The sequence below is a fragment of the Acinetobacter sp. CY79 genome (assembly GCF_059515845.1).
The window spans coordinates 1-57,671 of record NZ_JCAKMY010000017.1; the positions used below are offsets into that span (position 1 = coordinate 1).

General features: G+C 38.1%; 49 protein-coding genes (1 of these 49 running past the window's edge). 20 read left to right on the forward strand and 29 right to left on the reverse strand.

Features of this window, described 5'->3' with window-relative positions; translation table 11 throughout:
* Positions 1-268: 268 nt before the first annotated feature.
* Positions 269-463: a hypothetical protein gene (locus tag AC5YCE_RS08575; RefSeq protein WP_496171721.1), complete on the reverse strand. Its 195-nt coding sequence runs from the start codon at positions 461-463 to the stop codon at positions 269-271.
* Between the two features lie 111 nt (positions 464-574).
* Between AC5YCE_RS08575 and AC5YCE_RS08580 the strand changes: the two genes are divergently transcribed.
* The 9 genes from AC5YCE_RS08580 to AC5YCE_RS08620 all read left to right on the forward strand — a co-directional run bounded on the left by AC5YCE_RS08580 (position 575) and on the right by AC5YCE_RS08620 (position 7,454).
* Positions 575-793, forward strand: a complete 219-nt coding sequence (locus AC5YCE_RS08580) for a hypothetical protein (RefSeq protein WP_496171722.1) — start codon at positions 575-577, stop codon at positions 791-793.
* A gap of 29 nt (positions 794-822) precedes the next feature.
* Complete coding sequence (locus AC5YCE_RS08585) at positions 823-1,977, forward strand: replication initiation factor domain-containing protein (RefSeq protein ID WP_496171777.1); 1,155 nt, start codon at positions 823-825, stop codon at positions 1,975-1,977.
* Positions 1,974-2,282 carry a hypothetical protein gene (locus AC5YCE_RS08590; RefSeq protein ID WP_496171723.1) on the forward strand — a complete coding sequence of 103 codons (309 nt, stop codon included), beginning with the start codon at positions 1,974-1,976 and terminating at the stop codon, positions 2,280-2,282. Before AC5YCE_RS08585 ends, AC5YCE_RS08590 begins: the two co-directional genes overlap by 4 nt.
* 331 nt (positions 2,283-2,613) lie before the next feature.
* The gene (locus tag AC5YCE_RS08595; RefSeq protein ID WP_496171724.1) at positions 2,614-2,859 is read left to right on the forward strand and encodes a hypothetical protein; all 246 of its coding nucleotides are present in this window, start codon (positions 2,614-2,616) and stop codon (positions 2,857-2,859) included.
* Positions 2,860-3,018: 159 nt separating this feature from the next.
* Positions 3,019-4,371, forward strand: coding sequence for a hypothetical protein (locus AC5YCE_RS08600; protein ID WP_496171725.1), 1,353 nt, complete (start codon positions 3,019-3,021; stop codon positions 4,369-4,371).
* Positions 4,368-4,643 carry a DUF2523 family protein gene (locus AC5YCE_RS08605; RefSeq protein WP_496171726.1) on the forward strand — a complete coding sequence of 92 codons (276 nt, stop codon included), beginning with the start codon at positions 4,368-4,370 and terminating at the stop codon, positions 4,641-4,643. Before AC5YCE_RS08600 ends, AC5YCE_RS08605 begins: the two co-directional genes overlap by 4 nt.
* A complete protein-coding gene (locus tag AC5YCE_RS08610) occupies positions 4,643-5,989 on the forward strand; it encodes a zonular occludens toxin domain-containing protein (RefSeq protein ID WP_496171727.1) in 1,347 nt (448 codons plus the stop codon). Before AC5YCE_RS08605 ends, AC5YCE_RS08610 begins: the two co-directional genes overlap by 1 nt.
* Positions 5,990-6,346: 357 nt before the next feature.
* Entirely contained in the window at positions 6,347-6,583 is a 237-nt protein-coding gene (locus AC5YCE_RS08615) for a VF530 family protein (RefSeq protein WP_496171728.1), read from the forward strand.
* A 175-nt stretch (positions 6,584-6,758) separates the two neighbouring features.
* Positions 6,759-7,454: a DUF1826 domain-containing protein gene (locus tag AC5YCE_RS08620; RefSeq protein WP_496171729.1), complete on the forward strand. Its 696-nt coding sequence runs from the start codon at positions 6,759-6,761 to the stop codon at positions 7,452-7,454.
* Positions 7,455-7,532: 78 nt separating this feature from the next.
* Here AC5YCE_RS08620 and AC5YCE_RS08625 read toward each other — a convergent pair whose 3' ends face one another.
* The 9 genes from AC5YCE_RS08625 to AC5YCE_RS08665 form a co-directional block, all read right to left on the reverse strand.
* Positions 7,533-8,333, reverse strand: a complete 801-nt coding sequence (locus AC5YCE_RS08625) for a sulfite exporter TauE/SafE family protein (RefSeq protein ID WP_496171730.1) — start codon at positions 8,331-8,333, stop codon at positions 7,533-7,535.
* Positions 8,334-8,398: 65 nt separating this feature from the next.
* Positions 8,399-8,893, reverse strand: coding sequence for a flavin reductase (locus tag AC5YCE_RS08630; protein WP_496125539.1), 495 nt, complete (start codon positions 8,891-8,893; stop codon positions 8,399-8,401).
* An 86-nt stretch (positions 8,894-8,979) separates the two neighbouring features.
* Positions 8,980-10,023 (reverse strand): methionine synthase, encoded by a 1,044-nt coding sequence (locus AC5YCE_RS08635; protein ID WP_496171731.1) that lies wholly within the window; start codon positions 10,021-10,023, stop codon positions 8,980-8,982.
* Between the two features lie 50 nt (positions 10,024-10,073).
* A complete protein-coding gene (locus tag AC5YCE_RS08640; RefSeq protein ID WP_496171732.1) occupies positions 10,074-11,072 on the reverse strand; it encodes a putative oxygenase MesX in 999 nt (332 codons plus the stop codon).
* 513 nt (positions 11,073-11,585) lie between these two features.
* Positions 11,586-12,290 (reverse strand): GntR family transcriptional regulator, encoded by a 705-nt coding sequence (locus AC5YCE_RS08645; protein ID WP_496171733.1) that lies wholly within the window; start codon positions 12,288-12,290, stop codon positions 11,586-11,588.
* 10 nt (positions 12,291-12,300) lie between these two features.
* Positions 12,301-15,900 carry an urea carboxylase gene (uca, locus tag AC5YCE_RS08650; RefSeq protein WP_496171734.1) on the reverse strand — a complete coding sequence of 1,200 codons (3,600 nt, stop codon included), beginning with the start codon at positions 15,898-15,900 and terminating at the stop codon, positions 12,301-12,303.
* Positions 15,901-15,955: 55 nt separating this feature from the next.
* The gene (gene atzF, locus AC5YCE_RS08655) at positions 15,956-17,782 is read right to left on the reverse strand and encodes an allophanate hydrolase (RefSeq protein ID WP_496171735.1); all 1,827 of its coding nucleotides are present in this window, start codon (positions 17,780-17,782) and stop codon (positions 15,956-15,958) included.
* 240 nt (positions 17,783-18,022) lie between these two features.
* On the reverse strand, positions 18,023-19,156 hold the full coding sequence (locus tag AC5YCE_RS08660; RefSeq protein WP_496171736.1) for a 5-methyltetrahydropteroyltriglutamate--homocysteine S-methyltransferase: 1,134 nt from the start codon (positions 19,154-19,156) through the stop codon (positions 18,023-18,025).
* A 221-nt stretch (positions 19,157-19,377) separates the two neighbouring features.
* On the reverse strand, positions 19,378-20,796 hold the full coding sequence (locus AC5YCE_RS08665) for an iron-containing redox enzyme family protein (protein ID WP_496171737.1): 1,419 nt from the start codon (positions 20,794-20,796) through the stop codon (positions 19,378-19,380).
* 802 nt (positions 20,797-21,598) lie between these two features.
* Between AC5YCE_RS08665 and otsB the strand changes: the two genes are divergently transcribed.
* Together otsB and AC5YCE_RS08675 are read left to right on the forward strand one after the other, a co-directional pair.
* Positions 21,599-22,417 (forward strand): trehalose-phosphatase, encoded by an 819-nt coding sequence (gene otsB / locus AC5YCE_RS08670; RefSeq protein ID WP_496171738.1) that lies wholly within the window; start codon positions 21,599-21,601, stop codon positions 22,415-22,417.
* The gene (locus AC5YCE_RS08675; RefSeq protein WP_496171739.1) at positions 22,410-23,846 is read left to right on the forward strand and encodes an alpha,alpha-trehalose-phosphate synthase (UDP-forming); all 1,437 of its coding nucleotides are present in this window, start codon (positions 22,410-22,412) and stop codon (positions 23,844-23,846) included. The genes otsB and AC5YCE_RS08675 overlap by 8 nt, the downstream gene beginning before the upstream one ends.
* A 166-nt stretch (positions 23,847-24,012) precedes the next feature.
* Here AC5YCE_RS08675 and AC5YCE_RS08680 read toward each other — a convergent pair whose 3' ends face one another.
* The 7 genes from AC5YCE_RS08680 to AC5YCE_RS08710 all read right to left on the reverse strand — a co-directional run bounded on the left by AC5YCE_RS08680 (position 24,013) and on the right by AC5YCE_RS08710 (position 30,915).
* Positions 24,013-25,230: an MFS transporter gene (locus AC5YCE_RS08680; protein ID WP_496171740.1), complete on the reverse strand. Its 1,218-nt coding sequence runs from the start codon at positions 25,228-25,230 to the stop codon at positions 24,013-24,015.
* Between the two features lie 355 nt (positions 25,231-25,585).
* The gene (locus AC5YCE_RS08685) at positions 25,586-26,242 is read right to left on the reverse strand and encodes a glycosyltransferase family 2 protein (protein WP_496125528.1); all 657 of its coding nucleotides are present in this window, start codon (positions 26,240-26,242) and stop codon (positions 25,586-25,588) included.
* Entirely contained in the window at positions 26,239-26,838 is a 600-nt protein-coding gene (locus AC5YCE_RS08690; RefSeq protein ID WP_496171741.1) for an SAM-dependent methyltransferase, read from the reverse strand. The genes AC5YCE_RS08685 and AC5YCE_RS08690 overlap by 4 nt, the downstream gene beginning before the upstream one ends.
* A complete protein-coding gene (locus tag AC5YCE_RS08695) occupies positions 26,828-27,658 on the reverse strand; it encodes a PIG-L deacetylase family protein (protein ID WP_496171742.1) in 831 nt (276 codons plus the stop codon). Before AC5YCE_RS08695 ends, AC5YCE_RS08690 begins: the two co-directional genes overlap by 11 nt.
* Positions 27,646-28,722 carry an acyl-CoA dehydrogenase family protein gene (locus AC5YCE_RS08700; protein WP_496171743.1) on the reverse strand — a complete coding sequence of 359 codons (1,077 nt, stop codon included), beginning with the start codon at positions 28,720-28,722 and terminating at the stop codon, positions 27,646-27,648. The genes AC5YCE_RS08695 and AC5YCE_RS08700 overlap by 13 nt, the downstream gene beginning before the upstream one ends.
* A 392-nt stretch (positions 28,723-29,114) precedes the next feature.
* Positions 29,115-30,422 (reverse strand): DcaP family trimeric outer membrane transporter, encoded by a 1,308-nt coding sequence (locus tag AC5YCE_RS08705; RefSeq protein WP_496171744.1) that lies wholly within the window; start codon positions 30,420-30,422, stop codon positions 29,115-29,117.
* Between the two features lie 280 nt (positions 30,423-30,702).
* Positions 30,703-30,915, reverse strand: a complete 213-nt coding sequence (locus AC5YCE_RS08710) for a hypothetical protein (protein WP_496171778.1) — start codon at positions 30,913-30,915, stop codon at positions 30,703-30,705.
* A gap of 395 nt (positions 30,916-31,310) precedes the next feature.
* Between AC5YCE_RS08710 and AC5YCE_RS08715 the strand changes: the two genes are divergently transcribed.
* On the forward strand, positions 31,311-33,512 hold the full coding sequence (locus tag AC5YCE_RS08715; protein WP_496171745.1) for an OsmC domain/YcaO domain-containing protein: 2,202 nt from the start codon (positions 31,311-31,313) through the stop codon (positions 33,510-33,512).
* Positions 33,513-33,793: 281 nt separating this feature from the next.
* On the opposite strand, the gene AC5YCE_RS08720 is transcribed toward AC5YCE_RS08715, so the two are convergent.
* The 10 genes from AC5YCE_RS08720 to AC5YCE_RS08765 all read right to left on the reverse strand — a co-directional run bounded on the left by AC5YCE_RS08720 (position 33,794) and on the right by AC5YCE_RS08765 (position 47,360).
* Positions 33,794-35,125 carry a molybdopterin molybdotransferase MoeA gene (locus tag AC5YCE_RS08720; RefSeq protein WP_496171746.1) on the reverse strand — a complete coding sequence of 444 codons (1,332 nt, stop codon included), beginning with the start codon at positions 35,123-35,125 and terminating at the stop codon, positions 33,794-33,796.
* The gene (moaCB, locus tag AC5YCE_RS08725) at positions 35,122-36,045 is read right to left on the reverse strand and encodes a bifunctional molybdenum cofactor biosynthesis protein MoaC/MoaB (protein ID WP_496125508.1); all 924 of its coding nucleotides are present in this window, start codon (positions 36,043-36,045) and stop codon (positions 35,122-35,124) included. The genes AC5YCE_RS08720 and moaCB overlap by 4 nt, the downstream gene beginning before the upstream one ends.
* Positions 36,046-36,131: 86 nt before the next feature.
* On the reverse strand, positions 36,132-36,635 hold the full coding sequence (locus tag AC5YCE_RS08730) for a molybdenum cofactor biosynthesis protein MoaE (protein ID WP_496171747.1): 504 nt from the start codon (positions 36,633-36,635) through the stop codon (positions 36,132-36,134).
* A 1-nt stretch (position 36,636) separates the two neighbouring features.
* On the reverse strand, positions 36,637-36,903 hold the full coding sequence (locus AC5YCE_RS08735; protein WP_496171748.1) for a MoaD/ThiS family protein: 267 nt from the start codon (positions 36,901-36,903) through the stop codon (positions 36,637-36,639).
* A gap of 2 nt (positions 36,904-36,905) precedes the next feature.
* On the reverse strand, positions 36,906-37,997 hold the full coding sequence (moaA, locus tag AC5YCE_RS08740) for a GTP 3',8-cyclase MoaA (protein WP_496171749.1): 1,092 nt from the start codon (positions 37,995-37,997) through the stop codon (positions 36,906-36,908).
* A gap of 176 nt (positions 37,998-38,173) precedes the next feature.
* Positions 38,174-38,800 (reverse strand): molybdenum cofactor guanylyltransferase, encoded by a 627-nt coding sequence (gene mobA / locus AC5YCE_RS08745; protein ID WP_496171750.1) that lies wholly within the window; start codon positions 38,798-38,800, stop codon positions 38,174-38,176.
* A complete protein-coding gene (locus tag AC5YCE_RS08750) occupies positions 38,797-41,577 on the reverse strand; it encodes a molybdopterin-dependent oxidoreductase (protein WP_496171751.1) in 2,781 nt (926 codons plus the stop codon). The genes mobA and AC5YCE_RS08750 overlap by 4 nt, the downstream gene beginning before the upstream one ends.
* A 161-nt stretch (positions 41,578-41,738) precedes the next feature.
* Complete coding sequence (nirD, locus tag AC5YCE_RS08755) at positions 41,739-43,364, reverse strand: nitrite reductase small subunit NirD (RefSeq protein ID WP_496171752.1); 1,626 nt, start codon at positions 43,362-43,364, stop codon at positions 41,739-41,741.
* A gap of 39 nt (positions 43,365-43,403) precedes the next feature.
* Positions 43,404-45,950 carry a nitrite reductase large subunit NirB gene (gene nirB / locus AC5YCE_RS08760; RefSeq protein WP_496171753.1) on the reverse strand — a complete coding sequence of 849 codons (2,547 nt, stop codon included), beginning with the start codon at positions 45,948-45,950 and terminating at the stop codon, positions 43,404-43,406.
* Between the two features lie 60 nt (positions 45,951-46,010).
* Complete coding sequence (locus AC5YCE_RS08765) at positions 46,011-47,360, reverse strand: MFS transporter (protein ID WP_496125501.1); 1,350 nt, start codon at positions 47,358-47,360, stop codon at positions 46,011-46,013.
* 462 nt (positions 47,361-47,822) lie between these two features.
* Between AC5YCE_RS08765 and AC5YCE_RS08770 the strand changes: the two genes are divergently transcribed.
* From AC5YCE_RS08770 to AC5YCE_RS08790, 5 genes are all read left to right on the forward strand, one after another.
* On the forward strand, positions 47,823-48,410 hold the full coding sequence (locus AC5YCE_RS08770; RefSeq protein WP_496125500.1) for an ANTAR domain-containing response regulator: 588 nt from the start codon (positions 47,823-47,825) through the stop codon (positions 48,408-48,410).
* Between the two features lie 85 nt (positions 48,411-48,495).
* On the forward strand, positions 48,496-49,503 hold the full coding sequence (locus tag AC5YCE_RS08775; RefSeq protein ID WP_496125499.1) for an ABC transporter substrate-binding protein: 1,008 nt from the start codon (positions 48,496-48,498) through the stop codon (positions 49,501-49,503).
* Positions 49,504-49,592: 89 nt separating this feature from the next.
* On the forward strand, positions 49,593-51,263 hold the full coding sequence (locus tag AC5YCE_RS08780; RefSeq protein WP_496171754.1) for a phosphoethanolamine transferase: 1,671 nt from the start codon (positions 49,593-49,595) through the stop codon (positions 51,261-51,263).
* A 2-nt stretch (positions 51,264-51,265) separates the two neighbouring features.
* Complete coding sequence (locus AC5YCE_RS08785) at positions 51,266-51,952, forward strand: response regulator transcription factor (protein WP_496171755.1); 687 nt, start codon at positions 51,266-51,268, stop codon at positions 51,950-51,952.
* Positions 51,949-53,292: a sensor histidine kinase gene (locus AC5YCE_RS08790; RefSeq protein WP_496125496.1), complete on the forward strand. Its 1,344-nt coding sequence runs from the start codon at positions 51,949-51,951 to the stop codon at positions 53,290-53,292. Before AC5YCE_RS08785 ends, AC5YCE_RS08790 begins: the two co-directional genes overlap by 4 nt.
* A 127-nt stretch (positions 53,293-53,419) precedes the next feature.
* Here the strand turns inward: AC5YCE_RS08790 and AC5YCE_RS08795 are convergent, their stop codons facing one another.
* A complete protein-coding gene (locus AC5YCE_RS08795; protein WP_496171756.1) occupies positions 53,420-54,103 on the reverse strand; it encodes a phosphatase PAP2 family protein in 684 nt (227 codons plus the stop codon).
* 316 nt (positions 54,104-54,419) lie between these two features.
* On the opposite strand from AC5YCE_RS08795, the gene AC5YCE_RS08800 reads away from it, so the two are divergent.
* Positions 54,420-55,298, forward strand: coding sequence for an alpha/beta hydrolase (locus AC5YCE_RS08800; protein WP_496171757.1), 879 nt, complete (start codon positions 54,420-54,422; stop codon positions 55,296-55,298).
* Between the two features lie 62 nt (positions 55,299-55,360).
* On the opposite strand, the gene AC5YCE_RS08805 is transcribed toward AC5YCE_RS08800, so the two are convergent.
* Positions 55,361-55,975 (reverse strand): TetR/AcrR family transcriptional regulator, encoded by a 615-nt coding sequence (locus AC5YCE_RS08805; protein ID WP_496171758.1) that lies wholly within the window; start codon positions 55,973-55,975, stop codon positions 55,361-55,363.
* Positions 55,976-56,076: 101 nt separating this feature from the next.
* Here AC5YCE_RS08805 and AC5YCE_RS08810 point away from each other — a divergent pair, with 101 nt between their 5' ends.
* Positions 56,077-57,432 (forward strand): flavin-containing monooxygenase, encoded by a 1,356-nt coding sequence (locus AC5YCE_RS08810; RefSeq protein WP_496171759.1) that lies wholly within the window; start codon positions 56,077-56,079, stop codon positions 57,430-57,432.
* 215 nt (positions 57,433-57,647) lie between these two features.
* Positions 57,648-57,671, forward strand: the 5' end (the start) of a protein-coding gene (locus AC5YCE_RS08815) for a long-chain-fatty-acid--CoA ligase (RefSeq protein WP_496171760.1). 1,611 nt of this gene lie beyond the right edge of the window; 24 of the gene's 1,635 nt are visible here — the first part of the coding sequence; the start codon lies at positions 57,648-57,650; its stop codon lies off the right edge, out of view.

Sequence of the window (57,671 nt, forward strand, 5' to 3'; positions counted from 1 at the left end):
GTTGAATTTCTTTATCAGACATAGTGATCAGCATCTATATTTTATATCCAGTCCATGATGATAAAAACCATCATAAACTAGACATTTTTATTGGTGAGAATATAGACAATTTAAATGGGTTCTAACAATTATATTTCGCATAATGTGTGCGGAATTATGTTACATAGCTGATTTGCTTCAATGGATCTAAAGCAAATCGGCGTTATTTAACATTAATTCGCATTATGCGAAATTAATTGAAATTAGTAATCAGGGTTTATATAAATTACTAATCGTCTTTTTTCAAAATCTCTGCTCTATATTTCATTACATCTTCAGTTTTAATATCTTTTAAATGCTTTCTTATAAGTGCATGAATTACATCGGATTCTTTGATTCTGATTTTTGTTGCAAACATCATTTCTAAAGTTGCATCTTTGACCATTTCTTCTTCGTCATCTCTTAATCTTACTGTTACAGCCATTACTAACTCCAAATTGGTGAATCATATCTGATTTTATATTTTATGATATGTTGCAAAATCATAAATCTAATGTTATAAAATGCCTAAATATCACTTGTGATAAATCATAAAATGGAAAAAGTAGAAGCATTCGAGATCGTATCTAAAATTGTCTTTGATAGAGCAGTTCAATTGGTTATAGCTGGTAATCCAGCTTTTGATTCTGAACTGGTTTTGTCTCATTTAGAGATGGTCATGATTGAGTGGGGCTATAAGTCTGCAATTCTTGCTGAATACTATGATTCATTAAAAGAAGAAAATGATCATTTTCGTGAAATGGGGATTCAATAATGCTTAATTGGTCTGTTAATGAAAACTTCATTAATGAAAACGAATTGCCTGAAAATCAGAAAAAAAACCGCAATTTGATTTCAACCCCCACTAATAAGATGGGGGTAACGAAAAATGAATTCACAATGGATACTGCGGACTGGGATCTTGTCACACCATTTGAGCGTGAATTTGCAACTCCTTATATGCACATGGTGATGACTTCAAAAGGTGTTAAACCTGTTCAATGCAGATTGCCAGCAGATAATGAAATTGCTGTTATTGACTGGGTTAATTTTACAATCGGAATTGAAACAATTTCGACTCAATTACTTGATGATGATGAATATCCGTTAGAAGAATATCGTTGGAACAAAGCTGTTGAAATGTTTGATCAAACTTTACAGCATATTTTTGGTTTTGGTGTATCTCAAAAACAGGAAAAAGGGCGAAATTTTTATAAAGAAACTTATTCGCTTGGCGAAGATATGGGGCTTCTTTGTATTGGTGGTCAACGTAATACTGTTTTAGTCATGATCAACGGTCGTGGTTGTGCTTTTGGTGCGCAAGGGTGGGAAAGACGTTTATATAACTTTCTGTCAACAACTGCTAAACGTGCAAAATTGACCCGTGTTGATTTAGCTCATGATGATTTTTCAGGCGAAAAAATCAATGTTGATTGGGGTGATCATCAAGATAATATAGGCGGTTTTCAGTTGGGGAATCGTGCGCCAAATGTTGAGCATAAAGGAAACTGGAAGCGACCAAATGGTAAAGGACGTACTTTAAATATTGGTAGCCGTGAATCAGGTAAATATTTAAGACTATATGAAAAAGGGCGTGCTGAGGGTGATCCAAATGACAACTGGCAACGTGCAGAAGTCGAATTAAAAGCTGTAGATCGAATTTTACCTTATGACATGCTTTTAGCTCCAAGTGAATATTTTATCGCTTGTTATCCATGTTTTGAATTCTTAGCTCAAGATATTCAACCTCAACGAATAGAAACAATTAAGAAAACTGCAATTATTAATGCAGAAACTGCAATTAAAAATCTTAAACACCAGTACGGAAAATATATCAATATTTTCAAAAAAGTTTATGAACCTGAAGAATTAATCAATTTAATTTCGTGTTCTGATCCGCTTGCTTATCCAAAACGATTAGATCATGTTCTCTTAACAGCTCGGAGTATGACTCAATGATGGAATTTAAAAATAAAGTAAAAATTTTAGGTGCAAAGTCTGTTGATTTTAAGCCTGAGGATGGTTCTAACCGACATTACAACCATGTTGTTTTGTACTGTGAAATTCCTTTAGACACTTCTCAAGGGACAGCGTTAGGTTCGGCATGTGAGACTTTCAATTGGCAAGATAATTCAAATTTTGTTTTGTTGCGTGGTCATAAGTTCCCAGTAGAAGCAGAAATTACATTTAGTGCTGTTACTACGGGTAAGAAAATGAATTATGTCGTTAAGCATGTTGATCTTCCAAATGTTCAAAAAATTTAATTTCATTGTATTGAGCTGTCCGATCTGTGGGACTGCACTCCATACACAACAATATAGCTTTCATGTTTCGGCATGCAAAGGCTAAAAGGATTTAAGGCATGAAAGGCTGTTTATTAATAAATGAGCAAACACTCGAATGCCTTGAATGGGGGGAAATGCATTCATCATCTGAATTATTACTTCAAATAATGACTGCATTAGCAATAACGCAAAGTGAAGCAATGATGATTTCTAGTGGATTTATCAGTGTTCAATTATTGGCGTATTTACTTAAAAAATCGAGGAGATCAGTCAAATGACTAATCAAAATGAAAATGAACAAAAAGAAGTTATGGTTATCGAAAAACGTGGTCGTAACTATTTAGTTCCGACTGCTTTAGTTTCAGCACTTGTCCTATCTACTTCTGCTATTGCTGCAGAAGGTGACGTTGTTTATCCGACAATTGATTTTTCTGCAATTCCGTTTGGAGTTTGGATCGCTGCGGTAATGGCATTTGTCTTGATGGCGGGTATGGCGTTTATCGGACTTGGTGCTCTTATCTCTGTATTGCGTAAATCACGCGGTGCTGTTCGATAATTAACTGACGTTCGCACCAGTTCTGTGAGCCTGTCGAACGGAACTGGTGCGAATGTCTGTAATTGAGAAAAAACATGGAACAGGCAAATATTTGGTACTGGCTCTTAGTCTATTTAGCGGTAAAGGCATGTTCTATCTTAATGCCTTAAAGGGTGTAACATGCGTATTATCTTTTTTTCAATTCTTTTATTCATCTCTTTTTCTGCACATTCTTCAAATCAAACTCAAAAATCTAAAAGTGGATGGACTGATCATCAAGTTAAGCGTGTTTCACTTGATGATATTGTTGGTGCGACTGAGGCAAAAAACTTTGATGATATTATTGAAGCAACTGCAAGAAAACAAACAACAAAAAATGGCAGTTCTATAACTTTAGAATCAGTTGTTCAAGAAACTGTTAATCGAAATAAAGTCGGTAGTGTTTTATTAAAACGTATTCTTGGCGGTGGTCTTGCCATTGGTGGAATAACTGCACTTATTGAGGGTGTCGGTTGGGTTATGGAAGATGGAACATATATTAAAAGAATAAATGACGAATCAGACAAAGATGGTTATGTCCATTATGCGTGTAGTAATGCTTATGAAATTACTAATTGTACTTATGAGTTAAATTCTTCTCATGGTCCAACTGCTATTCAAGCATGTCAAAAAGTTACTAAATATGTTGTAACAGGTACTACTGGGAGTCAATGTAGAGGATACGATCCAGAAAAAGGACCTGATTCTTATTCTTATGTTGTGGGTGTTTATGCTGGAAAAAAGAAAGTAGAAAAACAGCCTAAAGTATTAGTTTTAACTCCAGATTTGGTCGGTGATATGGCTGTAGGAGATTATAAAGATCCTAGCGGTGATTCACAGTATGATCGAAAAACTGGCGTTTGGACTGGTGTTGAAGAAGCATATAAGCATGATCCTAATGGTGTCGGTGATGAAATTGCAGATGCTATTGATAAAAAACATGAAGATAATCCAGAAAAAGACGCTAAGCCTAAGCCTGTACCTTTAGTTTTTCCTGATGGTACGCCAAATCCTGACGCTTTCCCTGTTCCTGATGCTCCTGGCGCTAAATATCCTGCTCCTGATGTTGCTCCTGGTACTGAGGGAACTACAAAACCTGATACTAATCCTGACGGTACGCCTAAAACTGATCCTGAGGGTAATCCAACGGGTACAGGCACCTTTCAGCTTCCTGCATTTTGTTCATGGGCTACAGTTGTTTGTGAATGGCTAGAATGGACTAAAGAAGATGATTTACCTGAAAAAGAAGAAATAGATATACCTGAACTACCCATTGAAGAAAAAAAAGTTGAGGTAAAGTGGCAAGCAATGTGTCCAGAGGCTTCTACTGTGAATTTGACTATTGAGGGAGTTAGTCAAGATTTTGCAATCTTAGATCCGCAGTACATTTGTGCTCAAGCTCCGATTTTAAAGCCAGTTATTCTATTTTCTGCGACTTTAACAGGTCTCTATATTCTCTTTGGATATGGTGCATCTAGGGGTAAAGACGAATGATTTCACTGTTTTATAAACTGCTCGATGTTTTTTCAAATAACTTTTTTAACTCAATTCTAAAATCCTTTGGTATAGGTGTTTTTGCGGGTACGGCAATTTATTTAATTGCAAGTAATTGGATTGAATACGTTGTTACTCGTTCCTCTGAAATGCCTTATTTGGGCTTACTTTCTTTATTTGGAATTGATGCAGCACTATCAATAATTTTAAGCTCAATACTTTCTAGAGCTTTCTTTGAGTCTCAAAAAATGACAATTGGGAGGTCTAAATAATGCCAGTTAAATTGATCACAGGCGCTACTGGTGACGGTAAGTCACATTATGCTGTTAAGTTAATCAAAGAGGCTCTATTAACTAAACGTCCAGTCTATACAAATATTGAAGGTATTGATTTAGATGGTGTTATGCCTATACCTGAAAATGAAAATGGCGAATTAGATTGGCAATTATGTCAATCTGCAAATGCTGAATTGGGTTTACAGGGTGCTTTAGTTGTCTATGATGAAGCTCAAAAGCAAAAAGACAATAAAGGCGAAAAATACTTTGCTTGGAAGGGGAGAGAAAAACTTTCAACTAGGGATGTGATAAGTGAATTAGACACACATCGTCATTTTGGCTATGACATCATCTTTATCACTCAAGAACCTAATTTGCTTCATTTGCATTTATTAGGCTTTGTTAAAGAGCATTACCACTGTTCGCGCCCTATGAACAAACAAGGCTCACAAATCGCACTCTGGCGCTCATGGCAACGCAACCCGAACAGCTCAGCAGCTTTAGAACGTGCAGAAGATGTTTTTTTTGTTCCATTTGATAAGGAAGTTTTCGATCAATACAAATCCACTGAATTAGTCACTGATAAAAAATTAAGAATACCGAAGTATATTAAAAAGACTGCAATCATTGGTTTGTGTGCATTTGCAATCATTGGTCTTTTATTTGCCTTTGTTGATAATCCGATTTTTAACTTAAATGCGTATAAAGCTGTGTCAGGAGATAAAGAAGGCATAGAAGAGATGAAGAAATATATGCCTAAAGACGTTGCGGATCAGATGGGTGCAAAGCCGAATGCATCGAATGATTTAAATATTGAGTGTAGAAAGGGTGTAAATGTTGAAAAGCCTGAATGTGTTGAGTGGTTCAATAATTTGAGCAAATCGGGTGGGTCTATTTCTGATATATCTAATACTGGGGGGCTTGGACATTTGGGTGCATCAAATACTCAACAATCAGTAAAATATGATCCTTTAAAACCTTACGACTTGGATGATGTTCAAAAATCAGTTAGTTATCAAGTTGTTAACAAACCAAAGTTTGCTGGATGTATAAAATACAATGGACAATATCAAGCTTATACGGAGCAAGGTACTAAATTAAATGTTTCAGCGAATGATTGTAAGAAAATTGTTGAACAAGGTGATAGACCTTATGATTACTTCGGTTCTAAAGAACAAAAAAATCAAAGCTCTTTTACTGAAAATCAAGAAAAAACTAAAAATTTAGATATGACTACAGAACAATATTTAAAATATTTAGAATATAAAGAGAGTCAAAATCAAGCTCAAAATTTTGTAGAAGAAAGACTCCAGAGAAGAATAGAAGGCGCTAATCATCTTTAAAGACAGCAAAAGAAAGATTAAAAAAAGAATTGGCATTTAAGTTTTATCTTAACTAGCGAAGTCTGTTAAGTTAAAACTTGAATGTTAAAAATATAATTTGATAAGTGTGCTTTTTCTGAGTTGTTTATGATTAAATTTTATAAAGATAATGAGTTAGATATTCTTCTTTTGATTGGTCATTTGATTTTTGGATTCTTCATGCTTAAATTTTCATTGTGGGTGTTCAAGCAGTCAGATTTTTATTTGCATTTTTTTAATTAGATTGATTTCGCATAATGTATATTATGTTAAATAAGATATACCATAAGTACCTACGCAGGTTATAATGGTAGCCTCCCAAAAATATTGTTTATCTATATGAATACTTCTAATGATCCCTTACACGGCAAAAAACTTGCAGACATTTTGGATGAGTTACTAGATTACTACGGTGGCTTTGAAGGCTTGAGTCATAAAATTGAAATTAGATGTTTTTCCATAGATCCAAGTGTTAAATCATCTTTACGATTCTTACGTACTACACCATGGGCACGTGAAAAAGTAGAAAGCTTATATCTGTATGTCTTACGCCAAAAAGCCAAACAAAAATCGTAGCCATCAAAACCAATCCTTTATTTAATTTAGTTTATTGCTAAGACATCTCCTTAGGAAAACATGTATTCATAGCTAAGGTCATGAACTCAATATTTTATAAGTTATGATTTTAGTGTTCTCATTATTCAATCTCTTATCTGTATGATAAGGTATTCTTTGCACCCTTATTATTGTTATGCATAACGTTTTTTCAGACATGGATCAAATTGGATTGGTTACAGATTTTCAAGACCTTATCCATTCACGTTTTAAAGGAAATACGAATGCGCTGTGTTGGCATCGACATTTGGTTGGTGACTTTAAAGAAATTGTCGATAAACTCGTATTAGAAGAAAATATTACAGAAGTATCAACCGAAGATCTTAAAGCTTTAAAACTCTCAAAAGATGGAGATCTTGCTAGAACAATCATTTTAAATGATATCGAACGATTGACCGATTACGGTGCATTGCCCTCTTTAAATTTACTCAAGCACTATGAACGTGATGACGAGCTCGATTTTATTTCAACAGATGTCTACTCCTTTCACGTTGACCGCTCTCCTATCGAAACGGATACATTTCTATGTACGTACCACGGCGCATCAAGTGACATTATTTCGAATGATGAAGTTGATCAAAAGATTTTAATCCCCGAAATTAGAGCCAAATTAAACGCCTTGTATGACGGATCAGATGCTTCATTTGATGAGTTTTTAAAGGAATATTTCTTTGATCTGCATTATCAGCCCAAGTCTAATGCTCAACCTATTAATCTTGGTGTTGGTCACCTTTGGCGATTGGCTGTAGATCACCCCACACAACAGGTATTACCTTGTGTACACCGTGCACCGATTGAGCAAGGTGAATTAAGATTACTACTTATCTGTTAATCGGAATGTAGATGATTATTTATCAAAAACAAAAGCCCACATAAGTGAGCTTTTATTCAAAAATGAATCATATATTGACTAGATCAATCCCTTGATCAGGAAAAAACTTCCCACAATTACCAATAAAACAGCAAAGCATTTTTTAAGCATTGCAGGTGATAAAGCATGTGCAGTTTTAACACCGAGTTTAGCAGTAATAAAACTCATCACACTGATGCCAATAAAGGCATAAATATGAACAAAGCCAATGGTATTTGGTATATTTACTTCATTTTGCATACCAAAAATCATGAAGCCAAGTGCACCTGCAATCGCAATCGGTAAACCACACGCTGCCGATGTGCCGACTGCTTTTTGCATGACCACACCATAACGAGTCAAGTAAGGTACAGTGATACTACCACCACCAATGCCAAAGATGGCCGATGCTACGCCAATCACGCCACCTGCGACCATTTGCTTCGGCTTAGAAGGTAAAGTTTTGCTTGGATCAACCACTTTATTTGCACCCATAAACATGGTGTAAGCAACCCAAATTAAGAATATACCCACAATCAATTGTAAATGAAGACCGGATAACCGCCCTGCAATACCTGCACCTGCAAAACAACCAATCGCCATGGCTGGCGCAAGATTTTTAAAGATGGGCCAAATCACGGCGCCATTTTTATGATGTGCCATCAGCGAGCTGATTGATGTGACAACAATCGTTGCAAGTGATGTGCCTAATGCGAGGTGCATAATCACATCTCGGTTATACTCCATTTGAGTAAAGACAATAAACAAGAGCGGGACAATAATGGTTCCCCCGCCAACGCCAAAGAGCCCTGCAGCAAATCCTGCAAGTGCACCAATGGCTAAGAATATAATGAGTTCCACAGAATATTTACTTCATAATTTGAGATGAATGTGATGCTGAATACGATAAGAGTTGAATCAAATGCTTAGGCGATTTCGACTTGACCCACTTGATGATACGCACGATTAAAATAAACCAAGCTTTCATCTTGCTGACTTTGCTTGATTGCAACCACACGGCACATAAACACACTATGCGTGCCAACTTTCTGAATTTGTTCAATCTCACAGTCGAAGCTAACGAGTGCATCTTCTAGAACAGGCGAGCCTGTTTCTAATGTGGTCCAAGATCCCAGTTTAAAACGCTCTTCAGCACTCAACTTACTTGATGCAAAGGCGTTCGAGATTTTTTCATGCTGTGCCCCCAATACATTGACACTTAATATTTTATTATCAACAAAATGTGCATGTGAACGAGAAGATTGATTCATACAGACCAATAATGTCGGGGGGCTATCTGTCACGCTACACACAGCAGATGCGGTAAAACCATGAAGACCCGCCTCACCTTCTGTGGTGATCACATTGACTGCGGTGGTGAGCAATGACATTGCATTTCTAAAGTCGGTTGATTCAATCATCTCATTTATCCTAAATCGAGTATTTCGATTTTTATGCAAATAAAGGGTAATGATCTTACCCTTAAATCATTTTAAAACCAGTCTTACTACGCAGCGAGTTCTTGACGAATAATCTCTGCACCGGCACTTAAGGCATTGAGCTTAGCACGGGCAACACCGCGTGCAAGTGGCGCCATACCACAGTTGGTTGAAGGATAAAGTTTATCCGCATCGACAAATTGCAAGGCTTTACGTAAAGTATTTGCAACCTCTTCAGGTGTTTCAATTTGATTGGTCGCCACATCAATTGCACCGACCATGACTTTTTTACCGCGGATGAGTTCGATTAAATCCATCGGTACGCGTGAGTTTTGACATTCAAGCGAGATAATATCCAGCTTTGATTGCTGTAGTTTAGGGAATGCCTGTTCGTATTGACGCCATTCATTACCTAAGGTCTTTTTCCAATCGGTATTGGCTTTAATCCCATAACCATAGCAAATGTGTACCGCAGTTTCACATTTAAGTCCTTCAAGCGCACGCTCTAAAGTGGCCACGCCCCAGTCATTGACTTCATCAAAGAAGACGTTAAACGCAGGTTCATCAAACTGAATAATGTCGACGCCAGCAGCTTGTAACTCTAAAGCCTCTTGATTCAGAATTTTTGCAAATTCCCAAGCCAATTTTTCACGGCTTTTGTAATGACCATCATAAAGCGTATCAATCATGGTCATCGGACCCGGTAATGCCCATTTAATCGGTTGATCGGTTTGGCTACGTAAGAATTTTGCATCTTCAACAAAGACCGCTTGTTTACGAGACACGTCTCCCACTACACTTGGCACACTGGCATCATAACGATTGCGAATACGCATGGTTTCACGCTTCTCGAAATCAACGCCTTCAAGGTGCTCAATAAAGGTTGTCACAAAGTGCTGACGGGTTTGCTCACCATCAGATACAATATCAATCCCTGCATGTGCTTGTTCTTGAAGCGATAAACATAAAGCATCTTTTTTTGCTTCTAAAAGTTCATCCCCCTCGAGTTTCCACGCTGACCATAATTTCTCAGGTTCAGCCAGCCAAGATGGTTTGGGTAAACTGCCTGCTGTAGAGGTTGGGAGTAAAATTTTTGGTTGTAAAAGCGCCATGTCTAATTTTCTCTGTCTAAATTCGTAAATCTTTAAATCACGCTAATGTCTTATGCCGCTTGATTTTGATCAGCAGTATTTACAGTAAAGTTGGCAGCCCATGTATCAAGAATCTCTTTATAAGGCTTAATGAAGTTTTCTTCTGTCCATTTACCCTGTTTCAACGCCAATTGACCCCTTTCAACACGATCATAGACGACACGTGTTAATGAATAATCTGCATAGTTCAAACTGGGTTGATAGACCACGCCTGCAGGCGAATTGGTGTTATAAATTTCAGGACGATAGATCCGCTGGAAACTTTCCATGGTTGCAATTGCACTGATCAGTTCAAAATCAGTGTAATCACGCAATAAATCGCCAGCAAAATAGAATGCTAAAGGTGCATTGCCATGTTCAGGTTTGAAATAACGCACGCGTAAGCCCATTTTGGCAAAGTATTCATCGGTACGTGAAGATTCATCATGGGTATATTCCACACCCAGTACTGGATGTACATTTGCGGTACGGAAATAAGTTTTTGACGTCGAAACACTTAAACAGATCACAGGTTGTTTTTTAAACTCTGCTTTAAAAACGTCCGAATTGACTAAATGTTGATACAGCTTGCCATGCAAATCACCGAATTCTTCAGGTTTTTCATCTACACCACAACCCAATGCAGGCAATACCACACTAAAGTCATAATCACGTACATACGATGAAAAGCTATTACCAATCATGCCTTCCAAACGTTGATTGGTTTTATGGTCGATGACTGTGCTTTTTAGCATTTCGATAAACGGGAAAGTTTGTCCATTACCTTCAACATCAAGTTCAGCAGAAATAATGTCAATTTCCAGTGAATAGCGATCACCTTTTGGATTATCTACACTTGCTAGACTGTTAAAGCGGTTATTGATCATCGCCAAAGTACGGCGAAGATTTTCTTCACGGCGCTCACCACGCGCCAAGTTGGCAAAGTTAGTCGTTAAACGTGTATTGTCCGCTGGTTGATAGTTCTCGTCAAAACGAATGCGTTTAATTGAACATGCAAACTGAGTAATCATGATGATCCGCCACCCAAATCTAAAAAGTTAATATTTCTCAATGGGTGTATTTAAGCGCGAACACAAAGATGAGTAAAACGATATAAATTCATTAAAAGATGAGCACAATTCATCTTAATATCATCATACTGCATAAAAAAGTTGACTTGTAAATCACCAATGGTTTGAGTGCTATCATTCACACGTTTAACATCTTAAACTTAAACAATATTTAGCTTAAACAATATATAGGGTTCAATGACTTGGTTAACCTTATAAGACCGCAGTAGGCATTATTATTAATAGCTTCTCTTGTTCAATATTCTGGCAATTCAAAGTCATCTATCTAGTTTTAAGCGTCCATGTGTGCACAAATTTTTCTAAAAAAATTGAAAAATCCTAAAAAATTTTGAAAGACTGACTCTCCCTAAAAAATCATGACGAACTTTTACCCCCCATGTTCAAACAAAGTCATGAAGACAATGATTAATGATAAAAAACTTAATTTCACTCAAATCAATTATGTATTTAAAATTAAGCCGTACTAGATGCCAACATTTCCAAGGTGATCTTTTTAACCTCATTGCGACTTTGAACAATATGACTGGTTAATGCAGTAGTGCTTGCCTTAAGGTTTTTGGATAGGATTAAATTGAGTATTTTTTGATGCTCAATATAAGTTGCCTCAATCCGATTAATTTTGGAAAAATCTAAACGTCGTATGATACGAATTTTTTCACTGATCTCTCGATGAATCTTCGTCATTTCGGTATTAGCTGCCACTATCACCAATTGACAATGAAAATCCTCATCTTGTATAGCCAGTTGTTGAAGATCAGATAAATAACTATCAGGCTCAATACACCATATCTGAATCAGATCTGCCAAAACATGGTTGAGTTGCTCTTCAGGCATCTGGCATAACTGCTCGATTGCATAACTTTCGAGTAAAATTCTTAAGTCGTACAGCTCTTCATACCTTTTAAAATTAAGCGGACAGATTTGCCAACCTCTTCTAAAGCGGACATCGACATATCCTTCTTGTTGTAACCTGTATAGCGCTTGGCGTATTGGTGTGCGACTCACTGCATAAGTTTCAGCGATTTCTGATTCGGTAAAATGCTGTCCAGGCTTGAGTTGAAAGTCAAAAATATCATTTTTAATTTTCTGGAAAACCAGCTCAGACAAATTGTCTGAGCTGCCTCCTGATTTTGTCGTTAATGCTTGTACAAGGCGCATGGATTTTTGATTACTCCATATATACTAAGGGTTCACCGCTATGTACGGTTTGACCCGCACGACAAATAATGGCTTTAACAATACCATCTTCATCGGCATACACAGGCAGTTCCATTTTCATGGCTTCAATGATTGCAACGGTTTCACCTTTTTTAACGTGTTGACCCGACTCCACAAGAATTTTCCAAATATTGCCAGTCATAGAGGCATTTAAAGGCACATATTGGCTATAGTCGGTATGATCTTGGGCAATCTCAATTTCAGTCGGTTGATCAAATTGATCTTTCCAGCGCTCGACTTCATTGCTAAATGCCGTCTGTTGTTGTGCCTTAAATTCAGCGATGCTGTCGTGTTCTTTACTTAGGAAATCTTGATATTGCGCGAAATCAAACTCGGTTTCTTCAATTTTAATTTCTGCCAAGCCATGTGCAAAGTCAGCACGGAATTGATCAAGTTCAGCTTCACTGACTTCATAATATTTAATCTGATCAAAAAATCTTAAAAACCATTGTTGATCGCCAAATTGCTTATTCTTTTTGAACTTATTCCAAATTGGTACCGTGCGACCAATCAATTGGTAACCGCCTGGCGAATCCATACCATAAATACACATATACATGCCGCCAATCCCCACAGTACCTTCGGCAGTAAAGGTCCGTGCTGGATTATACTTAGAGCTCAATAAGCGATGACGAGGATCCAAAGGCACCGCGCAAGGCGCAGTCAAATAGACATCGCCTAGACCTAAAATCAGGTAATTGGCATTGAAAATAATATCTTTGACTTGTTGTCGGTCACTTAATCCATTAATCCGTTGGATAAAGTCCACATTATTCGGCAACCATGGCGCTTTGGCACACACACTCTCTTGATAGCGTTCAACGGCACCTAATGTCGTCGAATCTTCAAAAGCCATTGGCAAATGAATAATCCGAGATGGAATTTTAATCTCGCGTAAATCATCCATTTGACTTTCAAGACGGAGTAAAAATTCAATCAACGCTTTTTGGTTGAAGCATAAACCATCATATTTAATCTGAAGCGAACGCACACCAGGAGATAGCTCTAAAATACCCTCCTGCTTGGCTTCACGAATTAATTGCATTAAACGATGTACACGCAAACGCAAACCCAAATCGAGTACATTTTCACCATATTCTAACAAGATATAGCTATCACCTGCCTGACGATAGACTGCTTTAGGGGTCTCAGGCGTTGCTTCACGAAGTGCTAAAATACTGTTAGGCTCAACGCCCATGACATCTGTGTTCATGTTCATACGAGCTTGAGCAAAGTTTTCAATGGTCGTGCGTTGCTGTTGTTCTAAGGCATTGGCTTGTTGAATCGATATTGGATAAAAGCGAATTGTATCGTCGGCTTTAAGTTGTCCAATTTTCCATAATTCTGCTTTGGCAATCGTGACAGGACACACAAATCCACCGAGACTAGGACCATCTTTGGCTAAAATTACAGGGAAGTCGCCAGTAAAGTTAATGGCGCCAATCGCATATTCGCAATCATGTACATTGGATGGATGTAGTCCAGCCTCACCGCCATTTTCACGCGCCCAACTTGGAGTTGGGCCAGTTAAACGGATACCCAATCGATTCGAGTTGAAGTGAACTTTCCAACTTGATGCAAAAAACTCATCGATGTATTCAGCTTTGAAGAAATCAGGTGCACCATGTGGACCATAGAGCACCCCTATCTCCCACTCCTTGCCATAACTCGGAATCAAATCTGTTGCCAATGCTTCCGGTTCAGTGATTGCTAAAGGTAATCCCTCAATGGCGAAGTCAGGATTGACCATTTTAATCATATCGCCTACGCGTAATACACGCCCTGCATGCCCACCAAAATTGCCCAAAGCAAAGGTGGAACGACTGCCTAAATACTCAGGCACATTTAAACCCTGTCTGATGGCTAAATAGGTACGGCAACCTGACTCAACCTGACCAATTTTTAAGGTTTGCCCCGCGTGTACTTGAATTGGTTTCCAAAAATCTACAGCCTGACCGTCTAAAGTAACAGCACATGGCGCTCCTGTTAATGCAATGATACTTGCGGCATGAAATTTAAGTTTAGGCCCTTCTAAGGTAAATTCAAATCCAGCTGCTGCCTGAGCATTACCCACAATTTTATTGGCCAATTGGAATGCATAATCATCCATAGGGCCTGAAGGTGGTACACCAATATCCCAATACCCAACTCGTCCCGGATAATCCTGAATTGAACTTTGTGTACCTGCTTGAATCACTTCAATAACGTTGGGTACATATTTAAAATCATCCAGCATCCGTGTCCAAATCTGCATATGTTCAAAACGATCATCTGAAACCACGGTATGGGCATAATCTAAATTGGTACTAATGCCATTCAGTCGAGTTGTAGCTAAAGCCTTTTTGAGTGCTTGAATGGCACTCTCGCGATCGTCTGCATGTACAATAATTTTGGCAATCATCGGATCAAAATACTGTGAAATTTCCGTTCCTGTGCTGACCCAAGTATCTACACGGACATTTTCAGGGAAATAAACATCGGTCAAGATCCCTGGGCTGGGTTGGAAATTTTTGACTGGATCTTCAGCATAAATTCGAACTTCAATGGCTGCACCTTGAGGTTGGATGTTGGCCAAATATGCCCAATCTAATTCAACGCCTGCCGCGACTTTCAACATGCATTCAATGAGATCTAATCCTGTGACCATTTCAGTGACCGGATGTTCGACCTGTAAACGAGTATTGACTTCAAGAAAGTAGACTTCATCGCGTACGGCATCGTAAATAAATTCAACCGTACCTGCACTCCGATATTTAACCAATTTTCCAAGTTGTACGGCGGCCTGATGTAGTTTTTGTCGTGTTGCCTCAGGTAAATGGGGCGCTGGCGTTTCTTCTACCACTTTCTGATTACGACGCTGTAACGAACAGTCTCGTTCACCCAGCGCAACGACTTGCCCTTCACCATTGCCAAAGATTTGCACTTCGACGTGACGTGCTTGATCAATGAACCGTTCTAAAAACACACCCGAGTCTTTAAAGAATTGCTCACCCAAACGTTTCACACTGTCATAAGCATCACGCAAAGCAACTTGATCATCGCAACGTGTTAAGCCAATCCCACCGCCACCAGCGGTACTTTTAAGCATGATCGGATAACCAATTTTTTCAGCTTCAACTACGGCTTCATCAAGACTTTGGAGTAAACCTGTGCCTGGTGTCATTGGGACATTGGCAGCTGCTGCAAGTTCACGCGCACGATGTTTTAAACCAAATGCTAAAATTTGTTCAGCGGTTGGCCCCATAAAGGCAATGCCATTTTCTTCGCAGGCACGCGCAAAATCTGCACTTTCAGATAAAAAACCATAACCTGGAAAAATTGCCTCAGCACCCGTACTTTTTGCTACAGCAATCAGTTTTTCAATACTTAAATAGGTGTCACTCGGTTTTGTGCCGTCCAAAGACACTGCAATATCTGCATCCAATACGTGTTGTGAATAACGGTCAGTTTCTGAATAAACAGCAACAGCCGTGATCTGCATTTTCTTTAGAGTACGAATAGCGCGAACAGCAATTTCACCTCGGTTTGCAATCAGAACAGTTTTAAACATTTTAATCCCCTATTTTTTTCAATTCTTTACGTATTTTTTAAACATCATGATCGCTTTAAGCTGTCGCAGTATTGGTCTTGAGTTGATTCAGCTGTTGGATGTAGGCACGCCATCCTCCAAAATCACTGATATTTTTTGCGTCGGTTAAACCATAGGGCTCACAGATAAAACCTTTCACCCATCGTCCATCAACCAATTCGACATTACCCATGCCTAATGGTGTCGGAATCTCGGCAACAAATTCACCAAAACGAGCTTTCGGAATATCCCAAAGTTCAACAATAATTTGATGACCGACGTTTTGTTCAACGCGGGCTAAACCGGGTTTAGGCGGTACGGTACCTGGTAAGGCATATAGCGCGTAATCTGCCGAAGTCTGTGTGGTTTCAACATGTACGGCATGGCGTGTCGTGAGTTGGAAATTGAGCGGCATACCTGACAGATGAGCACCCACAACAGCTACACGAAAATGGTGATCTGACACTTCTTGATTTGTGCTGGCATCTATGGGGAATGTTTTGTTTAGAGCACCTAAAGGCAACTGAATATGCTTTTGCCATTTTTTAGCGAAATCAACCAATGCGCTGTCATGCCAAGCTGGAGCGATCAAAGTAATCCCAAAAGGTAAGCCATCTTCACGGAAAACTGCAGGGATCGCTAAAGCACTGAGGTCTGCAAGATTCGTGAAATTGGTATAAGTACCAAAATGGCTATTATTTTCAATGGGTGCAGCTGCCATTTCAGCCATGCTATGGATCGTCGGTGATGTTGGAACAATCAGTGCATCAAATTCAGCCAATTGCATTTGAATCAAACGCGTCAAATCCTGTTTCAGATATTCTGCTTGATAAGCCTCTACTGCTGAATAGTGCTGACCTTTTTGAATAATCTCTAAAACCGTTGGATCAAAATCTTGCGTGTTACTTTGCAGTAAATCTTCAACTGCTGCAGTACGTTCTGCGACCCATGGACCTTGATATAACTGTGCAGCTAAACTCGAAAATGCTGAAAAATCAATTGGAGTTAAAGTTGCACCTAAAGCTTTAAGTTGTTCTAAAGCCAATTGAAAGGCTGCTGCTGAATGTTGATCTGCAAAAAATTCCAATTGAGCAGGAATCGCAAAATTGAGGTTTGGATTGAATTTTGCAGGTGCTGTATTGGGGTTATGACGTGAATAACTGTCTGCTGTGTCATAACCTTCCATGATTTTTGCCACGATCTCAGCATCAGTCACCGTTAAGCCAAAGATTGAAATACAATCAATGCTTTTACATGCAGGCATTAAACCTGTATTGGAGAACCGCCCTTTGGTTGGTTTAAGCCCGACAATATTATTAAAGCCGGCAGGAACTCGACCCGAACCAGCAGTATCTGTTCCTAAAGCAATCGGCACAAGACCACGAGCAACCACACTCGCTGAACCTGAACTCGAACCACCACTGACGTAATCAGAATTAAAAGTATTGGGTACTGTCCCAAATGGAGAACGTGTTCCGACGAGACCTGTCGCAAATTGATCAAGATTGGTTTTACCAACAATGATTGCACCCGCTTGTTTAAGACGTGCTACAACAAAAGCATCATGCGTTTTAATCTCCGTTAAAATTTTACATGCAGCTGTGCTGGCAAATCCTGCGACATCAATATTGTCCTTAATTGCAATCGGTACACCATAAAGAGGAAGTTGCTCAGCATGTTCGATTTTATTCAAAGCACTCATTTGCGCAGTCAGCAACTCTTTGGATGCAATCGAGATCCAAGCAGGATCATTTTGATCAAACTGACTCACATATTGGTAAAGGTCGTTGAGTTGAATGTGTTTTTGATCATAGGCTTGGTTCCATTCTGAAACAGTGCAACCGATCATTTTGTTATTGCGCATTTTGCATCCCATCTTGTATACAAGTTTGAATATGACAATGCAGGACTTATGCCAACTTTATTTATTATTATTTTTCAAAAACTTATTTTTTGTTTAAATTATTATTAAATTCTGATTTTTTTAAGATGATTTATTTTAGTTCCTCATTTGATATTTTGGTGCAAAAAAACCAGACCCATCAGCATCTGGTTTTTTTTTGCGAGTCAACGCGTATTGAAACAATTCAACTCAATGATATAGTTAACCCCAAACCTCTTTTGCGACTTCATTCATGAGTTTAATTTTTTTCCACTGAGTATCGTAGGAAATTTTATTGCCCTCTTCCATAGACGCAAATCCCGCTTGCAGACAAAGTCCTAAACGCTCTAGTGACATGAATTGAGAAGCCTCTTGAATACGGCGAATCAGGTCATTCTTATTTTCTAACATTTCTTTCTTCGTCGAAATCAAACCTAGAAATACATCGACATCTAAATGTTTTAGTTGAGCCAACGGTTCAAAACCACCTGCTCGATCAGTGTCAAATTCTAAAAAATAGCGATCAATATTGTTGAGTTTATTGAACACATGATCTGCTAGAAATTCATAACCACCTTGATATAACCAGCTTGAACAAAAGTTTCCACGCTCAATATGTAAGGCAACAAATAAGTCGTCAGGCTTATTTTCTAATGCGAGGTTTAATGCGCGAACAGCATAATCAGCTAACTCAATTGGATTCATCCCACGCTTAAGTTCTTCGGCTCGATAATGAGCATCACATAGATAGGCTAGAAATTGATCATTAATCTGGATATAACGACAACCCTGATGATAGAGTGCGGAAATCGTGGCTCTGAAACTTGAACCTAAATCATCAATATAAGAATCGAGCTGAGTTGCATAGTGTCGATTATGACGCAGATGCGGGAAAAGCATCATATTCGGACTAGGTAAACAGAACTTCGCTGTGGCAAACCCTTCAATGGCATTATGCAAATATTGATATTGAGCAAAACACAGATGATCTTCATTAAAAGTAATTTTATCAACGACTCGAATATCATAGGGTTTCGTGATGGCATCTTTAAACTGCAAACCCTGCTGAGTCTTACGGGTTTCAATACCGTTCAATTGCTCAAGGAAATCCATAGACCAAGAAGCACGGCGAAAGTCCCCGTCAGTCATGACTGAACAATCCAAATCAAGTTGAATGTCAATTAAATTATCAATTTCAGCATTTTCAACTTGTCTTAATGTTTCTTCATAAATCACACGATCTGCAAAATCATACCGTGCTTTCTTGAGTTTAAGTGCTCTCAGAAAACTTCCAATATGCTCTGATTTATTGTTTGCAAAACTTAATTTTGTTGCGGGTGAGGTGTTACTTAGCATGAAGAGGCCAAAATAGATTCGTGTGCAATTGAACCTTACTTGGCTGAATAAGTCGAACTTATTTTATCTAAACTTAAACAGATTCATTATACGCCGTGGTGTTAAAGGAAAAAGAATATCAATAGATTCAAAGAATCTGAATATTTTTACATCAATATTCGATCACAATCTTTCTCGATATTCTTTTTCCTTAGATTGTTTTTTCTTATATTAAAATCAAACTAGATATGCGCTTTCATAATCAATTGAGGAAATAAATAACGAACATATTGATAAGTACTCCACAGCCCAACTTCTGTGTGATGCGCATGAGGGGCAAGATGTGGAATGAGTTTATTAATTTTAGACGGTATGCTCGACTCTAATTCAATCTTCCTTTTCAGCTCCTTCAATTGTTCATCTCCTAGATAGGCAAAAGAATAATCGTGTAACTCTGGATGTGTGATTGAGATATTTTTATGATCTTTTGAATATTCAGCATAGGTTTCATTGGCGATCCAGTCGTAGATCATTTGTTTTTCAGCAGAATTAAAAACACCGTACATTTTTCCATCAACGTCATGAATCATTTTCCAAAAGCGACTCAACTCAGGGTCTTCACCTCTTTTGATCCAATTTTTCTCTTTTAATATGTCGATGAAATTTGAGATTTGTTCAGGATCGTTTAACCACGCATTAATGGTTTTTTCCATGAACTGACATTTGTCATTATGTACATAGCGCCCGACCAACGCTTTTCTCTTAAAGATGTTAATGATCATATCATTCAAGTTTAAATTTTTAACAATTTCAGTTGAGGACACACCGCGATCATTGAGTGCATAGCCTCTTTTAAGCTTGTTATAGAACTCATCTTTGTTTTTGTATTTCAGGGCTATTTTTTCAATGGCATTGATGGACTGAGCTGCATGACCAGAATCAAGATTATCAATTGTAATGTGGACGTTAAAATAATGAGAATCTATTCCTAACTCTTTTAACTCATAATTTGTGATGAGTAGATGTAAAGGTAGTTGCTCATAGCCTAAATTAAATCCAACGATTTCAGGGATAAATTCAGGAGAAGCATAACTCAGCGCCAGTTGAATCGCAGGTTGATGGTAGTAACGGTCCTCAAGTAAACCTTCAAAATGTTCCAAACCTAGAGACTGTAGTAAGTCATTATATAGTATGACATGGTTTGCACGAGCCAAACCCTGCCCGAGCTCCTCTAAATAAATACTAATCAGTTCCTTAAAATCAGCATCACTCCAATAATTCGTTAAGCTATAAAGCCAAGCACCATCAACCTTTTTCACAGGTGCGATTTTGATTAAAAACTCAAAGACACTACTGACAGAATTGAAATACTCTCGATCTTGCCCTGACTTTCTACGATTTAAATAGGCTTTGTATTCTGAATAAATATGCTTTTGTTTATTGTTAGTCCACTGTTTAATTTCAGACAAATATTGGGGGAAATCAATGTCAGCATTCGAGTCATTTAAATGCTCCAATTCATTTTTTAAGAATTGAGTCGATTTTTTTTCTTTATCTAATAGAGAAATATCAGGATCTAAAAAAAAATTTACCGTTTCTAAGTAATTGTTATTGTCTCTATTGAGGATATAAACTAAACGTTCTTTCAACAAGTTTGGCATTTTTATGCTCCTTTATTAGTATTATTTCTGACTATCACACTGGATGAAATTCAACCAAACACTCGTTTTGTAAATATCGCATTTCCATTTGATGCTAATTGATACCAATTTACCTATTACCCTTTTAAAAACAGTGATTTAAAAAATAATATATAATTACATTGAAATATTTGTAAACAAAACAATGGTTTTTAAGGAGTCAATAAAAGCTTGATTTATTTCAATTCTATTAAAAATAAATCCGTCTGTTAATAGAAATGGACTTGAAGACCATGATTCATCTAAAAAATTTACCTAATACAGCTCTAGAAAAAATTGAGTTATAAAGAGCATAAGGTTGATCTTGAAAACAGAGAGGAAAAGTAAAAACCTAAGGCTTATCTTAGCTATGAATAAGCTGGATAAACATTGGAAGACATGATGGATTAACCTTATTATTTTAATAAAATGCTCTGATTATTGATGAAACTTTAACGCTTAAACAAGATCCTAAGTTATTTGGCTTCACGATTTTATGACACTTTTATTATATTAATTCTTATTTCCACGACCCCCTTATTGATTAAACTAGATTATATGAGATTAAAAAAAATTAAATTAAATCTAATAATACAATATATTCAAATAAAACATTGAGTTAAATTAAAATAAACATTATGAAATCATATTTCAAAATATGAATATTGTAACTTTGGTTAACCTTTTGTATTTAAAAAATATTCTTAGCCCTACTTATTAGAAATATATAGTATTTATGTACTATGTATATAAGCAAAGTAGTTATTCTATGACACTAATAAAAATGACGAAAAGCGAAAAGATTAATTATATTCTTAAAAAAATTAATGCTAAGTCGAATTCATATTGTATTTTTTTGGATATAGATGGAACAATTTCTGAATTTAATATTGATCCTTCTAAAAGTTTTATTCCACTCGAAATATTAAATATTATTCAACAATTTCAACATAGCGATATACCTATATTTGCAGTTACAGGACGATCTGCTTTGACAGCTTACTCGTTATTTGATCCTGTCGAATTACCGATCGCAGGCTCGCATGGATTAGAAATTTTTGAAAATCCTAAAAAGATTATTTTGAATTATTCAAATAATGAGCAGTTAGTAAACTTAAAAAATGAGATCAAAAAATATAGTGCAGATTACCCTGAACTTTTAGTCGAGTATAAAAGTTATTCTGTGACATTACATTATAGAAATGCCCCTCATTTAAAAAATCAAGCCCAATCCATCATGGTTAATCTTCAGCAAAAATATCCATTTACTAAATTGATTGAAGGTAAATATGTATGGGAATTGATTCCTCTACAAGCTGACAAAGGTCTAGCGATCCAAACGTTCATTCAGCATTATCAACTTGAGCATTATTGTCCCATTTTTATTGGGGATGACCTTACAGATGAAGCTGGTTTCAACCTTATAAATCATTTGAATGGCATAAGTATCAAGGTGGGTGACGGCGTAACGCTAGCAAAGTTTAGATTAAATGATGTAGATGAAGTAAGTCGCTTTTTAGCTCACTTATATCAAACTATTTCAACGCAAAAACCATTTTTCAATTCAGAAATAAATCTACGCAAGGAGAAACATTATGTCTAGGCTGATTGTCTTATCCAACCGTGTGAGTTTACCAGACCCTGAATCGCATGCTGCTGGTGGACTTGCTGTAGCCTTGCAAGATGCATTAGATGACATAGGTGGGATATGGTTGGGATGGAATGGTCAAAAAATTGAGGATAACCAAGATATTACTTTTTTAGAGCAAACCTATCAACAGGTTTCTTATTTAACCTGCCCTTTAAAACAGTCACATTATCAACATTATTATAGTGGTTATGCCAATAGTGTTCTTTGGCCAGCTATGCATAACCGTGAAGATCTTATTGAAATACAAGATCGAGATTATGAAATTTACCAACAAGTGAATTTAATTTTTGCAGAAAAACTTGCTGAAATCACTCAACCTGACGATATTATTTGGGTGCATGATTATCATTTTTTAAGTGTTGCTCATCATTGTCGAAAACTAGGGATGCAGAACAGGATTGGTTTTTTTCTTCACATTCCATTTGCGCCTGCAAAGATGTGGAATGAGATACCGCAGTCGAAATCGCTTCTGCATCATTTAACTGAATATGACATTGTCGGGTTACAAACTGAGCGTGATCATGCACATTGTCGTTCTGTCATCATTCAAGCATTGGGTTGTATTCAAATTGATACTGAGAGATTGAGCTTAAATCAACATTTAACACGAATAAAATGCTACCCCATCGGGGTCAATCCAAAAGCTATTCAGCGTATTGCTAAATGCAGTCAACCCAACATGTCTGACTTTTTTGAAGCCAACGATTATGGACAATCTAAAACGATCATTGGTGTAGATCGTATCGACTATTCAAAAGGTTTATTAGAGCGATTTACGGCATTTGAAGCATATTTGAAAAAACATCCGGAAATGTATCAACAAATCACTGATTTGCAGGTCGCATGTCCATGCCGCATGGAAATCGCGGCGTATGAAGAGTTATATGAAAATTTAAATCATCAAATTAATCGTATTAATAAAAATTTCGCACAAGATGAATGGCGACCAGTCAGTTATACCAATAATACAGTTGATCATGACTCCTTAATGCAACTGTATCGGTTTGCGGATGTCTGTTGGATCAGTTCACTGCGTGATGGCATGAATCTAGTTGCGAAGGAATATATTGCGGCTCAAGACCCACATAATCCAGGTGTATTGATTCTGTCTAAATATACTGGCGCTGCTGAACAAATGTCAGAAGCAATTATTGTCGATCCTGAAGACTGTAATGCCATGGTTAAAGCCCTCGAAAAAGCATTGGTCATGAGCAGGACTGAGCGTTTGGAACGTTATCAACAATTGATCCAAGGGATTAACAGTTTTGACATTATTGATTGGCGAAATGCTTTTTTAGATGATTTAGAACAATCTAAAAACGATTTTAGAGAACACTTGGTGACTCATAAAGTACAGCCCTCTGTTGTAAAAATATTTTAATAAGTCGGAAAATTGCTACAACTGATTCAAAATGTATATGAATGGCTCAAACAACCTTCCCATCATTTATGAGCAGGTTGTTTCAGTATGAAAAATTATTCTATCTGTTGGTATTCATTTTAAAGCGATACAACATCTATTTTCATGTATCTATTTTAAACTCGAACTATGACATTCGAGTCACCCGCGTGAACTGATTAATGACTACAATCGATCCCAATAAGATCGAAATCATGGCAAAAACATAGCTCAGTCCAATTATTTCACTTAAAAAGCCAACCAATGCTGGACCAGTTAGACCCCCTGTATACGCTATCGTCGATACTAGAGATAGCGCTGCCGCTTGTGGCATTCGTGTTTGACGGCCAACTCTTGAAAACATGATCGGTACAATATTAGAGCATCCGATACCCAGTAATGAATAGCCACACAATACAATACTCCAATGTGGAGCAATCACAATCGTGACCAATCCCGTAGCTGCAACTAAAGCACTGATTGAAATGAGTTTTTGCTCACCTAATGCATTTAAAGCATGTCGACCACTGAAACGCCCTATGGTCATAGTTAATGCAAAACAGGTGTAAGCAAGCCCAGCAAAAGAAGCATCTATACCAAATTTACTGACGAGATAAATGCCACTCCAGTCCATAGCCGCTCCCTCAGAAAGAAAAGCGATGAAGCATACGATGCCTATCAGGATAATACTTAAATTCGGTTTAGATGTTTGATTCTGACTTTCCTTGCTGATGTCTTGTTCTTGAGATTTTACCGAATTGTTTTGGGCTTGATCAAAGCGCTTAGAAATGCAATAAGGCACAGCAACAATGATCATTATCAAAAGTACAAAACTGATGACCAATGCTGCAAGCATAGGCATTACACCAAAAGCTAACAACATCGTCATCACTAAAACACCGCATAACCCACCTAGACTGCACATTCCATGGAAACCAGACATCATGGTTTTGGTATTTTGCTTTTCAATAACAACGGCTTGATAGTTGATTGCAACACCGAAGCTTCCAATCACCGTACCAAAGAAAAATAAAATGATGGCCATTAAAGGCGCATTTTCAGTTAGGCTCAGTAATGGAAGAATAATCATGCACAATATAAGTGCTATGCCGATCAGGATTTTACATCCGAACTTATTGATTAATGCACCTGTCATTGGCATCGATAACATCGAGCCTATACCCATGGTCAACAGCAATAGACCAAAATCAGCATGATTTAGATGCAAGCGTTGTTGAGCCAATGGAATCAAAGGTGCCCAAGCAGCCGTGCTCAGTCCAAGTGAAAAAAAGCTCAAGCGAGTTGCAAGATTTCGAGCAGCTAACTGAGTATGTACATCTAAAAGTGCTGTTTTTGAGTAAATCATGTGTGCGCCACCACAAAAAGGAATTCAGGCAATCCATTACGGTATATCCATAGAAAAAACCCCTACTTGAGATTCTATATTGCATAGAATTCATCATGGATAGAGGTTTTTAATTTGGCGGAATTATACACAGTAATTTGATTAAAAAAAGTACTAAAGCATGCTTTCTAAAAAAGATTTGTAAAGCACTCCAAGAAATGATTTATTTAAATTTTTACTTATAATTCAATAAATTAAAAAATATAAACTGATAATATCTACCTAATTTCCAATTATAATGAGCAATTTTAAGAACTTAAATTTTCCACTATTTTTTTTATTTCTAAGACGATTATTCAATATTATATTCGAAATTTTAGTCCACATTTAATGACCTTAAAAAGCTTGAAAATCCATGTGGAGCACGAGCCAACAATCGGCTACTTGTGGTCACTCTGACTTTATTGGTCCATATAATTGAATAATGATGCATTTTAAACTTTTCAACCAGATTGACATCTTCATGAGATGGGAGCGGTTCAAAACCGCCCACTGTCAGGTAAGCCTCGCGACTGAAGGATAAATTTGCACCGTGTATATGGGGATGTCCCATTCGATCTTGGTAATGATTCAAGTATTTTTGCTTACTCGCAGTAGACAAATGATCCCATTTATTGATTTCAACAATACCGCAAATCACATCCGTCGGTTGATGTTGTATTTGTTCTAACAACCAATCTTCATGTACGCATGAATCTGCATCGGTACATGCAATCCAATTTACGCCTTTTTCAATTAAGGCTTCAATACCAAGTGCACGTGTTTTACCTACACATTGGTAATTGCATACCATAAAATCAGCCTTCATTCCTTGCACGATTTCCATGGAATGATCGTTGCAACTATCCATGACAAATAACACTTCTACAGCAATATTCAGAGATTTAATCTTTCCTATCGCAATGTTGATTGCGTTAATACACTCTGTTAAATCAGCTTCTTCGTTATGTACAGGTACGACGACTCCAATCATACGATGCCCTCTTGTTCAGCCAAGCTTTGCGTTTCTTTTGTCCATAAATCGATCAAAAAATCAGGATCGGTCAATGAGGCATAATGATGCAGTTTTAGTTGTGACTTCAGTAAGTGATGGACTTGATTCCCATCCAATTCAAAATCTGCAACGGGATGACGCCAATGACAACTCAATAACATCCCATGCTGTGAGAGTTGCTCAGACAACTTTTCGGTTAAAAGACTCAGTTCATCTGTACTGAGATAATATGCAATTTCACTCAAGACAATAAGATCAAATTTTTGAGAAGGAAATTCCTGTGGTAAAACACGGCATTCAATATCAACATGCTTCAGATGTTGGAGCGCATTCTTTGTGAGTTCAACTGCTTTAGGATGCCCATCTAAACACAATAAATATTGTGCTCTTTGAGCAAGTTTTTTTGAAAAACATCCATTAGCACATCCAATTTCTAAAACACGGCTATATTGCGATTTCAGTAACATCGCAAGACAGATTTGGCGTTTTCGTTCTTCATACCAATGTGATTGATACCCCCATGGATCATCATTGTTATCATAAAAACGATCAAAGTACTTAATTTTATGTTGCATCAAAATAAAACTCCCAAGGCATCAAAATACGATCAATGACATGAGGTGGAATAATCGCACTTTGGTGCATAGTATTATCATCTTCAATCTGGGTCTTAAAGCATTGGATCGCTTTGGCTTTTTTTTCTATCTGCGCTTCATTCAGTTCTAATCTTAAAATCGAAGTCCATTCAATTTGTATATCGTTCGGTTTAGCCCAATGCCAGGCCCAAATCATGGCCTGTAAATGTGTTAATCCTTTGCTCTGTGAAAATTCAGTAACAAATTGTCCTAAACTTTCATGATCAGGGTGCCCATCTTTTTCATACGTACTAATCAAAATGTCATTTTCTTGAATGATTGTACTTAGATGTTGTTCTAATAAAGCTTGTTGCTGCGTTATTTTTCCATCGACTAAGCCTAAAGACAGATACTGAATCTGATTCTTTCCTACTAAAACATCAAGCGCCTGTCTCGATTCTAAGGGACGTAATCTAGCTAACTCATCAGATGAATATTGAGAAGAATGTGGGTGGCTCGCAGTACCCTTGGTTACACCGACCACTAGAATTTCTCGATTAAGTCGATAAAGTTGTTGAATTAAGCCTGCACATCCAAGGATTTCATCATCTGGATGAGGTGACAAAATGACGACTCTAGCATGCTTTAAAAAAATCTGTTCAATATTCATTATTGGAAGCTTTGTTAATCCTTCCCAACTCATCCAGTCATGTTTTGATGTTCCCTTTCCATATATATGACGTGATTTAGGATCATCCATAAATGCACTTGTGTTACCCACGGTCTTTTTTTGACTCATCTCCAAATTTAAAGCATCCATAGGCTCAGCTCTTCCTGATCTTTATGTTGAACATGATCTTCTTTTACGGTATTGGATGAGAGTTCGGCAATTTTTGCTAAATCATGAGCCGCATGACTCTGTCTTAAAAAGACCGGGAGGTCAGCAACCAATTGTGCAAAAATAGCATCTTCACAAAACGGTCGAGCCCCCATTGCGTTGCCTACTAATTCAATGACTGATTTCGATACTTTTTCAACATGAACTCTTAATATGCGAATTTCTAACTCATGGGTTAGATAAGGTTTTTGATCAATTTTATCTGCGAGTGACTTAAATAGTTGTTTTGTGGTAACCAATTGAGATGAAACATCACCTAAATACATTGCATTATAAGGTGTTGCTTTATCTTTAAATAATGCTTTTAATGCTACTGCAATTCTTACTGTTGCACCAAACCAGCATGCAGCAACACCCGCAGCTCCATGCCAGAATCCTAAACGAGTGAGATACTCATCGGGTTGCCCAACAACGTTCATAGGTACATTATTAAAATTGAGTCTTGCCGTTTGGGTTGCCCCCATACCTACGGCGTGCCAATGGCTATGGTCAATTTCAATACCTGTATGATGCATATTCACCACACCCAACAGACTTTTATTATTTAAGTCCTTAAAAGTCATCAATCCATAATCCACAAAATCAGCTCCTGAGCACCACAGTTTTTCTCCATGACCCTGTTGAATGATATTTTTATCCTTAAGAGCCAGATCATTAGTACAATGATTTTGCGGATCATAGTTGCATCGAAATGGATTCTGGCTTCCCTCAGCTGCCCAGACAGCCCAAACCCCTTGGGGAATATTTCTTATATTCAGTTCATTTAAAATACTTAAAGCGTCACAGTGGGACTCAAACCATTTCGCTAGTGTTAAATTCGTCCCCGCGATTTGTGCAAATGTCTGCCAACGCTGATAGGTATAACCATGAGCTGGATGAGGAATATTTCCAGAGACGTGGACAATATCTCGAAGTGTTTTTTGTAATTGAATTGAACTAAAGGATTTTAAATTTTCAAATGTATTCAAGATATCCTCAAGATGCATGAAACGAGCTCCCAGTCTTGATGATTAGTTCATTTATTGATAAACCTTAAGCTTTATTTTTTTGTTAATAAAGTGATTATGACGTTGATATTGGTATAAAACTGTTTTTATAAATTAAGTGAAATCTGAGTATTAAGCCACAAGTGCTTTGTTTAGATATGTACTTATATTTGTATGAACTGTTAAAACCACATAATTTACTTAGTCGATACATTTGACAGTATTTGAAGCTTTAATATTATTCACCAATAAACTAAGCTCAACAATAAAGTAAGCTCAACAATAAACTAAGCCCACCAATAAATCCTACTGTTGGGCTTAGTTAAATCTATATTTAGATATGCAGAATTCAAACGAATTAAGTTTTAAAACTTTTTAAAAGCCAAACATCTTTAAAAATTATAAATGGCTACGGCGTTCACTCGATTGTCGATACCTGTGTCTTGCCCGTTTGTCGCTGGTGCAAAAGCAGTTCGTTCACCATAAACATATTCCACACCTAAACTAATCGGTTTTACAGGGCTATAAAACAGATTTGCCCATGCCTGCCAAAGTTCTTTATTTGATCCAGTTTTATTGGCTACAGCAGAGATATATTCTTGATCTTCATCAAACTTCATAAAACCATAACCCAGTGTTCCTCTGAATTGATCATTGAACTTTTGGGTAATTCCCACAGTAATGGAGTCAAATTCATTTTGAACTAAATCATTTGAAGCTGTTTTTAAGACACCACTATTCGCCCATGAAACAAAACTGCTATCCCCCTTCACATGGTAATAATCCGCTTTGAAACTGGTTTGAGGATTTAAATCGTATTTAGCACCAACACCTATACCCCAAGCCCACTTTTCTTCACTGTCTATTCTTTTTTCATGCGCCATAGCACGTCCGCTTACAGACAATGCATCGCTCAGCTTATGGTTCAGACGACCAGTCAGCGCTGGCATACGCATACTGATCGAAGCATCTTTAGGATCTTCAACAGCAGTCACCAGATTTGTATCTGAATTAAACGTGTGTTTATAGCGAACTTGCGGTGTACGTTTAACTGCTCCACCGACAAAACCTAATGCATCAATACTCTCAGGCATATAGTCTGGTACTGCGAAGTTTGACCATGTTTGACCAATGAGCCAATTTCCATAATTTACATACGCATGACGGATACGTAAATTATCAAAATTAGAACCACCTAAGAAATCAACTTCAATTTTGCCTGAAACATCTTTACCTGTGACCGGTGTTTTGAAATCTAAACCTAAACGTGTTGCAGACAACGTTGACTTAAATTCATCACTGCGTTCTGCTATTCCTTCAATGGGAACCGTACTAATCTGGTTATACGATCTCGATGCTATACCACCTTCAGCTTGATACTGAGCATCCATGCGGACATTACCGTAGAAATGTATGTTCGATCCTGCAAGGGTTAATCCTAACCCATTTGTTTTTTTATCAGTTTGCTTCGTATTTGTAGAATATTCTTGAACCTGTTGCAATTGAACAGATTGCTTCTGCTGAGCTTGTGTAAATTGTTCTAACAAATGGCGAAGCTCTCGCACTTCTGCACGTAATTGATCTACTTCTGTATGATTTTTAGATTGAGCTAAAACAGATTTTTTTGTTTCAGCATGCGCATAACTGACGAGACTTAAACCCAGTGCAATCACAACGCTATTTTTTTGAAATTGATTCATCCTTACATATCCTATGTATATTCGGTCAATCCTGACATCGAGCCTTCATTACGAAATTAAATTTCGGTTAAAATGATTGGTGCAAAATAAGTTAATCGCTAAAGCCAATCTTGCCTACAAAAAAAGGTTCATTGTCGATCAAAGTCTAATGATTCAAAGAATGAACCAACATCTGCTTTAAAAAATTTTAAATGAATATCGCTCTAATAATTTTTTTATATGGTTAATGGTTATTTGATGTTTTCTAAAGCAATTCTAAATTTGAAGTACGCTTAATATTTTATCTATTCGAAAACTTTCTCAATTGTCGAGTCCGAGTCAGTAAGCCAAGAATTTTACGTCGTTCCATAATGTCATCTGCATCAAAAGACAATTTTTCTATTAACTGTTCGATGTCTAAATGATTATTTTCAATTAAAAAAATATCTTGTTCTTTACTCCATTTTTCATTGCTCAGTTGAATTTTGAGTTTCTTTATATTGACTCTATTCATACGATGAATACTCTTAGCAATCGACAATAAAATAAATTTAACAACCATGAATCGCCAAAACACTTCAGGTTTCCAAGCGAAAAATTGAGCGATGTTCAAATACTTATTTTAGCTTATAAGGCTATTATTAAGTCTCTTCACTATTATTAAGTCTTTTAAGATAGAAAATTTCAGTTCAGAGTTTGTAAATACGCGCTATTTTCAGAGAAATACATTCTAAAGTTATCAATATGTCGAAATCTCTTTATAATATCTCCCCATATCCGCAGAGTTCCTCGTATTAGGCAAGACTCTCACCCAGTTTTAAGTCCCTTTCTGATTTACGATTCGGCTTAGTTTTTTATATTTTTAGTGTTAACGATCAATATGAGCGATAACAACTTTTAGGTGCCTTCATGGAAATCAAAGTCAATTATCTTGACAATCTTCGACAAGAAGCCAAGTTCGATGACTTTTCAGTAATCGCTGACCAACCAATCCGCTATAAAGGCGATGGCTCTGCGCCAGGGCCTTTTGATTATTTTCTTGCATCTTCAGCACTCTGCGCTGCTTACTTTGTAAAAGTCTATTGTGCTGCACGCGATATTCCTACAGACAATATTCGTTTATCGCAAAATAATATAGTCGATCCTGAAAATCGCTATAAACAGATTTTTAAAATTCAGGTTGAATTACCAGCAGATATTTCTGAAAAAGACCGTCAGGGAATCTTGAGATCCATCGACCGATGCACCGTAAAAAAAGTGATTCAGACTGGTCCAGAATTTATCATTGAAGAAGTGGAAAGTATCGATGCTGATGCGCAAGCATTGCTCATTCCAACGCTCGCTTCAGAAAGAAAAACAATTATTGCGGGTAAAGATTTACCGCTTGAAGAAACCATTGCCAATATGTCTGCGATTTTGGCAGGTCTAGGTATGAAAATTGAAATCGCATCATGGCGTAATATCGTACCCAATGTGTGGTCATTGCATATCCGTGATGCGCAATCTCCAATGTGCTTTACCAATGGTAAAGGCTCGACCAAAGAAAGTGCTTTGGCATCGGCATTAGGTGAGTTCATTGAGCGTTTAAACTGTAACTTCTTCTATAATGATCAGTTTTGGGGTGAAGAGATTGCCAATGCTGCGTTCGTTCATTATCCAGATGAAAAATGGTTCCAACCCGGTCCTGACGGCGAATTACCCAAAGAAATCTTAGATGAATACACCTTAGCCATTTACGATCCTGAAGATGAGCTTCTAGGAACACATTTGTATGACACTAACTCTGGGAATACTGAGCGTGGTATCTGTTCACTTCCCTTTGTGCGTCAATCTGACGGTGAAACGGTCTACTTCCCTTCTAATTTGATTGAAAACCTATACCTTTCAAATGGCATGAGCGCTGGGAATACCTTGGCAGAAGCTCAAGTTCAATGTCTGTCAGAGATCTTTGAACGTGCCGTGAAAAAAGAAATTTTGGAAGGTGAAATTACACTTCCGGATGTTCCAAGCGAAGTTTTAGCAAAATATCCAAAAATTGTTGCTGGTATCCAAGGTCTAGAAGAACAAGGTTTCCCTGTTCTTGTTAAAGATGCATCATTGGGTGGTCAATTCCCTGTGATGTGTGTGACGCTGATGAATCCTCGCACAGGCGGTGTTTTTGCTTCTTTTGGCGCACATCCTAATTTTGAAGTCGCATTAGAACGTAGCCTCACTGAATTATTGCAAGGTCGTAGTTTTGAAGGCTTAAATGATTTACCAAAGCCAACCTTTAGCACCAATGCTGTCACTGAACCAAACAACTTCGTTGAACATTTCATTGACTCAAGTGGTGTGGTGTCTTGGCGTTTCTTTAGCTCAAAATCAGACCATGAATTTGTAGAATGGGATTTTACAGCGCAAGGTGAAAATTCAAATGCCGAAGAAGCTGAAAAATTATTTGGTATTCTTAAAGACATGGACAAAGAAGTCTATATGGCGGTGTATAAGCATCTAGGTGCAACAGCATGCCGTATTTTAGTACCTGGCTATTCTGAAGTGTATTTGGTTGAAGACCTTGTTTGGGACAATACCAATAAATCGCTCGGTTTCCGTGAAGATATTTTGAATATTCACCGTTTAGAAGATGATGCTTTAGAAGCATTGCTTGAGCGTTTAGAAGAATGTGATTCTGATGACTATACTGAAATCAAAACCCTGATCGGTATTGAGTTTGATGACAATACTGAATGGGGTCAATTGACCATTCTTGAGCTTAAGCTTCTGATTAACCTTGCGTTAAAAGAATTTGAAGAAGCCAAAGATCTCGTTGAAGCTTTCTTACAGTACAACACAAATACAGTAGAACGCGGTCTTTTTTATCAATGTATGAATGTGGTACTTGAAGTCGAACTTGATGACGAGATGGAGCTCTCTGAGTACGAATACAACTTCCGCCGTATGTTTGGTGAAGAACGTATGAATGCTGTACTTGGCTCTATCCATGGCGATGTGAAATTCTATGGTTTGGCTCAAACGAGTATGAAGCTAGAAGGCCTAGACCGTCATCTTCGACTGATCGAAAGCTATAAAAAATTGCATGCTACTCGCGCTAAGTTTGTCGCTACGCAGTAAATTGCTATACAACAAAAAAGGAGCAATCTCAGATGATTGCTCCTTTTTTTATTCTTACTTAATAGTCATTTAAACGACTAAGTTAAATGCATATTGAAAATCATCTGAATCAATATTATTTTCTGTATAAATTTTAACGGTATCAATCAAACATAGAATCAATTGGCTCTTTAGCTACTCAAAAGATACATTCTAACAATCAAAAGTAGTACGATCAGTGTAATCAACACAATACCCTTATTCAAAATTGCTTTTAAATCACTACTTTTAAATCACTACTTTTAAATCAATACTCCCTGTACTGTATCTCCCTCACCTAAAGTTTTATTTGCAGGAATTCTAACAATGGAATTGGCGAACATTAAGTTGCTGAGCATATGTGATTGTTGTTTTTCCAAACTGTTGACCTTCATTTTTGTTTGATCAACGTTGACGTGCATTCTCAAGAATCGTTCACGGCGATCCATTTTTAAATCATGTTGAAGTTCTGCACTGAACCAATTCAATGCCTTGCTCTGACCTTGAAGAGATTGAATTAAAGTAGATGCGTAAATTTGCATACCGATATAGACCGCAGCGGGGTTTCCAGGCAGTCCAAGTAAATAACAAGTTTGGGATTCTGAATTTTTAGTTTGAGGTTTAAATTGTGCAAAAAACATCGGTTTGCCGGGCTTTTGTTTCACTTTCCAAAATATTTGCTTAAAGCCTTGTTTGAGTGCCATAGGTCTGATGAAATCATAATCCCCAACGGAAACACCACCAGTCGTGATAATGACCTCATATTGAGTTTTCAATTCATTCAACAAAGTCGAAACTCGTTCAGCAGAATCCTGCACATGCATTATGTCGACGTGTTTCATTTGTGATTTAAACCATGCTTCAACTAAGGGTGCGTTAGCATCAAATATCTTACCGGACTGTAAATCAGCAACATGATCAACAACTTCATCACCTGTAATCACAGCAACAATTTTAGGGTATCGATAAACTTCTACCTGTTTAATCCCTGCCATACTTAAAGCAGCAATTGCACCAATATTTAACTGTTGTCCAATATCTGCCAATAATTGACCTTTTGAAATTTCTTCACCTGCATCACGAATATCTGTGTGTGATTTAAGTGAGGAGGTCAGTTTAATCATATTGTTCTTTTGATCCAACTCAACAATTTCTTGTCGGGCTACCGTGCAGGTATTTTTTGGAATTTTAGTTCCTGTAAAAATACGAACTGCCTGACCATTCTTTAATTCCAACTCAACAAGCTGACCAGCTCGGATTTCACCAATTAAGTCAAATTGGCTGCGAATCTCAATCATTTGATCTGAGCAAATGGCATATCCATCCACGGCACTTTGTGAGAATAAGGGTAGTTCAATTTCAGCATAAATCGGCTTTGCCAAATAATGATTCAAGGCATCCTTCAGCAATATGATTTCAGTTGATAACGGTTGCGTATGATTAATAATCATCTCTAAAGCTTGATCGACTGAGATCAAACCTTCTTCGGCACCACATCCACTAGGTTCATGTTCAGATAGATGAAGTATTGAAGAATCAGTAGGAGTTGTTGTTCTCAATTTTTCTTGGGTTGGCTCATTGAATAATTGATTCATTGATAGCCTCCTGCATGCGGAATATTTTTTTGAACATCAAATAGATGAACCAATGCAGGAAGTACTGCAATCAAAGACTCTTTGGCACCTTGACGACTTCCGGGTAAAGTCATGACAAGACTATGGTCAATATACCCAGCCACACCACGACTCAATGCCGCATAAGGCGTACGCTTTTGTCCAAAACTACGAGAGGCTTCCATCAACCCTGGAATTTCCCGCCTCAATAAGGGCTGTATTGTTTCAACCGTTAAATCCTTAGGACCTAAACCTGTTCCCCCAACGGTTAAAATTAAAGGATATTGATTTTTTTGTTGTTCGATCAGCGCTAATAATTGTTCTGGACTATCAGGAATGACTTGATAACGAATATCGCTAAAATTGGCGTTTTCTAAGATGTCTAAGACATTTTGTCCCGCAGTATCTGGTTTCTTACCTGAAGCCACGGTATCTGATAAAACAATTACAGAAGCCTTTAGACACTGTTTAAGTACACGCGTAAAATGTGACTTGCCACCTTTCTTTTGACGAAGTTTGACCTGATCCAAGCATAAATCTTCAGGTTCACAGTGTGGTTTGAGCATATCGTAAAGTGTGAGTCCTGCTAGACTCACAGCGGTCAATGCTTCCATTTCTACCCCAGTCGGACCAATGGTTTCCACTGTTGCAATGATTTCGACATGGGCTTCAAAAAGTTCATATTCAATATCAGCGCGATATATCGGTAAAGGATGACATAGAGGAATCAGCTCATCAGTTCGCTTGGCACCCAATATACCTGCGATTCGGGCAGTTTTAAGCGCATCACCTTTTTCAGTATTGCCATGACGAAGCAATTCTATGCAATGTGATGGTGCATGAAGTACACCCGATGCAATTGCTGTGCGGTAACTCTCAGGCTTCATTCCAACATTTTTCATTGCAAAACCTTTTTATGATTCAATTTATAGATTCATTCTGAAGAGCAAATTTTTTAAAATTTTGATCTATGACTTGGTCGATAAAATTAGACAATCGTGTGTTGATTATGTGTAGGTGCAGAATGATGGTCATGCTTAAGTCCATGTACATGGTCTTTACGGATACAACACCCTTCTACAAACTCACTGCTTCCATCGGCATAGAATTCTTCCTTCCAAACTGGAACTTCGTGTTTTACCCGCTCAACGGCCTCTTCACATGCAGCAAATGCTTCGCGACGATGATCTGCATAACACATCGCAATAATGGCAGTCTCTCCTATACCTAAAGCTCCAATCCGATGAACGACTCGAACGTAAGACACCTGATACTTCACTTGGACTTCTTGTTCAATTTGACGAATCATTTTTTCTGCAACAGGCGCATAAGCCGTGTATTTCAACGCTTTAACTGCTTTACCATGATGATGATTGCGTACCACACCTACAAAAATACCAACACCACCACATTCTGGAAATTGAGAAATATCATCAAAATTCTGCTGTGAAAATAATTGATCTTGGATTCGATTAAATTCTTTTAATTGCATATCAGCCACCTGCTACAGGCGATAATAAAACCAAAGTACACTCTTGTTCTAAAAGGCTCTGTCTTGAAATTATGTTCTCTCCAACAGCACATGCACAACGATCAAGCAAACGGGATGCATCAGGATGATTCTGTGTAATTTGATTCAAAACTTCAGAGACCATTGCGCCTTTATCGACTTCAAAACTCAATTGTTCAGGTAATAGTCGCTGAATTGCGCCAAAAGCTTCGATTTTGATCCTCATCATTTGTGTTATCACGTCAGACATAACTAACCTCCGATCATATGCATGCTAATTTTTCGAGAAGGATTTTTTGAATTTTGAATGGCATGAAAGCCTTGTTCTTTATGCCAGATATAATGTTTTAATTTGGCTTGCAGATCATTCTTTGCAGAAGCATTCTCTAAAACTGAATTCTCTACATATGCATTCTTATCTAATGCACTCTCTACAAATGTATTGCTAGATAATTGCTGAATTTCTTTTCTTATTTTTAACCCCTGTGGTGCGAACAAGCAGTTAAAAAATTCACCTTGTGCATTTAATCGTAAACGGTCACACGCATGACAAAATGAATGACTAATCGTTGAAATAATGCCTATGGGCGTACCATCAACCAGATAATGACGTGCAGGATTTGAACCTTGCCCCTGACAAATTTCAACTTTAAATCGGCTGCTTAGCTGTTTAAGTATTTCTTGTTCACTGACCACTTGGTTTTGTGACCAGTTCTGATCACCATCTAAAGGCATAAATTCAATAAACCGCTGATCAAAGCCATGTTGTTTAGACCACGTCGTCAAATTGATGATTTGATTTTCATTGATACCCTTCATTAAAACTGTATTAATTTTAATGTTAAAACCTGCTTTCTTAGCCGCAAGGATGCCTGCTAAAACTGGAGCCAGCGAGCGCTGAGTTATTTGTGCAAATTGGGCTTCATCTAAACTATCTAGACTGATATTTAAGTCATCCAAACCCGATTGCTTCAAATCAGTCGCGTATTTTTTTAAATAATGCCCATTGGTGGTCATGCCGATTCGCTTTAAGCCTATTGATTTAAGGTTTTGTAAGTGCTGAATAAAATCAATCACACCTTGACGCATTAAAGGCTCGCCACCCGTAATACGAATCTGCTCAATCCCTTGCTGCACCATAAACTTGCAAAATTGATAGAGTTCTTCAAAACTGACTAAAGTATCTTTCTGCATCCATTCTGGATGTTCGGGCATACAGTAAACACACTTAAAATTACATCGATCTGTAATTGAGATCCTTAATTTACGCTTTTGACGCCCAAATTGATCTTGAAATATCATGGTTTTTTTAAAGTCTGCTTTGAAATCTGCAATGCTATTCATATGCCTGATCCATGACGCTATATGCACCGTGTCACTACGGATTATTCTTTACGCCCTATTTGCTTGCCAAGTAATTAGCAAAAAGTGTTCCAACTTTGGGCTTTGAACAGCTTATTCATCATCTACATCAAATCTAAGCCTGTATATTCAAAAAGGGGGACATTCAGAATTTGTTTTTACAAAAAATTAAGTTGTTGATGCTGTTGTAACTCTTCAAGTGAATTGATGCTATGAAAGAAAATATTTTGATTTTTGAAATGAGTGAGTTGCATATCTAACTCAGTAAAGCACAGCCTTAAGCTTCTTTGGCCTTGCTTTAAATGTTGTTCAATTTTAGCCAATGCTGACTTTTTCATTAAACAAAATGGATAAAGTGCTTTTCCATTTAATTGAACTACAGCAACTTCACTTGTTGGATGACATTCGAGGGTTTTGTGTAAGCGAGACAAAACTTTTGAGGGAATGTATGTTACATCGCATGGAATAAATAACACATGATCTGACTGCACATGATGCCACGCGCTTTTCATACCCATCAATGGACCTAGAAAACCACTTTCAGCATCTTTAAAATAACCAACGGATGGAATTATTCTTTTATAAATAGAATGATCCCGATGGCTATTCACCCAGACCTTAGCGACATATGACTTTAGATGTCGATGAATCTTAATGAATTGAATTTCATGGTCAAATTTTTGTAGAAGCTTATTAATACCATTCATCCGCCGTGCTTGCCCCCCCGCTAGAATCACCACGTCAGTTTTTGGATAACTTACAGCTTTTGATACTATTTTTTTCATTCTGTACGCTCCATTTGACAAGCTTTAATCAAACCGCGAATTTCGGGTAGACACGATCCACAATTGCCCCCTGCTTTTAAGCAAGCAGTCACTTGTGTTTCATGCGTAATATTATTTTCATTAATCGCATCAATAATTTTATTCTTACCGACTTTAAAGCAACTACACACCAAAGGACCGTCATTGCTTGCTGCTGATATAGCTTGACCAGCAAGTAGTGCCTTTCGATGCATTGCACTTAAACGTTCTCGTTTAAATAAGCTTGCCACCCAATCGCGGTCTGGTAACAATGCTGAGGGAGCAATGTACAAACTTGCGATCAATACACCATTTTGTAAAATGACGGTATGTGAGATTTGAGCAGAAGGGTCTTCTAAGTTCAGCCATTCAAAGCTTTCATCGGTAAATGGTAATAAGACTTTCAGTTGAGATGTGGTATGACTCAACTTTTGACGGTCTGCTAACTCATAACAGATAGTCTTAGCCATCGTGATTTTGGTCCACCATGCCATCTGATTTAAAATATTGTGTAATAATGGTTCATATGCTGGGCGAACATAGAGTACGCCCTGCCATTGAGTATAAAAGGGCTGTAGCATCACAGGTGTATGTTTAAATTCAGGCTCACCAGACAGTTGATCCACCACTGGATTAACCACCTTCCCAATCCGAGCATCCGAAGCAACTTGATCATTCCAATGAATGGGCGCAAAAACTTGTCCACGGCGAATATTTTCACTGATCTGGGCTTTGAGCACACAGACTCCCCAAGCTGATTTTAATTCAACTAGGGCTTGGTCTCTAATGCCATATTTGAGAGCATCATTTGGATGAATTTCACAATAGGGTTCAGCACGGTGCGTACTTAAGTTTGCAGATAAACCTGTTCGACTCATGGTATGCCATTGATCCCGAATACGTCCGGTATTTAATATCAAGGGATACTCAGGACTCATATTATTGACAGGATTTATGGCTTGAGTCGCGATAAATTTTGCTTTGCCATCGGCATGTGCAAACTGACCTTGAGTGAATAATCGCTTAACTGTATCCTCGCTTTGATTTTTATGCCAAACCGGCCATTGAATAGGCTGCAGGTCGTTATATTCATCTTGAGTTAATTGAGTCAGTCCGTTTAAGTTGAAGTAACGAAAATGTGGCGTATTACCTCTCAAGGATAATTCAGCATTTTGATGTGCAGACAAACAGGCATGTTCTTTAAAAATTTCATAGCTGTTTTTAAAATGAAAACCTTGAAAACCCAATTTTTGTGCGACTTGTGATATTGCCCACCAATCGGGTTTGGTTTCAGCAGTCGCATTTAAAAATGCATGTTGCCGAGTCATCCTGCGTTCCGAGCTAGTGACTGTGCCATCTTTTTCCCCCCACCCCAAAGCAGGTAAGAGTACATCCGCAAAAGCGGTAGTATCCGTCTCCATGCAAATATCAGATACCACCACCATTTCGCATTTTTCTAGCGCACGCTTAATCTGATCTGCATCGGGCATACTGACCACTGGATTGGTCGCCATAATCCAAATCGCTTTAATTTTTCCACTTTCAACAGCATGAAATAAATCAACGGCTTTTAAACCCGCCTGTGTTGCAATACGAGGACTTTGCCAAAAATCTTGCACCAATTGCTGATGTTGAACATTTTCTATATCCAGATGAGCTGCGAGCATATTTGCCAGTCCACCGACTTCACGCCCACCCATTGCATTCGGTTGTCCTGTCATTGAAAAAGGTGCTGAACCCAGTTGACCAATTTTGCCACTGACGAGATGACAATTGATTATGCTATTGGCTTTATCCACCCCACGTGAAGACTGATTCACCCCCATAGAAAATAGCGTCATCACTTTTTTATGTTGAGCAAATTTTTCATAAAACTGCGTTAATTTTTCTACAGAAATAGCTGTGCGTTTAGCCACTGCTTCAAGCGAAGATTCTGGATCACTACTTGCTAAGCTATCTTCAAAACCTTGTGTGTGATGCGAGATAAATTCATGGTCTGCATACCCATGTTGGACTAAATATTGTAATAAGCCATTAAACAGTGCAACGTCTTGACCGGGTAATATCGGTAAATGCAGATCAGCACTTTCACAGGTACTGGTAAAGCGCGGATCAATCACAACAACACATAAATCTCGATTTTCTTTGATCTTCATCATGCGTTGATAAAGTATAGGATGACACCAAGCGGTGTTGGAGCCGACCAGTACCACCATATCTGTCTGCTCAAAATCTTCATAGCTTGCAGGGACTAGATCTTCTCCAAATGCACGTTTATGCGCTGCGACTGCCGAAGACATACATAAACGAGAATTGGTATCAATATTAGCAGTGCCCAAATACCCTTTTACAAACTTATTCACCACATAATAATCTTCGGTGAGTAACTGTCCAGAGACATAGAAGGCAATACTGTCAGTTCCATATTGATCAATACATTGTTGAAATTTGTCTGCAATAGTATTTAACGCCGTATCCCAATGGGTTGCTTGTCTAGCTCCTCTGCGACCAATCATCGGTTGTAGCACACGGGTTTCTAAACCCACTGTATCTGCTAAATTACTGCCTTTAATACATAACTTGCCGTAATTTGAAGGATGATTGATGTCACCTTCAATTGACACTTTTTGCCCTAAAGGTGTTTGCGTGACTTTTGCTGTCACACCACATCCCACACCACAATATGGACAGGTCGTCTGTGTCACCAAGGTGTCAGATTCACCAGAGCTATGCAACTGCATCAGCGGGATACTATTCATGGCTGCTCAGCTCCTTAATATGTTGAGGATCAATTTGAATGGTCGAAACCCATTAAAAATTGAATGAAATATCGCATCGAATATTACAGTTCAATATTTCAGAGGTCTTTTTTAAAATTAATCACTTTTTTTGAAATCACTCAATTTATAAAAGACGGTATTTATCCTGCTTTCTTTAATGCAAAATCTTGACCAAACAATAATTTGTTTCGAATGGAAGTAATCGGTGTTTGATCGGCAATCAATTCTGCATACCAAGTGCCATCTTCGGTGTCACCGAATAATACGGCACCAATGACCTTATCTTTTTGGATGATAATGCGTTTGTAAATTTGCCGTTTTTCATCATTTAGGATGATATCTTCAAAATCTTTTTCAGCGCCTGTGTGTTCTAAATCAATGCATCCAGCTGAAAAGACATCGCAACCACTCACTTTAAGCTGGGTGGGAACCGTCGGTGCTTTAAAGGTTAAGCTGCCATGTTCGGCCAAATGTGAGGCACAAATAAAGGCTTGTCCCCATAACGGCTCAACCAAACCAAAGGTTTGATGACGATGCTCAATACACTCACCGACTGCATAGATACGTGGATCAAATGTTTGCATCGTATCATTGACCAAAACACCACGATTACAACGTAATCCCGCACTTTGTGCCAAACTCATATTGGGACGAATACCGACTGCAAAAACTACTAAATCGGCATTAAGAATCGACCCATCTTGCAGATGAATATGGGTGACATGACCATCTTGACCTCTCAAAGATTCAGTATTTGCTTTTGTCATAATACGGATACCTTTTTGCTCGATGGATTGTTTGAGCATTTGGCTGGCTTTCGGATCCAATTGACGGTCCATGATGCGATCCATCAAATGTAAAACGGTGACATTCATGCCACGTTGTTTCAGCCCATAGGCGGCTTCAAGTCCAAGCAATCCACCGCCAATCACCACCGCATTTTTTTTCGTTTTGCAATATGCGAGCATATTGTTGACATCATAGATATCACGGAAGCTCATCACACCTTTCAGGTCAGCTCCTTGAATCGGTGGGATAAAGGGTCTTGAACCTGTCGCTAAGATCAAACGGTCATAATCCACAACCTCTCCCTTCTGGGTATGCACTTGTTTACGAGGACGATCAATCCGTACGGCGGCATCACCGGCAATAAATCGAATTCCTTTTTCTACATACCAAGCGTGTGGGTGTAACATGATGTCTTCGATGGTTTTTTCACCTGACAACACTGGGGAAAGCATAATACGGTTATAGTTACCCCACGGCTCTTCACCGATGACTGTGATCTCATAACGATCAGGCGCCATATCCAGTAAATCTTCTAAACAGCGCATACCTGCTAGACCATTCCCAATCAGCACTAATTTCATTTTTTCCTGTGAGGTGCCTGTATTGGTGATATAGGTTTTTTGAGGAGTTGGGCTAATACAAACTTGTCCATTTTCAATTTTGCTTGGAAAGACCAAAAGTTTTTGATCTTTATCTTCTAAACAACGTCCTGTAGCCAAACTGAAATGCTGTTTATAAATGGGTGATGCCACCACACGTTCACCTTGTAAATCACCTACAATCCCACGTGACATCACAAATGCTTGGCTAAACGGATCTTGATTGCTGAGGGCATAGACACGTTTTTCATTGCCAATACGGAAGATCGCAATTTGCTGATTTTGAATGAGTGCACATACACCTGTATTTGGCGTAATTTCATCGAGTGCACAGACCTGTATCCAATTCAGTTCATTCATATCTTGTAAAATTGTCATGTCATTGTTCCTTTATGTCATTGTTCCTTTGTTTTTGTTTTAAGCTTCCACTACAGGAATACGACTCATGTCGCGCTCTGCTTGAGTTTTAGGACGGATTTGTCCGCGAACCTCAGCAAATTGAACGTGTGGATCATGCTGTGCTTCAGCTTTTTCATTCACGAAAGTAATAAAGCGTTTACGAACCTCAGGATCTTCTATTGCAGTGCGCCATTCATCTTGGTACGTTCCAATCACATGGCTCATGCGATGTTCTAACTCATCCGCAATACCAAGAGAATCATGAACAATCACATCTTTAAGATAATCTAGACCACCTTCTAAGTTGTCACGCCATACCGAAGTCCGTTGTAATCGGTCAGCCGTTTGAATGTAGAACATAAAAAAACGGTCGATATAACGAATTAAGGTTTGGGTATCGAGATCAGATGCTAATAGTTCGGCATGACGAGGTTTCATGCCACCATTTCCACACACATATAAATTCCAACCTTTTTCAGTTGCAATCGCACCCACATCTTTACTTTGTGCTTCGGCACATTCACGGGTACAACCTGAGACGGCCATTTTGGTTTTATGCGGGGAACGTAAACCTTTATAACGATTTTCTAAGAGGATGGCTAAACCGACTGAATCATCCACCCCATAACGACACCATGTACTTCCAACACACGATTTCACCGTGCGCAATGATTTACCGTAGGCATGCCCTGATTCAAAACCTGCTTGAATCAGTTTGGTCCAGATTTCTGGTAATTGATGTACTTGTGCGCCAAACATATCGACACGCTGTCCACCCGTGAATTTGGTATACAGTCCGTATTCTTTGGCAATTTGACCAATGGCAATTAAGCCATCAGGCGTAACTTCACCTCCTGCCATACGCGGTACGACTGAATACGTCCCATCTTTTTGGATATTGCCTAGATAATAATCATTACTGTCTTGTAAGCCAGCATGACTTGGTTTAAGTATAAAATCATTCCAGCAAGACGCTAAGATATTGGCAACCGTTGGTTTACAAATGTCACAGCCCATGCCATGACCATGTTGCTCAATAAGCGTATCAAATGTTTTAATTTCATTGACTCGCACCAAGTGATACAGCTCTTGGCGAGAATAAGCAAAGTGTTCACACAGGTGATTATTGACTGTAACCCCTTGACGTTGTAATTCTGCTCTTAGCACTTGTGTCACAAGTGGCGCACAACCACCACATGCAGTAGCTGCTTTGGTACATTTTTTAAGCGCACCTAACGAGGTTGATCCCTCTACAATCGCTGAACAAATATCAGCTTTAGAAACGTTATTACATGAACAGATGGTTGCACTGTCTGGGAGTAAATCAACACCACTACCTCCCGTTTGTGTCGTGGATTGTGTGTAACCCGGCATAATCAAGCTTTCAGGATTTTCAGGTAAAGCCAATCCGTTCAGCATCATTTGTAATAAGTCATTGTATTCTTTCGCACAACCGACCAAGACGGCTCCAAGCAATCTTGTTTTAGCCCCATCGACCACAATTTTTTTATAAACTTGACTGTCTTCATCTGCATAGAAGTAGCTCAAAGCATTGGATGTCATGGCATGTGCATCCCCAACTGAGGCGACATCCACGCCCATAAGTTTAAGTTTGGTACTCATATCTGCACCAGCAAACTCATTACATGGATGTTCCATCACATGCTTTGCAGCAATACGCGCCATGTCATAACCGGGTGCAACTAAGCCATAAATCTTATTTTGCCAAAGGGCACACTCCCCTATGGCATAAATATCTGGATGAGATGTTTGACAAAAATCATTAATCGCAATACCACCACGCTCTCCAATGACTAAACCACTTTGACGTGCAAGTTCATCACGAGGACGTATACCGGCTGAGAATAAAATGATATCGGTTTCAAGTTCACTACCATCACCGAACTTCATCACATGTGTGCTTGATATACCGTCTTCAATACAAGATGTGGCTTTTTGAGTATGAACTTTCACCCCTAAATTTTCGATTTTTGTACGTAGAACGTTTCCGCCCAAATCGTCAATCTGTACCGCCATCAAACGTGGCGCAAATTCGACCACGTGCGTTTCCAAATTCAAATCTCGTAATGCTTTGGCTGCTTCTAGACCCAATAAACCACCACCAATCACCACCCCAGTTTTCGCCTTTAAGCTTGCTTGTTTAAGGGCGTCTAAGTCATCGATGGTGCGGTAAACAAAACAGTGATCACGGTCATTACCTGGAATGGGCGGAACAAAGGCATAAGAGCCTGTTGCCAACACCAATTTATCAAAACTGAATACATCACCTTGGTCTGTGGTGACTGTTTTACTGATTTGATCAATTTCGACTGCTTTAGTGCTTAAACGAAGATCAATCCCATAAGCATCAGCAAAATCTCCGCGACATAAGGTTAAATCTTTCACCGATTTACCACTGAAATATTCAGTCAAATGGACACGGTCATAAGCTAATCGAGGTTCTTCTGCCAAAATTGTGATTTCAACCTCATCACCTGCATGCTCTAACACTGATTCGATAAATTTGTGTCCGACCATGCCATGGCCAATCATGATGATTTTCATATTTGTCTCCAATGCTTTGATTCTTGATCTAACGCTGAGGTTCTAGATTGAATGAATGGCTCAGTTTTGTGCTTCTGCTAGGTTCCGTTCATTCACCGCTTGTTCGAATAAGCGTTGTTCTTTTTCTTTATGTTCGACAGAGAAACGAATCGTCAGTACGCAACTTGCTGCGATAACCACCAGACCACCAAGTATCATGAGTGTGGTTTGAATATCTAACATGCCTTTAAGGAGAAAGCCTGCTGCTACAGCACCCACATTGCCGCCAGCGCCAATAATTCCAGCGACACCGCCCAAAGCATCACGATCAATAAAGGGTACCAATGCATAGGTTGCCCCACATGCCATATGAGTAAACAGCGCGAAGACCGTCATTGCTAGGATGGCAAGCATTGCCGAATTCATTTGAGAGAACAGAATAAGGAATAGACCTTCGAAAAGAATCATGCCGAACAATACTTTCGTACGACCATCTAAGCCTTTTTTAGTGGCAACTTTATCCGAGACAATGCCACCCAAAGCACGTGCAAATAGCGCTAACAGACCGAAGATACCTGCGGCCATCCCTGCTTCTTTTAACCCAAATTGGAAATTTTCCACGTAATACATCGCAACGATGTTATGAATAAAAATTTCGATCCCGAAACATGCTGCATAAGCCCCAAATAGAATCCAAACCCGATAGTTACGGGCAGCATGCATTAAGATCGCCATACCGCCTTTTTTATCAGAACCAACTGATACACCTTGCTCACGTAATTCTTTAAAGTTTCCTTGCGGCGCATCTTGCGTAAATTTCCAATACATCACACCAACGAGCAGCATAAGTACACCTGGGACAACCAAGGCAATTCTCCATCCCATCGTTTGCTCAACACCAAACATCACCAAGGCTGCTAGCATGAGTGGCATTAACACTTGTGTTGCACCCCCTCCAGCATTTCCCCAACCTGCTGTTGTAGCATTAGCGGTACCGACCACATTGGGAGCAAACATGATACTGGTGTGATATTGCGTGATGACAAAGCTTGCCCCAATGGCACCGATGAGTAAGCGGAAAAACAAAAATGACTCATAGCTATTTGCTGAAGCTACCCCAAACACAGGAATACTGCCGAGGATCAGTAAGACCGTATAGGTTTTGCGTGGGCCGTATTTATCGCAGAGCGGTCCAACGATCAGACGAACAAGAATGGTGATCGCAACCGCTGCAATATTAATATTGGCGATTTGATCTTTGGTTAAATTGAACTCACCTGCGATTACAGGCATGAGCGGTGCACAAGCGAACCATGCAAAAAAACAGACAAAAAAAGCAAGCCAACTCATATGGAAGGCTCTCATCGCAGCATCACTAAAGTTAAATAAACTAATTTTTGTTACTTTTTTAGCATTCAAATTTGTAGACATCATCCGTCTCCACCTGAACTGAACGTATTGGATTATTCACTGCACCAAAGGTGAAATGAATTCGATCAGAACGGACGTCGTTGGCCGTCTCACAAATTTTTAAAGTCTTCTTTGACTTGTAGGTGGAAAAGCATAGAGTGTGCCAACTGATATATTTTTTTAATTTAGTCATTTTTTATCAATGAATTAAATGCTGAAAACAAATATTTAATTACCCCATTAAATTGAATTGATTTCATTTTCATCTCATGTATAAAAATAATACGCTTTTAAAATTGCCTTAAATCTGCACATCAACGTCACTTTTTAGTGCAAAACCATCGATCAAAAAATCGATATAACTCCCCATCCTGTTGAACACAAGTGCGTAACTGAACGTAGATAATCAAAAAACCTGATTTTTGGTCTACTTTTTGCTTGTGTTTTGTGTTTTCTGCATTTTAGGTATTCCCTGACTTTAATATGCCAAATCTTAAAATTGCACTTATAGATGACGACCTTGAACGTGCTTCTTATATTCGGAAATCCTTAGTTGAACATGACTTTGATGTCGTAGCTTGCTTATCGATTGACCATCTCAATAGTACTAATTTGAACAGCTTAAATGCTGATGTCATTTTATTGGACATGGACCATCCACACCGAGATATTATCGAAAGCTGTGTCAGCCAATTTGATTTGCCAACTGTGCTTTTCACCCAGAATTCAAATAAAGAAACCATTCGAAGTGCAATTGATGCAGGTGTGACTGCTTATATCGTAGATGGCATTGATCCAGCTAAATTAGACAGTATTTTAGAAATCTCGATTGAACAGTTTAAAAAGCACAAGAAACTCATCAATGATTTGGCTGAAACCAAATGCAAACTTGCTGATCGTAAAGATATTGAAAAAGCCAAAGTATTATTAATGCAAATGCAGACACTCACTGAAGATCAAGCCTTTCAATTGCTTAGAAAAAATGCCATGAGCCATCGTATGACGATGGGAGAAATGGCACGCCGTTTACTCGATGCTCAAGCATTACTTCAATCACAATTTAAAGACTAAAGTGATTAAATTGACTTAATTTTCAATAATGCACTCAACGGAAATTAACCATTAAAAATGGCACAGGATGAATCAGGAATACATTATGTCAAATTTAGAAAAAAACCAGATCCAACTTGGCTATATCCCTTTGCTCGACTGTATTGCACTGTTGTGGGCGGAACATCGTGGCTTTTTTAATGAAGTGGGTTTAAATGTTGAATTGGTGCGTGAAGCTTCGTGGGCAAGCTTAAGAGATCGCTTGGCATTTGGATTTTTAGATGCGGCGCATTGTCTATCCGCAATGCTTCCCGCAGCAGCAATTGGTCAAGATCAATTGGGAATTCCGCTTAAAACGCCACTGATATTAAGTCAAAATCGTGCCTTTATTACTTTAAGTCAGAAACTTTGCTTTGAGCTTGGGATCCATGCTGAGGATGCACCTTTAATATCGGCTGAGAAAATCGTTGAAGCCATGATAAAAGATAAATATTTAAGCAAAACTATTAAATTTGCACATGTGTTTAAACAGTCGATTCATCATTATTGTCTAAGAGAATGGCTTGCTTTAGCTGATCAAAATTTAGCAAAAAAAATCCAACTTCAAACCCTACCTCCTCCATATATGGTCGAAGCTTTAAATAATCACCACATCGATGGATTCTGTGTGGGTGAGCCTTGGAACACCGAAGCTGAAATCATGGGCATTGGACATAAAATAATCTCTAGCCAAGCGATTATCCCCGCTGTGGCAGATAAAGTATTGGCGGTAACTGATGAATGGGCAACCTGCAACCCCAATACCTTAAAAGCCTTATGTCATGCTATCCAAAAAGCACAGCAGGAACTCCAGCAGTTAGAAAATTTTAAGGATGTTTGGGATTTACTCATCAAATTTCATATCATCCGTTTTGAATGTTCTGAAACAATTCATGTCCAAAAATACCATGCTATTCAAAATATTATTCGCAGCTTTGTTGATAATGATATTTCGCCGGATCCTAACGACTTCAAATGGCTCATGGCTCAAATGCAGAAATGGGATGATGTCATTTTCATAGAAAATCAAATTAATGACATTAGTCACAATTGCATTATTTCTTTAGAAAAGTAATTTCTAGCGATTTAAATCGCTTGATCATTAAGAACATTTTAAGTTTCGTTGTTTAGCATGAACTCATCCAAATTTTTAATGTTTCAGGCATGTTCAAAGAATTAAAGCCAATCTCTAAAATTTCACATGTTTCCCTGTCGACATTTAATTTATGTATGGCGCTGTGGCTCAGTATTGGTCTCAATTTTTTGTTTTTTCAAAAACTCGCATCTTTGACAACGCATCAAGGCATTCAATATTTCCTATTTATGATCGCCTCAGCGGGCGTGATCATTTCCATCTACAATTTCATTTTCCAGCTCATTCATTGGAAAATCAACGCCAAACTTTTTTCTTTTTTATGGATAATTTTAGGTGGTCTCAGTGCTTACTTTGTGAATAGTTTGGGTGCTGTGATCAATGCTGATCAAATTCAAAATATGATGCAGACCGATCATCGTGAAGCATTTGATTTGCTAAATTTTAATTTTTTGATATGGCTAATTCTATTTATCTGTCTACCTTTAATTGTTTTATTTACAGTCAAAATTAAACCCGAAAATATCAAAACAACCCTTTTAAAAAAACTCATTCATATTTCTGCATCACTCTTGATTTTGATGGGTTTTATATTTGCCTATTATGTGGATTATGTCGCGATATTTAGAGAAAATCGTGATTTAAAAGGAATGATTTCTCCTCAAAATGTCGTTGCTTCATCATGGTCATATTATAAAAAACAAAGACCGCAAGAAAACTTGCCTCTAATTTCTTATGGCCAAGATGCACACCTGATTCAACATACTGGGACAGTATCAACACCCAAAATCATGCTATTGGTGGTGGGTGAAACTGCTCGTGCAGAAAGTTTTGCGTTGAATGGTTATGCGAAACAAACCAATCCCGAGCTGTCTAAATTAGATTTAATCAACTTTTCAAATGTCAGCTCATGCGGTACAGCCACAGCCGTTTCAGTTCCATGCATGTTTTCTGGAATGACTCGTGATCATTACGATGCCAAACTCGCACATCATCGTGAAGGGTTGCTTGATATTGCACAACGAACGGGCTACAAAGTCACTTGGATTGATAATAATTCGGGCTGTAAAGATGTCTGTAATCGTGTTGAACAATTTGTCATTTCCCCCGTACTCAAAACTAAATGGTGTAGTTCAGATGGAGAGTGCTCCGATGAAATTTTAGTGGATAGCTTAAAATCCTATCTCAAGCAATTAGCTCCACATGATCCACAGTCACATCTCATCGTTTTACATCAAATGGGAAGTCATGGACCTGCTTATTACAAACGTAGTCCAACTGAATTTCAACGCTTCAAACCAACCTGTGATACCAATGCGATTCAGGGCTGTAGTCAACAAGAAGTGTTAAACAGTTATGACAATTCAATTCTCTATACCGATCATGTCTTGAGTCAATTGATTGGCACATTAAAAGAACAAGCAAAATATCAAACAGCATTTTGGTATTTATCTGATCATGGTGAATCTACAGGTGAAAGTGGCTTGTACTTACATGGTGCACCCTATGCGATTGCCCCTTCTCAGCAAACCCACATTCCCATGATGATGTGGTTCTCAAAGCAATGGCAAGAGAATCAACCATCAGATGTAAAGTGCTTGTCACAACTCCAAAAATCAACATTATCGCAAGACAATCTATTCCCAACTCTGATAAATTTGTTGGGGATAAAAACAAATACCGCTGACCCACACTTAAATATGCTTCAGCAATGCCAAACGATCACTACACCGAGAGCTTAGTCATGTATAAAATTCTTATTATCGAAGATGACTTTATGATTGCTGAATCAACGCTCACATTGTTGCAATACCATCATTTTGAAGTTGACTGGGTGAATAACGGATTTGATGGTTTAAAAAAAATATCGGAACAAAAATATGATGTGGTACTGCTTGATCTAGGCTTACCGATGATGGATGGCATGCAAGTCTTAAAACATATTCGTCAAACTCAGAGCCAACTGCCAGTTTTAATTATTTCAGCGCGGGATCAGCTACATAATCGTGTGGAAGGTTTAAACCAAGGTGCTGATGATTATTTAGTGAAACCGTATGAGTTTGAGGAGCTTTTAGCTCGAATTCAGGCGTTGATTCGCCGTAGTGCCCAAGTCACCACCACTGATCAATCCCCAAAGCTACATTATGGTCATCTCACCCTTGATGTTGAACAGCATATTGCGCATTTTGATAATGACATTATTGAATTTTCGAACCGTGAATGGGCTTTGCTCATTCCTCTCATGAGTCATCCCAATAAAATTTTTTCCAAGTCTAATTTGGAAGAAAAAATGTATGACATTGACAGTGAAGTGTATAGCAATACCATTGAGGTCTATATACACCATATCCGTGCCAAGCTCGGTAAAAACTTCATTCGTAATGTTCGCGGTTTAGGCTATCGCCTTGGCAGTGAAGCCATCAAATCATGAAAAACAAACCCTATTCACTTCAAAAAAAGCTCATTCTTTATACTTCGTTATTTAGTGTGCTTATGGGGTGTTTATTGGTGTTTTCTGCGTATCGTATAGCGCTTGAAGAAACCAATGAAATTTTAGATGCACAAATGCGGAATCTTGCAGAACGTGTTGCTAAATTTAATCCTCAACCTGTGCAATCTCAATTTGATCATCTTAAGCATTATTATGAAGAAGACTTATTTGTTGATGTTTGGCACTATCAAGACAATAACCATTTAACTCACCAATTTCAGTTGTTGGTGAACCCTGTTCGCACTTCAGGCTTTTACCTTCAAGCAACACCTCATGGTGAATGGCAAACTTATGTTATTCCGCTTAAAGGTTTGCAAATTCAAGTCAGTCAACAAAAATCAGTACGCCAGAATCTTGCGCTTGAACTGGCTTGGAATATGTTTCTGCCCTATCTGATCATTATGCCTTTCGCCATTTGGGGTTTAAGTTATATTATTCGACGTAGTTTTAAGCCGATTGAAAATTTTAAATCTGAGCTGATTGAACGCAAACCCAATGAACTCACTCCGATTTGTTCAGATCATTATCCCATTGAAATTGTACCCAGCATCCAAGAAATCAATCATTTATTTCAACGGATCTCTGATGCACAACTCGAACAAAAACAATTTGTTGCCGATGCCGCACACGAGTTGAGAACCCCAATTACGGCTCTAAATTTACAGACACAAATTTTATTACGAGAACTTCCACATCATGCATCGTTAATGAAACTGAGTCATGGTTTGGCACGAATACAACATTTGGTCAGCCAACTGTTGAGTTTAGCCAAACAAGATGCATTTGTACTGAATCAAGAACACGAACGATATTTTTTAATTAATGAGGTGGCTATCCAGTGCGTTGAACAGCTGATCCACCTTGCGATTGAAAAAGAGATCGACCTCGGCATGGAACGACAAGAAGATGTGAAGATCCTTAGTCAAGAATCTGGTGTACATTCCATTATTTATAATTTGATTGACAATGCAATTAAATACACCCCGAACCAAGGCGTCATCAACGTTTCAGCATTTTTAGAACAAGATCAAGCGATCATTTACATTGAGGATAGTGGGCCAGGCATTCCGCCTGATCAATACGAACAAATTCTTAAACGTTTCTACCGTGTCCATCAGCACCTTGAAACTGGGAGTGGTTTAGGGCTTTCGATCGTAGATAAAGCGACTGAACGACTCGGCGGGAAAATCATTTTTCAAAAAAGTGAGCAGCTCGGCGGATTGCATGTCATTGTTCAGATCCCTTTACACAATGATTTATCTCGCAATGTCGTGTCTTAAAACTTTAATGATTTAAGACTTTGTAATTTCAGCATAAGATTGATCAGTTGGTCTATATATGGCTCGATGAATCTATTCATCCTAAGTACTCCATCATTCAAATTCTTTTGCATCCATGCCTTTTAACTCATTTTTCAAATACTGATTTTTTAAGATCAGGATAACTGATGGTATATACCAATACATTGATAAACCAGATGATCCAGCCCGTCCATAGGTTATGACTCAAAAAATGTGCCCCACGCATCATCTGTGCCCAGCCCATCCCAAATCCTAAAATGATGCCTGCAATCAGATAAAATATTGCACGACGATGATGTTTAACTCGATAAACAAAATAACCCACCATTAAGGCAAAACCTGTGGAGGCATGACCACCTGGGAAGCAATGTCCACCGGTCTGATTAAAATGCCACATATATGAATGACCCGCAGGAATGACCATATCCCAAGGACAGGCATGGTTAGATTGTGATTTCAAAATTCCAATCACCGATGTCGACAAGATGACCATCAGAAATAAATAAAGATAGGTTGCTCGCATTAATCGCAGTTGTCTGGACTTAAAAGAAGCGATCCATAGCCCAAGAAAACTTATATACACAATGATCAGAAGCTGCTTCACATATTGATGATTCAACGAATCCAAATACCAATGATGTTTAAGAAAAAACTCCCCTTGAGGACTCATCCAAAATTGGATGAGCTTAAGGTCAAATGCTCCACCAATCGAAAAAAAATGGATTAAAACCAAAAGTGAAATGATGAGCAGTAAAAATTGGAGATAAATAAAGCTTAGCGGTTTTTGCATTATTGATTTTTATACTCAAAAATACGATTCAATAATGAATGACTTAAACTAGCCTTAATTTTGATGGCTGTATTTTAATTGTTTTTAATTTGTCTGAACTTTTAGCTCTTACCCTGAGATAAAACTTTAAAATTCCACATATCTTAAATCCAATTCATGATTATCCACTTTGAATCGTGTGGACATGATTGAAAATCCACGATAGATTAAAATGTGATCAATAATAAAGATCTCGCTCTTCATTTCTAAATAATTCACTAAAATCTATATTTCATCTTGATATCTAAATTTACGCATACATGGATGTATAAGCAAAATGAACCCGATCACCATCCCATTTAAAAAACATCATATTCAAGCCGATTTCTATGGTGATTTTGCAGATTTAGACAAAACTACATTGCTTATGGCACATGGCTTAGCCGGAGAGAAACAATGTGGATTAGCTGAGTTTGCAGAGTTCTATCATCATTTGGGCTTAAATGTCTGTGTCTTTGACTACCCAGGTTTTGGACAAAGTACCGGTTCAGTCAAATCCTTAGTGGATAAGACCAGTCAGCTTGAAGATTGGCAAACCGTGATTCATTATCTAAAGGATCAATTGAATATATCGACTCAAAATATGATTCTTTGGGGATACTCGTTTAGCGGTGGTCATGTCATGACCTTGGCGAGTCAAACCACATTTAAAGCTGTCATTTCCAATTTTCCGCACGTGGATGGTCTTGCTAGTTTGACCCTGTATCCTAAACAGTATTTAGTTCCCGCTACGCTGATTGCATTAAAAGATTTAGCACTCGCACCTTTTGGTAAAATAAAAACCATGCCTGTCGTTGCTCAAGATCGTTTTGCCATTCTGGCGGGTGAAGATTGTTACGAAGGTTATCATTCAATTATTCCAAAAAGCGTTCATTGGGAGAATGCTGTACCTGCAAGAATTGTAGCCACTATTGGACTTTATCGCCCTACCACAATCGCGTCAAAAATCACCTCACCTACACTCATTGTTGGCGCTCAAAATGACTCTCTCATTCCGATTCAAGCTACGCGTAAGGCTGCAAAAAAAGTTCCAAATGCACAATATGAAGAATTTGAATGTGGTCATTTCGACTTATTCCATGAGCCTTTTAAATCTCAGATTTTAGATCAGCACCTCAACTTTATCCGCTCCATACTTTCTCTTAAGCATAATTAGGCGACGAACTATAAAATCAAAAACCTCTGGATTCATTGAGGAAGCATCGAAGCCCATCCTTTTTAATCAATTGAATGACCTTTTGATTGAATATACAAATGGCTCAATTGGATCGACTCTTGCAAAATCTCAGCGGTGACTTTGCCAAACTTATAAAAACTATGTTTTAACAAGGCAAAAACGATTTCTATTAAATAAGTGATTTCTATTTTGTTTTGAAAAATCAAAGGCTGAGATTTATTTTCAAAAATATAATGTAAATCCTCAGATATTTGCTCGATTACCATTTCCTGTAGGTTAAAGCCATCTACATGCACTGGCCCGCCTAAGATCAGAATACTGGCAGCTTTATTCAAATTATAAAATTCAGACACTCTGGTGATTAAATCAATCGTAATCTGTTTTGTCGGCCACGTTTTATAGTCTTCATTTTTAAATAAAACATAGGCTTGTAAGGCTTCTAAATATCGTTTCACCATGATGCTGAACAAATGATTCACTGTTGGAAAGTACTGATAAATATTGATTTTTGGTAATCTTGCAGCCATAGCAATTTCGGGAATGGTACATTTATGAAGTCCATCTTTTTCTAATATTTGAACAGTAGTTTGAATCACATGTTCCAATCGCTCCTTACTTCTTTTTTGTACAGGTAACTTGATTGCATCGAACAGCATTTAAAACTTTCCTTTAGCTTTCTGATTAAAAATAAATCAATTATAGTCATAAAACCAACTATAGTTGGTTTTAATAAAAATAAATATTCAAGGAACAGAATATGAATCGTGTATGTATTATCGGTGCAGGGCCATCAGGCATCACCGCAGCAAAAAACTGTCAACAAAATGGGATCTCATACGATGTTTTCGAAAAAAATGACAAAGTTGGTGGAAACTGGGTGTTTAATTCAGCGACGGGCCACTCTTCGGTCTATGAAAACACGCACATCATCAGCTCGCGTACCATGTCTGAATATGAAGATTATCCAATGCCTAGCGACTATCCAGACTACCCTCGTCATGATCATTTACAAGCGTATTTTGAAAACTACTCCAAGCACTTTGGCGTCTATGATCAGATCAAATTTCATCATACTGTAGATCACGTCAAAAAAAACAGTGATGGAAAATGGAATGTAGAATTCACCGATAATCAGGGCGAAAACCACATGCAAACCTATGATTATCTGATGGTTTCCAATGGGCATCATTGGATGCCTAAGTATCCAAGTTATAAGGGTGAATTTACGGGTAAATGGATGCATTCCCATGATTTTAAGGGTGTGAATGATGAATGGCGTGGCAAGAAAATTTTGGTTATTGGCGCTGGAAACTCAGGCTGCGATGTTGCGGTTGAATCAGCGCGTGTTTCTAAAGACATTTATATCTCGATGCGAAGCCCGCAATGGTTTGTCCCCAAATTCATGCTCGGCTACCCGGCTGACATATTGGTCAAAGCACTTGAAAAATTATCCCCGAAAACCAGACAAAGACTACTCACTAAAATGGTGAAAGCATTTACAGGAAATTATGCTGACTTTGGTTTGCCTGTAAATGACAAACCGATGTTGACACAACATCCAACGGCAAACTCAGATTTTATTGACTATATTCGTCATGGAAAAATTAAACCCAAACCCGCGATTCAAAAGCTGGAGGGTAAAACTGTGCATTTTTTTGATGGTAGTTCAGCAGAATTTGACATTATTTGTTGCTGTACCGGATTTTGGACGGTATTCCCATTCTTCGACAAAGATTTCATCGATTTCCAACATGCTGAAAAACTCCCTCTTTATCGCAAAATGATGCATGCAGAACATGACAATCTTTATTTCATTGGCTTATTTCAACCGCTGGGCTGTATATGGCCAGCTTCGGATCATCAAGCCAATCTCGCTTGCCAAGAAATTTTAGGAAAATATAAACGCCCTAAAAACATGCAGCAAGCAATTGAAAATGAAATTAACAACCCACATTATAATTTTGAAGGTGGACAGCGTCATGCTGGTGAAGTGGACTATAACGATTTCAGAGCCGAGCTTGTTTCAGACTTAAAAACCGCTGGTGTATATATCCCTGAACGTAAAGCAGCTGTATCCATTAAGCAATTGTTAAAGTCTTTAGTCACAGCTTAATGACTCTTCTAGAGTTGAATTAATATTTAGTAATGTTGAGCATCGGTGAATGAGCATAAACCTTTACTCAAACTTATATTTAGTGTATTCATTTAAAACACTGAACTCATCATGAGTACATTTTCAAACTAAATTTCTAATTTTAAAAAATCTCGATTTATTACAAAAAATGAAGTCAGCATGACCTCGAAATATAAAACATCAAGGAGAAATAAATGCACGGAAGAATGATGTTCCAG

Bases quoted from the DNA above. Each gene is read 5' to 3' on its own strand.
- AC5YCE_RS08805 (WP_496171758.1), bottom strand. From the start codon at position 55,975: ATGCTGTTCGATGCAATCAAGTTACCTGTACAAAAAAGAAGTAAGGAG.
- AC5YCE_RS08680 (WP_496171740.1), bottom strand. From the start codon at position 25,230: ATGATTTACTCAAAAACAGCACTTTTAGATGTACATACTCAGTTAGCT.
- AC5YCE_RS08750 (WP_496171751.1), bottom strand. From the start codon at position 41,577: ATGAATAGTATCCCGCTGATGCAGTTGCATAGCTCTGGTGAATCTGAC.
- AC5YCE_RS08715 (WP_496171745.1), top strand. From the start codon at position 31,311: ATGGAAATCAAAGTCAATTATCTTGACAATCTTCGACAAGAAGCCAAG.
- AC5YCE_RS08605 (WP_496171726.1), top strand. From the start codon at position 4,368: ATGATTTCACTGTTTTATAAACTGCTCGATGTTTTTTCAAATAACTTT.
- AC5YCE_RS08795 (WP_496171756.1), bottom strand. From the start codon at position 54,103: ATGCAAAAACCGCTAAGCTTTATTTATCTCCAATTTTTACTGCTCATC.
- AC5YCE_RS08810 (WP_496171759.1), top strand. From the start codon at position 56,077: ATGAATCGTGTATGTATTATCGGTGCAGGGCCATCAGGCATCACCGCA.
- AC5YCE_RS08595 (WP_496171724.1), top strand. From the start codon at position 2,614: ATGGTTATCGAAAAACGTGGTCGTAACTATTTAGTTCCGACTGCTTTA.
- AC5YCE_RS08695 (WP_496171742.1), bottom strand. From the start codon at position 27,658: ATGGATGCTTTAAATTTGGAGATGAGTCAAAAAAAGACCGTGGGTAAC.
- moaCB (WP_496125508.1), bottom strand. From the start codon at position 36,045: ATGAAAAATGTTGGAATGAAGCCTGAGAGTTACCGCACAGCAATTGCA.
- AC5YCE_RS08780 (WP_496171754.1), top strand. From the start codon at position 49,593: ATGTTCAAAGAATTAAAGCCAATCTCTAAAATTTCACATGTTTCCCTG.
- AC5YCE_RS08645 (WP_496171733.1), bottom strand. From the start codon at position 12,290: ATGCGCCTTGTACAAGCATTAACGACAAAATCAGGAGGCAGCTCAGAC.
- AC5YCE_RS08730 (WP_496171747.1), bottom strand. From the start codon at position 36,635: ATGCAATTAAAAGAATTTAATCGAATCCAAGATCAATTATTTTCACAG.
- mobA (WP_496171750.1), bottom strand. From the start codon at position 38,800: ATGAAAAAAATAGTATCAAAAGCTGTAAGTTATCCAAAAACTGACGTG.
- AC5YCE_RS08665 (WP_496171737.1), bottom strand. From the start codon at position 20,796: ATGCCAAACTTGTTGAAAGAACGTTTAGTTTATATCCTCAATAGAGAC.
- AC5YCE_RS08690 (WP_496171741.1), bottom strand. From the start codon at position 26,838: ATGCAACATAAAATTAAGTACTTTGATCGTTTTTATGATAACAATGAT.
- AC5YCE_RS08785 (WP_496171755.1), top strand. From the start codon at position 51,266: ATGTATAAAATTCTTATTATCGAAGATGACTTTATGATTGCTGAATCA.
- AC5YCE_RS08700 (WP_496171743.1), bottom strand. From the start codon at position 28,722: ATGCATCTTGAGGATATCTTGAATACATTTGAAAATTTAAAATCCTTT.
- AC5YCE_RS08610 (WP_496171727.1), top strand. From the start codon at position 4,643: ATGCCAGTTAAATTGATCACAGGCGCTACTGGTGACGGTAAGTCACAT.
- AC5YCE_RS08685 (WP_496125528.1), bottom strand. From the start codon at position 26,242: ATGATTGGAGTCGTCGTACCTGTACATAACGAAGAAGCTGATTTAACA.
- AC5YCE_RS08640 (WP_496171732.1), bottom strand. From the start codon at position 11,072: ATGATTACTCAGTTTGCATGTTCAATTAAACGCATTCGTTTTGACGAG.
- AC5YCE_RS08735 (WP_496171748.1), bottom strand. From the start codon at position 36,903: ATGTCTGACGTGATAACACAAATGATGAGGATCAAAATCGAAGCTTTT.
- AC5YCE_RS08600 (WP_496171725.1), top strand. From the start codon at position 3,019: ATGCGTATTATCTTTTTTTCAATTCTTTTATTCATCTCTTTTTCTGCA.
- AC5YCE_RS08705 (WP_496171744.1), bottom strand. From the start codon at position 30,422: ATGAATCAATTTCAAAAAAATAGCGTTGTGATTGCACTGGGTTTAAGT.
- AC5YCE_RS08630 (WP_496125539.1), bottom strand. From the start codon at position 8,893: ATGATTGAATCAACCGACTTTAGAAATGCAATGTCATTGCTCACCACC.
- AC5YCE_RS08575 (WP_496171721.1), bottom strand. From the start codon at position 463: ATGGCTGTAACAGTAAGATTAAGAGATGACGAAGAAGAAATGGTCAAA.
- moaA (WP_496171749.1), bottom strand. From the start codon at position 37,997: ATGAATAGCATTGCAGATTTCAAAGCAGACTTTAAAAAAACCATGATA.
- nirD (WP_496171752.1), bottom strand. From the start codon at position 43,364: ATGACAATTTTACAAGATATGAATGAACTGAATTGGATACAGGTCTGT.
- atzF (WP_496171735.1), bottom strand. From the start codon at position 17,782: ATGCGCAATAACAAAATGATCGGTTGCACTGTTTCAGAATGGAACCAA.
- AC5YCE_RS08620 (WP_496171729.1), top strand. From the start codon at position 6,759: ATGCATAACGTTTTTTCAGACATGGATCAAATTGGATTGGTTACAGAT.
- AC5YCE_RS08710 (WP_496171778.1), bottom strand. From the start codon at position 30,915: ATGAATAGAGTCAATATAAAGAAACTCAAAATTCAACTGAGCAATGAA.
- AC5YCE_RS08580 (WP_496171722.1), top strand. From the start codon at position 575: ATGGAAAAAGTAGAAGCATTCGAGATCGTATCTAAAATTGTCTTTGAT.
- AC5YCE_RS08720 (WP_496171746.1), bottom strand. From the start codon at position 35,125: ATGAATCAATTATTCAATGAGCCAACCCAAGAAAAATTGAGAACAACA.
- AC5YCE_RS08775 (WP_496125499.1), top strand. From the start codon at position 48,496: ATGTCAAATTTAGAAAAAAACCAGATCCAACTTGGCTATATCCCTTTG.
- otsB (WP_496171738.1), top strand. From the start codon at position 21,599: ATGACGAAAAGCGAAAAGATTAATTATATTCTTAAAAAAATTAATGCT.
- uca (WP_496171734.1), bottom strand. From the start codon at position 15,900: ATGTTTAAAACTGTTCTGATTGCAAACCGAGGTGAAATTGCTGTTCGC.
- AC5YCE_RS08765 (WP_496125501.1), bottom strand. From the start codon at position 47,360: ATGTCTACAAATTTGAATGCTAAAAAAGTAACAAAAATTAGTTTATTT.
- AC5YCE_RS08590 (WP_496171723.1), top strand. From the start codon at position 1,974: ATGATGGAATTTAAAAATAAAGTAAAAATTTTAGGTGCAAAGTCTGTT.
- AC5YCE_RS08675 (WP_496171739.1), top strand. From the start codon at position 22,410: ATGTCTAGGCTGATTGTCTTATCCAACCGTGTGAGTTTACCAGACCCT.
- AC5YCE_RS08615 (WP_496171728.1), top strand. From the start codon at position 6,347: ATGAATACTTCTAATGATCCCTTACACGGCAAAAAACTTGCAGACATT.
- AC5YCE_RS08800 (WP_496171757.1), top strand. From the start codon at position 54,420: ATGAACCCGATCACCATCCCATTTAAAAAACATCATATTCAAGCCGAT.
- nirB (WP_496171753.1), bottom strand. From the start codon at position 45,950: ATGAAAATCATCATGATTGGCCATGGCATGGTCGGACACAAATTTATC.
- AC5YCE_RS08660 (WP_496171736.1), bottom strand. From the start codon at position 19,156: ATGCTAAGTAACACCTCACCCGCAACAAAATTAAGTTTTGCAAACAAT.
- AC5YCE_RS08790 (WP_496125496.1), top strand. From the start codon at position 51,949: ATGAAAAACAAACCCTATTCACTTCAAAAAAAGCTCATTCTTTATACT.
- AC5YCE_RS08635 (WP_496171731.1), bottom strand. From the start codon at position 10,023: ATGGCGCTTTTACAACCAAAAATTTTACTCCCAACCTCTACAGCAGGC.
- AC5YCE_RS08770 (WP_496125500.1), top strand. From the start codon at position 47,823: ATGCCAAATCTTAAAATTGCACTTATAGATGACGACCTTGAACGTGCT.